Source organism: Streptomyces sp. H39-S7 (genome assembly GCF_027158205.1).
Lineage (GTDB): Bacteria > Actinomycetota > Actinomycetes > Streptomycetales > Streptomycetaceae > Actinacidiphila.
This window is the reverse complement of record NZ_JAPVLU010000025.1, coordinates 71,685-129,355: the sequence shown is the minus strand read 5'-3', so window position 1 is coordinate 129,355 and position 57,671 is coordinate 71,685. Positions and strand designations below refer to the sequence as shown.

General features: G+C 71.2%; 47 protein-coding genes, 1 pseudogene and 1 riboswitch (1 of these 49 only partly in view). Of the genes and pseudogenes, 29 read left to right on the top strand and 19 right to left on the bottom strand.

Annotated features, from left to right (window positions below; genetic code table 11):
- A protein-coding gene (locus O3X23_RS24315) for a S1C family serine protease (protein ID WP_443047952.1) crosses the window boundary here: on the bottom strand, positions 1-1,221 show its 5' portion. The gene continues 378 nt to the left of window position 1, outside the view; only the first 1,221 of its 1,599 coding nucleotides appear in the window; it begins with the start codon at positions 1,219-1,221; the stop codon falls past the left edge of the window.
- Positions 1,222-1,569: 348 nt separating this feature from the next.
- Between O3X23_RS24315 and O3X23_RS24310 the strand changes: the two genes are divergently transcribed.
- The 3 genes from O3X23_RS24310 (at position 1,570) to O3X23_RS24300 (ending at position 4,298) form a co-directional block, all read left to right on the top strand.
- Entirely contained in the window at positions 1,570-2,400 is an 831-nt protein-coding gene (locus tag O3X23_RS24310) for a glycerophosphodiester phosphodiesterase (protein ID WP_269273622.1), read from the top strand.
- 143 nt (positions 2,401-2,543) lie between these two features.
- Entirely contained in the window at positions 2,544-3,170 is a 627-nt protein-coding gene (locus O3X23_RS24305; protein WP_269273621.1) for an ATP-binding protein, read from the top strand.
- A 165-nt stretch (positions 3,171-3,335) separates the two neighbouring features.
- A complete protein-coding gene (locus O3X23_RS24300; RefSeq protein ID WP_269273620.1) occupies positions 3,336-4,298 on the top strand; it encodes a DUF5926 family protein in 963 nt (320 codons plus the stop codon).
- 244 nt (positions 4,299-4,542) lie between these two features.
- On the opposite strand, the gene O3X23_RS24295 is transcribed toward O3X23_RS24300, so the two are convergent.
- On the bottom strand, positions 4,543-5,190 hold the full coding sequence (locus O3X23_RS24295) for a hypothetical protein (protein WP_269273619.1): 648 nt from the start codon (positions 5,188-5,190) through the stop codon (positions 4,543-4,545).
- 181 nt (positions 5,191-5,371) lie between these two features.
- Positions 5,372-6,058, bottom strand: coding sequence for a bifunctional DNA primase/polymerase (locus O3X23_RS24290; RefSeq protein ID WP_269273618.1), 687 nt, complete (start codon positions 6,056-6,058; stop codon positions 5,372-5,374).
- A gap of 570 nt (positions 6,059-6,628) precedes the next feature.
- Here O3X23_RS24290 and O3X23_RS24285 point away from each other — a divergent pair.
- The 3 genes from O3X23_RS24285 (at position 6,629) to O3X23_RS24275 (ending at position 10,287) form a co-directional block, all read left to right on the top strand.
- On the top strand, positions 6,629-8,113 hold the full coding sequence (locus O3X23_RS24285) for a PP2C family protein-serine/threonine phosphatase (RefSeq protein ID WP_269273617.1): 1,485 nt from the start codon (positions 6,629-6,631) through the stop codon (positions 8,111-8,113).
- Between the two features lie 114 nt (positions 8,114-8,227).
- Entirely contained in the window at positions 8,228-9,679 is a 1,452-nt protein-coding gene (locus O3X23_RS24280; protein WP_443047950.1) for an aminopeptidase P family protein, read from the top strand.
- Positions 9,680-9,747: 68 nt separating this feature from the next.
- Positions 9,748-10,287, top strand: coding sequence for an ArsR/SmtB family transcription factor (locus tag O3X23_RS24275; RefSeq protein WP_269273615.1), 540 nt, complete (start codon positions 9,748-9,750; stop codon positions 10,285-10,287).
- On the opposite strand, the gene O3X23_RS24270 is transcribed toward O3X23_RS24275, so the two are convergent.
- Positions 10,284-10,727, bottom strand: a complete 444-nt coding sequence (locus O3X23_RS24270) for an ATP-binding protein (RefSeq protein WP_269273614.1) — start codon at positions 10,725-10,727, stop codon at positions 10,284-10,286. The two genes, O3X23_RS24275 and O3X23_RS24270, sit on opposite strands and share 4 nt — an antisense overlap.
- Before the next feature lie 205 nt (positions 10,728-10,932).
- On the opposite strand from O3X23_RS24270, the gene O3X23_RS24265 reads away from it, so the two are divergent.
- The 10 genes from O3X23_RS24265 to pdxR all read left to right on the top strand — a co-directional run bounded on the left by O3X23_RS24265 (position 10,933) and on the right by pdxR (position 22,001).
- Positions 10,933-11,715 carry a hypothetical protein gene (locus O3X23_RS24265; protein WP_269273613.1) on the top strand — a complete coding sequence of 261 codons (783 nt, stop codon included), beginning with the start codon at positions 10,933-10,935 and terminating at the stop codon, positions 11,713-11,715.
- Positions 11,716-11,823: 108 nt separating this feature from the next.
- Entirely contained in the window at positions 11,824-12,549 is a 726-nt protein-coding gene (locus tag O3X23_RS24260) for a YcnI family copper-binding membrane protein (RefSeq protein WP_269273611.1), read from the top strand.
- A gap of 96 nt (positions 12,550-12,645) precedes the next feature.
- Positions 12,646-13,290, top strand: a complete 645-nt coding sequence (locus tag O3X23_RS24255; protein WP_269273609.1) for an SCO family protein — start codon at positions 12,646-12,648, stop codon at positions 13,288-13,290.
- A complete protein-coding gene (locus O3X23_RS24250; protein WP_269273608.1) occupies positions 13,287-13,769 on the top strand; it encodes a copper chaperone PCu(A)C in 483 nt (160 codons plus the stop codon). Before O3X23_RS24255 ends, O3X23_RS24250 begins: the two co-directional genes overlap by 4 nt.
- 12 nt (positions 13,770-13,781) lie before the next feature.
- The gene (locus O3X23_RS24245) at positions 13,782-15,659 is read left to right on the top strand and encodes a copper resistance protein CopC (protein WP_269273607.1); all 1,878 of its coding nucleotides are present in this window, start codon (positions 13,782-13,784) and stop codon (positions 15,657-15,659) included.
- A complete protein-coding gene (gene efeB, locus O3X23_RS24240; protein WP_269273606.1) occupies positions 15,656-16,948 on the top strand; it encodes an iron uptake transporter deferrochelatase/peroxidase subunit in 1,293 nt (430 codons plus the stop codon). The genes O3X23_RS24245 and efeB overlap by 4 nt, the downstream gene beginning before the upstream one ends.
- Before the next feature lie 27 nt (positions 16,949-16,975).
- Entirely contained in the window at positions 16,976-17,902 is a 927-nt protein-coding gene (gene pheA / locus O3X23_RS24235; RefSeq protein WP_269273605.1) for a prephenate dehydratase, read from the top strand.
- A 551-nt stretch (positions 17,903-18,453) separates the two neighbouring features.
- On the top strand, positions 18,454-19,731 hold the full coding sequence (gene serS / locus O3X23_RS24230) for a serine--tRNA ligase (protein ID WP_269273604.1): 1,278 nt from the start codon (positions 18,454-18,456) through the stop codon (positions 19,729-19,731).
- Positions 19,728-20,546, top strand: a complete 819-nt coding sequence (locus O3X23_RS24225) for an HAD family hydrolase (RefSeq protein ID WP_269273603.1) — start codon at positions 19,728-19,730, stop codon at positions 20,544-20,546. Before serS ends, O3X23_RS24225 begins: the two co-directional genes overlap by 4 nt.
- Positions 20,547-20,672: 126 nt before the next feature.
- Positions 20,673-22,001, top strand: coding sequence for a MocR-like pyridoxine biosynthesis transcription factor PdxR (gene pdxR, locus O3X23_RS24220; protein ID WP_443047951.1), 1,329 nt, complete (start codon positions 20,673-20,675; stop codon positions 21,999-22,001).
- On the opposite strand, the gene O3X23_RS24215 is transcribed toward pdxR, so the two are convergent.
- On the bottom strand, positions 21,946-22,704 hold the full coding sequence (locus O3X23_RS24215; RefSeq protein WP_269273601.1) for a rhomboid-like protein: 759 nt from the start codon (positions 22,702-22,704) through the stop codon (positions 21,946-21,948). The two genes, pdxR and O3X23_RS24215, sit on opposite strands and share 56 nt — an antisense overlap.
- A gap of 45 nt (positions 22,705-22,749) precedes the next feature.
- Complete coding sequence (locus O3X23_RS24210) at positions 22,750-23,361, bottom strand: YceI family protein (RefSeq protein ID WP_269273600.1); 612 nt, start codon at positions 23,359-23,361, stop codon at positions 22,750-22,752.
- A 115-nt stretch (positions 23,362-23,476) separates the two neighbouring features.
- Here O3X23_RS24210 and O3X23_RS24205 point away from each other — a divergent pair, with 115 nt between their 5' ends.
- Positions 23,477-24,190 (top strand): FadR/GntR family transcriptional regulator, encoded by a 714-nt coding sequence (locus tag O3X23_RS24205; protein WP_269273599.1) that lies wholly within the window; start codon positions 23,477-23,479, stop codon positions 24,188-24,190.
- 48 nt (positions 24,191-24,238) lie between these two features.
- Complete coding sequence (locus O3X23_RS24200; RefSeq protein WP_269273598.1) at positions 24,239-25,507, top strand: CynX/NimT family MFS transporter; 1,269 nt, start codon at positions 24,239-24,241, stop codon at positions 25,505-25,507.
- A gap of 30 nt (positions 25,508-25,537) precedes the next feature.
- Here the strand turns inward: O3X23_RS24200 and O3X23_RS24195 are convergent, their stop codons facing one another.
- Genes O3X23_RS24195 through O3X23_RS24180 form a run of 4 tightly spaced genes read right to left on the bottom strand, consistent with a single transcriptional unit; the run spans position 25,538 to position 29,148 of the window.
- Positions 25,538-26,257, bottom strand: coding sequence for an ABC transporter permease (locus O3X23_RS24195; RefSeq protein ID WP_269273597.1), 720 nt, complete (start codon positions 26,255-26,257; stop codon positions 25,538-25,540).
- 29 nt (positions 26,258-26,286) lie between these two features.
- Positions 26,287-27,204, bottom strand: coding sequence for an ABC transporter ATP-binding protein (locus O3X23_RS24190; protein ID WP_269273596.1), 918 nt, complete (start codon positions 27,202-27,204; stop codon positions 26,287-26,289).
- Complete coding sequence (locus tag O3X23_RS24185; RefSeq protein WP_269273595.1) at positions 27,201-28,127, bottom strand: ABC transporter permease subunit; 927 nt, start codon at positions 28,125-28,127, stop codon at positions 27,201-27,203. The genes O3X23_RS24190 and O3X23_RS24185 overlap by 4 nt, the downstream gene beginning before the upstream one ends.
- Complete coding sequence (locus O3X23_RS24180) at positions 28,117-29,148, bottom strand: ABC transporter ATP-binding protein (protein ID WP_269273638.1); 1,032 nt, start codon at positions 29,146-29,148, stop codon at positions 28,117-28,119. Before O3X23_RS24180 ends, O3X23_RS24185 begins: the two co-directional genes overlap by 11 nt.
- Before the next feature lie 278 nt (positions 29,149-29,426).
- Between O3X23_RS24180 and O3X23_RS24175 the strand changes: the two genes are divergently transcribed.
- From O3X23_RS24175 to O3X23_RS24155, 5 genes are all read left to right on the top strand, one after another.
- The gene (locus tag O3X23_RS24175) at positions 29,427-30,254 is read left to right on the top strand and encodes a M24 family metallopeptidase (RefSeq protein WP_269273594.1); all 828 of its coding nucleotides are present in this window, start codon (positions 29,427-29,429) and stop codon (positions 30,252-30,254) included.
- Positions 30,251-32,050 carry an SDR family oxidoreductase gene (locus tag O3X23_RS24170; RefSeq protein ID WP_269273593.1) on the top strand — a complete coding sequence of 600 codons (1,800 nt, stop codon included), beginning with the start codon at positions 30,251-30,253 and terminating at the stop codon, positions 32,048-32,050. Before O3X23_RS24175 ends, O3X23_RS24170 begins: the two co-directional genes overlap by 4 nt.
- Before the next feature lie 25 nt (positions 32,051-32,075).
- Positions 32,076-32,969, top strand: coding sequence for a metal-dependent hydrolase (locus O3X23_RS24165; protein ID WP_269273592.1), 894 nt, complete (start codon positions 32,076-32,078; stop codon positions 32,967-32,969).
- Between the two features lie 16 nt (positions 32,970-32,985).
- A complete protein-coding gene (locus O3X23_RS24160) occupies positions 32,986-33,942 on the top strand; it encodes a MerR family transcriptional regulator (RefSeq protein ID WP_269273591.1) in 957 nt (318 codons plus the stop codon).
- Between the two features lie 113 nt (positions 33,943-34,055).
- On the top strand, positions 34,056-34,913 hold the full coding sequence (locus O3X23_RS24155; RefSeq protein ID WP_443047949.1) for a Cof-type HAD-IIB family hydrolase: 858 nt from the start codon (positions 34,056-34,058) through the stop codon (positions 34,911-34,913).
- A gap of 26 nt (positions 34,914-34,939) precedes the next feature.
- On the opposite strand, the gene O3X23_RS24150 is transcribed toward O3X23_RS24155, so the two are convergent.
- The 5 genes from O3X23_RS24150 to hisC all read right to left on the bottom strand — a co-directional run bounded on the left by O3X23_RS24150 (position 34,940) and on the right by hisC (position 44,142).
- A complete protein-coding gene (locus O3X23_RS24150; protein WP_269273589.1) occupies positions 34,940-36,658 on the bottom strand; it encodes a GAF domain-containing sensor histidine kinase in 1,719 nt (572 codons plus the stop codon).
- Between the two features lie 68 nt (positions 36,659-36,726).
- A complete protein-coding gene (gene cydD, locus O3X23_RS24145) occupies positions 36,727-40,188 on the bottom strand; it encodes a thiol reductant ABC exporter subunit CydD (RefSeq protein ID WP_269273588.1) in 3,462 nt (1,153 codons plus the stop codon).
- Between the two features lie 73 nt (positions 40,189-40,261).
- Positions 40,262-41,263, bottom strand: coding sequence for a cytochrome d ubiquinol oxidase subunit II (gene cydB / locus O3X23_RS24140; protein ID WP_269273587.1), 1,002 nt, complete (start codon positions 41,261-41,263; stop codon positions 40,262-40,264).
- A gap of 16 nt (positions 41,264-41,279) precedes the next feature.
- A complete protein-coding gene (locus O3X23_RS24135) occupies positions 41,280-42,788 on the bottom strand; it encodes a cytochrome ubiquinol oxidase subunit I (RefSeq protein WP_269273586.1) in 1,509 nt (502 codons plus the stop codon).
- 280 nt (positions 42,789-43,068) lie between these two features.
- Positions 43,069-44,142 carry a histidinol-phosphate transaminase gene (hisC, locus tag O3X23_RS24130; protein WP_269273585.1) on the bottom strand — a complete coding sequence of 358 codons (1,074 nt, stop codon included), beginning with the start codon at positions 44,140-44,142 and terminating at the stop codon, positions 43,069-43,071.
- A gap of 293 nt (positions 44,143-44,435) precedes the next feature.
- Here hisC and O3X23_RS24125 point away from each other — a divergent pair, with 293 nt between their 5' ends.
- The 5 genes from O3X23_RS24125 to O3X23_RS24105 all read left to right on the top strand — a co-directional run bounded on the left by O3X23_RS24125 (position 44,436) and on the right by O3X23_RS24105 (position 51,425).
- Positions 44,436-45,536 (top strand): LacI family DNA-binding transcriptional regulator, encoded by a 1,101-nt coding sequence (locus O3X23_RS24125; RefSeq protein WP_269273584.1) that lies wholly within the window; start codon positions 44,436-44,438, stop codon positions 45,534-45,536.
- Positions 45,537-45,825: 289 nt separating this feature from the next.
- Entirely contained in the window at positions 45,826-47,097 is a 1,272-nt protein-coding gene (locus O3X23_RS24120; RefSeq protein ID WP_269273583.1) for a metallophosphoesterase, read from the top strand.
- 146 nt (positions 47,098-47,243) lie between these two features.
- Positions 47,244-48,143 carry a hypothetical protein gene (locus O3X23_RS24115; RefSeq protein WP_331283942.1) on the top strand — a complete coding sequence of 300 codons (900 nt, stop codon included), beginning with the start codon at positions 47,244-47,246 and terminating at the stop codon, positions 48,141-48,143.
- Positions 48,144-48,856: 713 nt separating this feature from the next.
- A complete protein-coding gene (locus tag O3X23_RS24110) occupies positions 48,857-49,813 on the top strand; it encodes a hypothetical protein (protein ID WP_269273581.1) in 957 nt (318 codons plus the stop codon).
- A 157-nt stretch (positions 49,814-49,970) separates the two neighbouring features.
- Positions 49,971-51,425 (top strand): amino acid permease, encoded by a 1,455-nt coding sequence (locus tag O3X23_RS24105; protein ID WP_269273580.1) that lies wholly within the window; start codon positions 49,971-49,973, stop codon positions 51,423-51,425.
- 122 nt (positions 51,426-51,547) lie between these two features.
- Here the strand turns inward: O3X23_RS24105 and O3X23_RS44245 are convergent.
- From O3X23_RS44245 to thiC, 4 genes and pseudogenes are all read right to left on the bottom strand, one after another.
- Positions 51,548-51,622 (bottom strand): annotated as a pseudogene (locus O3X23_RS44245) (thiamine biosynthesis protein ThiC); the annotation flags it as partial.
- Positions 51,623-51,655: 33 nt separating this feature from the next.
- Positions 51,656-52,957 carry a hypothetical protein gene (locus tag O3X23_RS24100; RefSeq protein ID WP_269273579.1) on the bottom strand — a complete coding sequence of 434 codons (1,302 nt, stop codon included), beginning with the start codon at positions 52,955-52,957 and terminating at the stop codon, positions 51,656-51,658.
- A 276-nt stretch (positions 52,958-53,233) separates the two neighbouring features.
- Positions 53,234-54,082, bottom strand: a complete 849-nt coding sequence (locus O3X23_RS24095) for a hypothetical protein (RefSeq protein ID WP_269273637.1) — start codon at positions 54,080-54,082, stop codon at positions 53,234-53,236.
- A 110-nt stretch (positions 54,083-54,192) separates the two neighbouring features.
- Positions 54,193-56,043 (bottom strand): phosphomethylpyrimidine synthase ThiC, encoded by a 1,851-nt coding sequence (gene thiC / locus O3X23_RS24090; RefSeq protein ID WP_269273578.1) that lies wholly within the window; start codon positions 56,041-56,043, stop codon positions 54,193-54,195.
- Positions 56,037-56,149, bottom strand: a riboswitch (TPP riboswitch). (Overlaps the previous gene by 7 nt.)
- Before the next feature lie 61 nt (positions 56,150-56,210).
- Here thiC and O3X23_RS24085 point away from each other — a divergent pair.
- Positions 56,211-57,611 carry a YibE/F family protein gene (locus tag O3X23_RS24085; RefSeq protein WP_269273577.1) on the top strand — a complete coding sequence of 467 codons (1,401 nt, stop codon included), beginning with the start codon at positions 56,211-56,213 and terminating at the stop codon, positions 57,609-57,611.
- The last annotated feature ends 60 nt before the right edge of the window (positions 57,612-57,671 follow it).

Here is a 57,671-nt window from a genome sequence, read left to right as displayed (position 1 = left end):
GACGCTGCCGGCCTGGGTCTTGCCGTCGCCGCTGCCGCCGGCGGACTGGATGGCCGAGTTGATGCCTATCACCGCGCCGTTGGCGTTCAGGAGCGGACCGCCGGAGTTGCCCGGGTTGATCGACGCGTCGGTCTGGATGGCGCTCATGTACGAGGCGCTGGCGCCCTGGCCGTCGCTGGAGGCGACCGGACGGTGCATGGCGCTGACGATGCCGGTGGTGACGGTGCCGGAGAGGCCGAAGGGGGCACCGATGGCGATGGTGGCATCTCCGACCTTCGTGCTGTCGGAGTCTCCCAGCGGTATCGGGTCGAGCTTCGCGTCGCCCGCGTTCTTCAGCTTGATGACGGCCACGTCGTAACCCTGGGCGCGGCCGACGACCTCGGCGTCGTACTTCTTGCCGTTGGAGAACGTCGCGGTCAGCTTGCCGCCGTCGGCCGCCGGGGCGACCACGTGGTTGTTGGTGAGGATGTGGCCCTGCTTGTCGAAGACGAAGCCGGTGCCGGTGCCGCTCTCGCTGCCGCCCGACGCCTCGATCGTCACGACGCTCGGCAGCGCCTTCGCGGCGATGCCCGCCACGGAGTTGGGCGCGCGGTCCAGGACCTTCGGGTCCGAGGACGAACTGACGGTGGTGGAGTTGTTGTTGTCCTCGTGCTCCGCGGCCCAGTAGCCGACGCCACCGCCGACACCACCGGCCACGAGCGCGGCCACCAGCACCGCGACGACCAGCGACCCCATGCCGCGCGGCTTGCGCTCGGCGGGCGGCGGCGCGGGCACATGCGTGCCCCACACCGGGCCCCCGGGACCACCGGGCTGGCCGGGCTGGCCGGGCTGGCCGGGCTGGCCGGGCTGGCCGGGCTGGCCGGGCTGGCCGGGCTGGCCGGGCTGCGGGAACGCGCCGGCGTACTGCGGGTACTGCGCCGTCTGCGGGGTGCCCGGGTACGGCTGCTGGGCGTGGGCCTGCGCGGCGTACGGGTCCGCCGCGGCGGGCTCCCCGTAGGACGACGCGGCCGGCTCGCTGTAGGACGCCGCCGGCTCGCTGTAGGACGCCGCGGGCTCGGTGTAGGAGGCGTGCTCGGCGCTCGGCTCGGATGCCGCGGGCTCGCGGTACGGAGCGGGCGGCGTGGGGTCGCCGTGCGACACGGAAGCCGGCGACGGGGCGGGCAGGGCGTCCGCCACCGGCGCGGCGGGCGCGGGGATCTCGGCCGGGGCCGGCGGAACCACCGGCAGGACGGCGGTCGGCGGCTCGGCCGGGGGCGCGGGCGGCGTGGCGGGAGCGGCGGGTTCGGCCGGGCGGGCCGCCTTCGAGAGCTCGCCGTGCTCCGGCGCGACCGACTCCGCGCCGGGCTCGGGCGCAGCCGGGACCTGGCCGGCCTCGTTCTCGGTGCTCACAGCGGTTCTCCTATTGTTCAGAGCGCGGATGTCGGACTGGACACAGCATTTCCCACGGGGTGTCGGACCGCCGTAAGCGGTAGCTGTGTATGGTCCGCGTATGGAGCCGGAGGTGTGGCAGTGCCCCCGCGCGCGCGGTCGGCTTTCCGCCACGACACGCAGCGATGGCACCATAGCCCGGTGACTTCTGCGCATGCGGCCCGGGATGCGTTCCCGGACGGGAACCCGATCCAGGTCGTCGCCCACCGGGGGGCGTCCGAGGACGTACCCGAACATACGCTGGCGGCCTACCGCAGGGCCATCGAGGACGGTGCCGACGCGCTGGAGTGCGACATCCGGCTGACGGCGGACGGCGAGCTGGTCTGTGTGCACGACTGGCGCGTGAACCGCACGTCGAACGGCCGCGGCGCCGTCTCGTCCATGGAACTGGCCGACCTCGCGACGCTCGACTTCGGTTCGTGGAAGGGGCAGCACACCGACGCCGAGGCCCCGGACACCACCGATGACGAGCGCAGCAGCGTACTGACCCTGGAGCGGCTGCTGGAGCTGGTGGCCGACACCGAGCGACGGGTCGAGCTGGCGATCGAGACCAAGCACCCCACCCGCTGGGCCGGCCAGGTCGAGGAGCGGCTGCTGGAACTGCTGCGCCGTTTCGGCCTCGACGCCCCGCCGCCGGGGGAGCGCTCCTCCGTACGCGTCATGAGCTTCTCGTCCCGTTCGCTGCGCCGTGTGCACACGGCGGCACCGGCGCTGCCGACCGTCTACCTGATGCAGTACGTGTCGCCGCGCCACCGCGACGGGCGGCTGCCCGCCGGGGTGCGCATCGCCGGCCCGAGCATGCGGATCCTGCGGGCGAACCCGGGATACGTCGCACGGCTGCACCGGGCCGGCCACCAGGTGCACGTGTGGACGGTGAACGAACCGGCGGACGTCGAGCTGTGCGCGCGGCTCGGGGTGGACGCGATCATCACCAACCGGCCGAAGCAGGTGCTGGCCCAATTGGGTCGGTAAGCCACCCCGTTACGGGGAGTGCACCGGCGCGTTCGGAACGTGTTCGACCGGTGTGAGTGCCCCAATAGATCGCAGTTGGCTTGTTTCCGGCCCAGTCCGGGAGGGCATTCATCCCGTGGCGTGGGGTCAAGGAGGTCTCGGGGGTGGCGTTGGTGGTGGCACAAGAGGTGCCGACGTCCTCGACCATGTCCCTGTCGCATGGTCCGGTGGGCGTGGCGGACGCACGGCGCAGGCTCAGGAGTGAGCTGTGTGCCCACGAGGTTCCCGAGCCGGTGGTGGACGACGCCGTGTTGATCCTGTCGGAGTTGCTGAGCAACTCCTACCGGCACGCGCGCCCCCTCTGCGACGGCACGGACGAGGCAGCCGACCGGGCCCCCGAGCGGGCGGCCGGGGCACCGGCGAACGGGACGGCGAACGGTGTGGTCAACGGGACCGGCGGTGCGGCGGAACCTGCGGCCGGGGCGGCCGACCCCTGCGGCATCCGCGCCGCGTGGCGGATCGGTGACGACGGCCTGCTCAGCGTGGAGGTGACCGACGGCGGCGGCCCGACCCGCCCGCGGCCGGCCAGCCCGTCCCTCACCGCGCGCGGCGGCCGCGGGCTGGGCATCGTCAGCAACCTGTCGCTGAGCTGGGGCGTGCGCGACGGGCCGGGCGAGGTCACCGTCTGGGCCCTGCTGCCGGTCAGGAGCCGGCACGCGCGGCGTGCCGACCTGACGGCGCGGCGGGACGTCCCGATCGATTTCGCGGACCCCTTCGACGACCTGCCGTGACGGTCGGGAGCGGGGCCCGCCCCGCTGCGGGGCCCCGTTTCGACGGGCGGCCGTTCCCGCCCTTTCCCGGATCCGTCGAAGGTTTCCCCCGCGCGTTTCCGGCGCGGGGCTCCGCGGGCGCTAGGCTCACGGCCGAAACGTAGCCGTACCGGGAGAGATCGAGCCATGGCCAAGAAGCGCCCGACGAAGACGAATGCCCCGCAGATCGTCGACGGGGAGATCCCAGTCGTCGGCGCGCGGGAGCCGTGCCCCTGCAACTCCGGCCGCCGGTACAAGGCGTGCCACGGCCGCGAGGCCTCGCACGCGGTGACCGAGCTGGTCCTGCGGCCCTTCGAGGGGCTGCCGGGCGAATGCGACTGGGTGGCGCTCCGCGAGCTGGTGCCGGCCGCCACCGTCGAGCTGACGCTCAAGGGCGGGCTCCCCGACGGCGTGCCGTCGCTGACCCTGGCGACCGTGCTGCCGATGGCGTGGCCCGGTCTGCGCCGCGACAGCGGCAAGGTCCTGCTGGGCCTGCAGAACGACACGGCCTCCGGCGACCTCAGCCGCGGTCTCGCCGACATCCTGCAGCGCGCGCTGACCGCCGAGCCGGGCTCGCCCGTCGAGGGCGCGCGCACGGACGGCGACGGCCCGCGCATGCAGGACCTGCTCGACCTGGACGCGCCGTTCGAGCCGGTGGTGCACACCGGCTTCGAGTTCTGGCTGGAGAACGCCGGTGACGCCTCCGGCGACATCGCCGCCTCCCTGGAGCGCGCCAACGCCGCGGCGATCCCGACGGTCCGGCTGTCCGGCGTGGACGCCGCGTACTGGTGCGAGACGCCCGACAAGAACCACCTGCGCTGGGTGATGTCGCACCCGGAGGAGCAGCTCCTCGACGCCATGGCGCGGCTGCACGCCGCCGGCGCGTCCTCGCTCGGCGACAACACCCGCCTGGTCGGCTCGTTCCGCGCCCACGGGCTGGTCGTACCGGTGTGGGACCTGCCGGTGGGCATGGCCGCGGACGAGGTCGAGAAGCCGGCCGCCGCGTTCGGCGAGCGGCTCCTGGAGGCGCTCGGCGCGACCGCGCCGCTCACCGGGGACGAGCGCCGCGCCCGGAGCGGCTTCATGAACCGCCAGATCACCCTGAGCTGAACCTGGACGGGGGGCGGGCGCGCCGAGTGAGAACGGTCACAACTCCGCCTGCCCACCGGTAATTACGGCTTCCGGTTCCTTCTCCCGAATTTGCGTACGGAAGAAATCTTGTTACCGTTTAAACAGCCCGGTCGCTGGTGCATCCCCCGTCGCCAGCGACCGGGTTTTGCCATACCCGGATCCACTCCCACCAGGGCATGTCCGGAAGTTGATCTACATTGGCTGATTTTCTGTTCAGCTATTGCTACCGATTGCTACCGGCTCGTAGCAGCATTCGCTCACTTCCCGCCGAAGCGAACTCCGCAACCGCGCTGTAGACCTGCGTCACACCGTCATCCGGAGAAACCGCCTTCACGGTCCGCTCCCGCGGGGTCTCGCAGGAACCGGGAGCCGCGCCGGCCCCGACCGGGCACTCCACCCGCACCGTCCGGCCGTCCGGCCGCATCAGGATCAGTACGCCGTCGAGCGGGTCTCCGGTCCCGTTGCGGTAGTACGAACGCGCCCAGGTGTCGCCGCCCACCACGATCGTGCACGTCTGCGCCTGGAGGCCCTCGGGCGACGTGAGTTGCGGCCCGCAGGCCGCGGCCGGCCGCACCGTCCCGCTCCCGGCACCCGGGCCCCCGTCGGGCTCCTGGGCCGGCCCTGGCGCCGAGGCGCCCCCGGAGGCAGGCCCGAGCGCCGGGAGCAGCCCGCCGACGGTCCCGCCGACGATCCCGGCGCCAGGCCCGTCCGCCACGCCGGGAACGGCCTGCGGCCGGTCGCCCCGCGCGGCACGGCCCGATGGGCCCGCGGGCCCCGAGGGACCCGCGGTGGCGGCGGCCAGCGGCAGCACCACCGCGAGCGCGATCACACTGGAGAGGGCGATCATGCGCAGATTCGGGGCGCGCTCCATCGGGTTCCACCTGTCCAGGGATTGCGGCTGGTGCGGTGTGCCGAACATATCGGGCCCATCACGCCGAAAAGGGGGCCGTTGGCCCGTATACCGGGCAACGACCCCCTGCTGCTACCCGAACGAGTGACACGGTCAACAGCCCGGCGCACCGGGCCGACGCGTCCTCACTCGGGCCTTCCCATCAGTACGTCAGGTGCGTCCCGTCCGGCGCCGTCCGCCCCGCGCGGACGAGGGTGTCCACGATGAGCGCGACGCTCGGCAGCCACGGCGAGGTGGTGCCCTCGTCGACCACCGGCGGCCGGATCCAGCGCAGTTGGCCCGCGCTGCTGCTCGACGGCGGCAGCGCCACGTAGCCGCCCTGCCCGTGGTACCGCAGCGAGCTGGGCACCCATTCGTGGGAATCGAGCAACTCGCCCAACTCCTCCAGGGAGTACGGGGCGACGAGCAGGACGTAGCGCGTCGGGGTGGCCACCACCGGGCCGAGCCGCACGCCCAGCCGGTCGAGGGTGTCCAGGGCCCGCGCACCGGCCACGGCCGGCAGACTGACCGCTGAAACGCGGTCGCCCGTGGCGAGCACCACGGGCGCGTCGGGGCGTGCCGTCCACCACCAGCGCACCATGCGCGGGTCGCGGGTGGCCGCCATGAGTCCGGGATCGTGCGGGTGCACGCCGGGAACGGGGCAGTCCGGGCGCGGACAGGCGCACGGCTGCGCCCCCGCCGCCCGCCAGGAGCCACGGCGGTCGTGCCCGGCACCGGGCACCACCGGCCATTTCCACTGCTCGGTGTAGGTGAGGACCGCGCTGAGCAGCGCGGACTGGCCCCTCCATCGGAACGAGAGCTTGCGTCGCCTTCCGAGGATCTCGCGCATAGCGCAAAGTTCCTTTCCGTTAACGCTCAGAGGATCTGCCCATGACACAACGTAATCTCGAGCACACCGCTTACAAGGCAGCGCATCACGCTGCTAGCCGAGCGTGGAACGTGGCGAGGGGTGGCGCTCGCGTGGCGCTTCGTGTTCTGTCTGCCGCGCTGTGCGCTTCCGCTGGGTGTGTGAACACCCCGCCACTCGGGGGTAGGCCGGCCGTCATCTACTGGTAGGACGCTGAAGCCAGACACCGGGTTCCTACCCACCACCGTGAATATGACGCGCTGTTGGACGCCATCAGTCGACCGGCAATTGTCTTCGGGTGTGGTCATTTTCGGCCAAGCTTTCGGAGTGCGACACCACTCCTTCTACCAGCACAATCCTGGACATGCCCACGATCAGGCGTGTACAAGTGGAAACCTGGTAGCGGCGCAGCACGATATGGGGGTTTGCGATGCTATTGACGCAACTGACCTGCTTCATCAAGCCCCGCACGCGAGTCGGCAAAAATCCTGAATCGCCGACAAATAGCACTGTTCTTCGCCTGGGCCGTGATCTCGCGGGAAGCCGCCGGCCATGAGTACCACCCGGGTTCCAAAAGTGGCCGGAACCAAGTCTCCCATTCCTGTCGCGCCACACACTTCCGCCCCTGCGGCCGAATGCCGTCCCGTGGACCGCCTCGCGGCCGTCCAGGACCGGCTGGCCTGCTGGATCTCCGATCTCACCACACTCCACGAGCTCACCGAACGCCTCGCGGGCACCACCGGCCTCGACGCGTCGCTGCGGGAAGTACTGCGGGCCGGTGCCGCGTTGGTCGGCGCGCGCCGCGGACTGCTCGTCCTGGAACCCGCCGACCGGCTGGGTCCCGACACCACCGTCGGCCTCGGCCTCGGTCACGCCGATCTGGGCACCATCGAGACCGTGCCGAACGGCGCCGCCTCCTACGGAATCCTCCTCGAACCCGACGGGGCCGACCGGCGCGACCGAACCGGCGGAGCCGGCGACTCCACCGGCGGCCCGGACGCCGCCGCCGACAGCGCCGCCGCCGCCCCGGACGGGGACGCGCCCGTGCGGACGCCCGCGGACAGCGACGAGATCATCCACCCCGACCTGCCGCACGAGCCCGGCCTCGACCCGCGGCACCGCGAAGTCGCCGCGCACCTCGGCTTCGACGCCAGCTACGCGCTGCGGCTCACCACCGAGCGGACCGGCCATCTCGGCGCGGCCGTCTGGCTGTACGACGAACCGGCCGAACCGGTCGAACGCCAGCGCCATCTCGTCGGCCTCTACGGCCGGTACGCCGCGGAGCACATCGCCCGGCAGCTGGAACTGAGCCGCGCCCGCTGCACCCTCGCCACCCTCGCCGAGGAGCTGCTGCCCGCCCGGCTGCCGCGGGTCGCCGGTGTACGGATGGCCGTCCGGCACGACACGGGACCGCGTGGCGGCGGCGACTGGTACGACGCGCTGCCGCTCCCCGAGGGCGCGCTCGGCCTGGCGGTCGGCGGCGTCACCGGGTCAGGTCCCAGCGCGGTCGCCGCGATGGGCCGGCTGCGGGCCTCGCTGCGGGCCTACGCCGTCATGGAGGGCGAGGATCCGGTCGCCGTCCTGTCCGACCTGGAGCTGCTGCTGCGGCTCACCGAGCCCGCCCGTTCGGCGACCGCGCTGTTCGCTTACGCGGAGCCCGAGCAGCGCAAGCTCGTGCTCGCCGGCGCGGGACACTGCCCGCCGCTGATCGTCGGCGACCGCCGGATCGAGTACATCGAGACCTCGCTCTCGGCCCCCCTGGGCATGCTGAGCTGCTGGGAGGCGCCCAGCGTCGAGGTCCGGCCGGAGCCCGGCGAGACGCTGCTGCTCTACACCGACGGCCTGCTGCACCGCACCGGCGAACCGATGGACCGCGCGCTCGCCCGGCTGCACAGCGCCGCCCAGAGCGCACCCCGCGCCACCCGCGACGACCCCGACCTCCTCGCCGACCACGTGCTGCACACCGTGCTGCCGGACGGTCTCGACACCCTCGACAGCCCGGAGGACGTCGTTCTGCTCGTCATCCGCTTCGACTGAGCCCCCGCCCCCGCCCGCGCGGGTCCGCTTTGCCGCGGTTCGTGACCTAAGCCCCCTGTAGTCGGCCTTCCGTACGCACATACGATGGATCGGTCTATTGCGAGGAGGCAGGACGTGTCCGAAGAGGTCGAAGCGGCCGAAGAGCAGCCCATCAAGCAGCGCAAGAACGGCCTCTACCCCGAGGTCTCCGACGAGCTCGCCGAGCTGATGAAGTCCGACTGGGCCGACACCGAGCTGCACGACCTGCAGCCGATCGCCCAGGCGCCGCACGCCGCCCGCCGCCGGGCCGCGCTGTCCGCCCGCTTCCCCGGCGAGCGGCTGGTCATCCCGGCAGGCAACCTCAAGACGCGCGCGAACGACACGGAATACCCCTTCCGGGCGTCCAGCGAGTACGTCCACCTCACCGGTGACCAGACGCAGGACGCCGTCCTGGTCCTGGAGCCCGCCCAGGGCGGCCAGGGGCACGACGCGACCGCGTACCTGCTCCCCCGCTCCAGCCGTGAGAACGGCGAGTTCTGGCTCGACGGCCAGGGCGAGCTGTGGACCGGCCGCCGCAACAGCCTCGCCGAGGGCGCCCAGCTGCTCGGCCTGCCGTGCTCGGACGTCCGCGAGGTCGTCGCGAAGCTGGCCGTGGCGACCGGCCCGGTCCGGGTGGTGCGCGGCTACGACGCGGGCGTCGAGGACGCCCTGCACGACAAGGTCACCGCCGAGCGCGACGCCGAGCTGAAGGAGTTCCTCTCCGAGCTCCGGCTGGTCAAGGACGAGTGGGAGATCGGCGAGCTGCAGGCGGCGGTCGACTCCACCGCCCGCGGCTTCGAGGACGTCGTCAGGGTGCTGGACAAGGCCGAGGCGTCCTCCGAGCGCTACATCGAGGGGACGTTCTTCCTCCGCGCCCGCGTCGAGGGCAACGACATCGGCTACGGCTCGATCTGCGCGGCCGGCCCGCACGCCACCACCCTGCACTGGGTGCGCAACGACGGCCCGGTCCGCTCCGGCGAGCTGCTGCTCCTGGACGCCGGCGTGGAGACCCGCAGCCTGTACACGGCCGACGTCACCCGCACCCTGCCGATCAACGGCCGGTTCAGCGACATCCAGCGCAAGATCTACGACGCGGTGTACGAGTCCCAGTCGGCGGGCATCGCGGCGGTCAAGCCCGGCGCCGCCTACCGCGACTTCCACGACGCCTCGCAGCGCGTGCTCGCCGAGAAGCTCGTCGAGTGGGGCCTCGTCGAGGGACCGGTCGAGCGGGTGCTGGAGCTCGCGCTGCAGCGCCGCTGGACCCTGCACGGCACCGGCCACATGCTCGGCCTGGACGTCCACGACTGCGCGCACGCGCGGACCGAGACGTACGTGGACTGCGTTCTGGAGCCCGGCATGGTGCTGACCGTCGAGCCCGGTCTGTACTTCCAGGCCGACGACCTGTCGGTGCCGGCCGAGTACCGCGGCATCGGGGTCCGCATCGAGGACGACATCCTCGTCACCGCCGACGGCCACCGGAACCTGTCGGAGGGGCTGCCGCGCCGCTCCGACGAGGTCGAGGCGTGGATGGCCGGTCTCCAGGGCTGACCCGCGAACGGACACGTAACCCGCCTCGGGCGCCGCGATCCGGCACCCGGGGCGGTTTACTGGCCGCCGTGACGACAACCGACCCCGCGCTGCGCGCCATGGCCCATCCGGTACGGCTGCGCATGCTGTCGCTGATGTGGGCCGCGCCGCTCTCCGCGGCGGAGCTCTCCCGAGAACTGGACATCTCGCACGCGCTGGCCAGCCAGCACCTGCGCCGGCTGGACGCCGCCGGGCTCGTCGAGCTCAGCGAGGTCCGCTCGCACCGCGGCGGCAGGGAACGGCGCTACCGCACCGTGCACGGCACCCCGCTCTCCGACCGGCAGGACGGCACCCCGCTGCTCGCCGAGGCGCTGGCGCGCAACCTGCGCGACCGGGCCGCCCGCCGGGCGCCCGGCCAGGAGGGGGTGACCTCCGACGCGGAGCTGTGGGTCGCGCCCGAGGCGTGGGACGCCTTCCGCACGCGCATGGCGGAACTCCTCGCCGACCTGCACGAGGCCGCCCGCGCCCCGCACGCCCCCGGCTCCGTCCTGCTCGGCGCCACCGTGATGGCGTTCCTCGTGCAGGCCGACACGGCGGAAGACGCGGAGGAAGACCCGGACGCCCGCTAGGACGCCTTCAGCAGCGCGTCGTCCCGCCACTTGAGGATCTTGTCGATCGTCACCACGGCGCCCCGGCCCGGCCGGTTGTGGAAGTGGACGTGATCCACCAGCGCCTCGATGAGGAACAGTCCCCGACCGTGCTCGGCATGCCGGCCCTTCAGGGCCAGCGGCCGGGCGAGTTGGTGGCGCGGCCGGTCGGGCGCGAAGCCCGGTCCGGAGTCGGCGACCTCGATACGGCAGCGGTCGCCGTCGATGCGCGCGGTCACGCTGTAGTCACCCTCGCCCGCATGTTCCACGGCGTTGGCACAGGCCTCGGACACCGCCACCGACAGGTCGTAACAGATCTCCGGATCAACCCCGGCGGTCTGCATCGTCCCCAGCAGCAGCCGTCGGGCGAGCGGAACGCTCGCGGCCTCGCGCCGCAAGTGGAGAGACCACCAGATGCTCATGCTCCAGCCTCCAGGCCACGGCTCGACTTACGGATACCTATAGCCACGAATTGCGCCCCGTAAGCGTCCTCTTGGCGTGATGCCGCTCATTCGGCGGATGTGAGACCCCGGCGTACAGGTGTATTGAGGCGACCCGCCCGCACGCCCTCAAGCCGGACACCCCCCTTATGCGCCGGTTCCCGACGGTGAGAGGATGACGCCCGTCATGGCTTCCCCCTCACCCGTTTCCCCGGTGCGCGCGAGCGCCGGGCTGCGACTGCTGCGGGCCGCGGTGTTCACCGCGGTCTGTGTCGCGCTGTCCGCCGCCGGGCACGCGCTGGCGTCCCGTCACGGGGTGCCGGCCGGCGCGCTCGTGGTGGGCTGTCTCGCGGTGTTCGCCGTGGCAGCGCCGCTGGCCGGGCGGGAACGGTCGCTCCGGGGGATCGCCACGACACTCGCCCTGGGGCAGCTCGCGCTGCACACCGTATTCGGCGCCGGACAGGCCTGCGGGAACCCCGCCACGGCCCAGGACGGCGGCTCCGGCGTCATGGCGCTGGCCAGCCGGCTGCTGTGCGGCGGCCACGCCTCGGCGGTGGCCCTCACCCGGCAGGGCGCGGAACGGATCGTGCGCGACGCGGGTATCGACCCGGCGTCCGCGATGCCCATGGGACCTGTCACTCGACCGGGTGACACCGCCGTCGGCGGTATGCACGCGGCGATGGCGTACTCGCTGCCGATGCTGCTCGCCCACCTGTTCGCCGCGCTGGCCGTCGGATGGCTGCTGCGGCGCGGCGAGGCCGCCCTGTGGCGGCTCGTGGGCCTGTCGGCCGAGGTGCTGCGCGGCGTGCTCGTCGCGCTGGTGCGCGTCCTGGTGGCGGGAGCGGCCGACGACCGGCTCGCCGCGCTCCGGCCGCGCCGGTTCGCCGCCGGGCAGGGGAAGGCGCGCGGCGTACGGCTGCGCCACAGCGTGGCGCGGCGCGGGCCACCGGCCTACGCCCTGGCGGTCTGACGCGAGCGGTCTCCACCGGCCCGGTTCCCACCGGTCCACGGGGGCGGCGGTCTCGCGCGTTCCGCCTGCGCGCTGACCCCTTTCCCCCCACTCACCGTGGAGTGCCCCATGAACAGTTCCCGCACGCGCCGCCTGACCACCGTCGGCGCGCTCACCGGTTCCGCGCTGCTGCTGGCCGCCGTACCGGCCTTCGCGCATGTCTCCGTCACGCCCAACAGCGCCGCCAAGGGCGGCTACAGCACCGTCGCGTTCAAGGTCCCGAACGAGCGGGACAACGCCTCGACGATCAAGGTCGAAGTGAACCTGCCGGCGGACCACCCGATCGCGTCCGTCTCCACCCAGGCCGTCCCCGGCTGGAAGGTGGAGGTCGTCAAGAGCAAGCTCGCCAAGCCGATCACCATGCACGGCAAGCAGGTGACCGAGGCCGTCACGAAGATCACCTGGAGCGGCGGCACGATCGAGCCCGGCCAGTTCCAGCAGTTCCCCGTCTCGTTCGGCCCGCTTCCGGACGACACGGACCAGCTGGTCTTCAAGGCCCTCCAGACGTACTCGACCAACGAGGTCGTGCGCTGGATCGAGGAGGAGAAGCCCGGCGCTGCCGAGCCGGCGAACCCGGCACCCGCGCTGAAGCTGACCGCCGCGACCACGGACGCCCACGGCTCCGCGGCCCCCGCCGCCGACGCCAAGGCGAAGCAGACAGCGACGACGAACGCTGCCGCCGACTCCGACAGCAGTGACACGACCGCGCGGATCCTCGGCGTCGCCGGAATCGTCGTCGGCGTCATCGGCGTCGCGTTCGGTGTCCTGGCAGGACGCCGCCGCACCTCCGTCTGACGCACCGGCCGGGGCGGCCGTACGGCACGTTCTCGACGCCCGGCGTCGACCCGTGCGGCCGCCCCGGCCCCGCCATCGCACTCCCCGGGAACTCTCATGCGCACCACCATCAAGATCGGCGTGGCCCTGGCGGCCGTCGCGGCCCTCGCCGGATGCGGGGCCTCCGACGGCGGCTCCGAGAAGCCCCTCGCCGTCGTCTCCGGAGCGGCGTCCAAGCCGGGCACCCTCCTCGACGCCCCGTTCGCCAAGCCGGAGCTGACCCTCACCGACACCCACGGCAAGCCGTACAACCTGGTCAAGGAGACGGCGGGCCGTCCCGTCCTGCTCTTCTTCGGCTACACCCACTGCCCCGACGTGTGCCCGACGACGATGAGCGACATCGCCATCGCCAAGTCGCGGCTGCCCAAGCCCGACCAGCAGAAGCTGCGGGTCGTGTTCGTCAGCACGGACCCCGCACGCGACACCCCGCAGCACCTCGGCGAGTGGCTGTCCGCCCAGGACAAGGACTTCGTCGGCCTGACCGGTGACTTCGGCACGATCCAGAAGGCCGCCAGATCCGTCGGCGTCGGCATCGACAAGCCGGTGACGGAGAAGGACGGCAGCGTCACCGTCACCCACGGCGCCGAGGTCCTGGCCTTCTGGCCGAAGGACGACAAGGGGCACGTGCTGTACATGTCCGGCACCACCGCGGACGAGTTCACCGCCTACCTGCCGAAGCTCCTCAGGAGCGAGGCGCCGTGAGGTGCCGGACGCCCGCCGCGACGGCCCTCGCCCTGACGGTGTCCGCCGCAGCCCTCGCGCTCGCCGGCTGCTCCGCGGCGCCCGACGCGTCGGCGCACGCCGGAGCGAAGGGGCCGAAGCTCTCGGTGAGCGGGGCGTACATACCGCAGCCGGTGATGGGCGACATGGCCGCCGGCTACTTCACGGTCACCAACACCGGCGACACCGACGCGGAACTCACCTCGGTCAGCAGCGACCTGGCCGCCGATATCACCCTGCACACCAGTACGGAGAACCGTATGCGCAAGGTGAGCTCCCTGACCGTCCCGGCGGGCGGGCGGCTTACGCTCAGCAGCGGCGGCAACCACCTGATGCTGACGGAACTCACGCACAAGCCGGTGGCCGGCGACAGGGTGTCCATGGAACTGCACTTCGCCCAGGGCGACCCGATCGGCGTCACGGTGCCGGTCGAGCCGGCCGGCTACCGGCCGAAGGGCTGAGGAGGAGCGACGATGACCATCAGGCGTGCGCTGGTCGTACTGGGCGCTCTGCTCGCCGTCGTGCTGGGTGCCGCCACCCCGGCCTCGGCGCATGCCGCGCTGGTGAACACCAACCCCGGCGAGGACGCGATCGTCAAGACCGCGCCGCAGCAGGTGGTGCTCACCTTCTCCGAAGGCGTGCTGCTGTCCGCCGACTCGCTGCGCGTCCTCGACCCGGCCGGCGGCCGCGTCGACAGCGGCCCTCCGCAGCACGCGAACGGCAACAGCTCCACCGCCGCGGTCGCGCTGCGCGCCGGGCTCGGCGACGGCACCTACACCGTCGCCTGGAAGGCCGTCTCGGATGACAGCCACCCGGTCGCGGGCGCGTTCACGTTCTCCGTCGGCGCCCCCTCCAAGACCACCGTCGACGTCGCCGAGCAGGCGCAGGCCGTCGGCGGCGGCCCCGCGGGCGTCCTCTACGGCATCGGGCGCTACGTCGCCTACGCCGGATTCGCGCTGCTCGTCGGCGCCTCCGCCTTCCTCGCCGTGTGCTGGCCGCGCGGCGCCCTGCTGCGCCCCATGCGGCGGATCGCGGTCGGCGGCTGGGTCGCGCTCGTCGCGTCCACCATCGCGCTGCTGATGCTGCGCGGGCCGTACGTGAACGGCGGCGGGCTCGGCGACGCGCTCGACCTCGGGGTGATGCGCGACGTGCTCAACACCCGGCCGGGCGCCGCACTGCTCTCCCGGCTGCTGCTGCTCGCGGCCGCCGCCGTCTTCCTGGCGGTCCTGTTCGGCTTGTACGCCAAACGCGGGACGCCCGCCAGCGAGAGCGAGCGGGCCGAGCGCGCCGACCTCGCCTGGGGGCTGGGCATCGGCGGTGGGGTCATCGCGACGGGCATCGCCGCGACCTGGGCGATGGCGGAACACGCCTCCGTCGGCATCCAGTCCGGCCTCGCCATGCCGGTCGACGTCGCGCACCTGCTGTCGATGGCGGTGTGGCTGGGCGGTCTGACCGCCCTGCTGACCGCCCTGGTGGCGGGGCTCGGCATCGAGCGCGAAGCCGTGCAGCGCTTCTCGAAGATCGGTTTCGCGGCGGTGGCGACGCTGGTCGCCACCGGGACCTACCAGTCCTGGCGGCAGCTCGGCTCGTGGGACGCGTTCGTCTCCACCTCCTACGGGCAGCTGCTGCTCGTCAAGATCGGCCTGGTCGTCCTGCTCGTCGAGCTGGCCTGGCTGTCGCGGCGCTGGACCGCGCGGCTCGGCGCGCCCGCCGTCTCCGCCACGGCGGCCGTCAAGCGCCCGGAGCGCGTCGTGGCCGGCTCGTCCGCCGACCCGGCCCGGCAGGCCCAGCTGCGGCTCCAGCGCACCGCCCGGGACAAGGCCCAGGCGAGGAAGACCCGGGAGTCCGACCCCGAACGCGACGGGCTGCGGAAGTCCGTGCTGGCCGAGGTCGCGGTCGCCGTGGTCGTGCTCGCCGTGACGACGCTGCTCACCGGGACCCAGCCGGGCCGCGCGGCACAGGAGAAGACCGGCTCGGTGGCAGCGCCCGTCGACGCCCCCTCCGGGCTGCCGCTCAGCGTGCGCATCCCGTACGACACGCACGGTCCTAAGGGGAAGGGCCAGGCCCTGATCACCATCGATCCGGGACGGGTCGGCCAGAACGAGGTGCACGTCCTGATCTCCGGCGCGGATCCGGTGCCGGTCGACGTGCCCGAGGTGAAGCTCGAGTTCACCCTCAAGGCCAAGAGCATCGGGCCGCTGCCGGTGGCGCTCCAGCACCTCGACGTCGGCCACTGGACCGCGGCCTCGGTGCAGCTGCCGATGGCCGGGACCTGGCAGGTGTCCGTCACCGTGCGGACGTCCGACATCGACCAGGTGACCGAGACGAGGAACGTAGAGATCACGTCATGACCGGGACAGCTGAGCAGCGGACAACGGAGCGGCCCGGTGGCGAGCCCCCCGCCGGGCCGGCCCTCACCCGGCGGCGGCTGCTCGGCGCCGCGGGCGCGGCCGGCGCGGCGGGACTGGTCGCCGGCGGCGCGGGCGGGGCCCTCGGCGCCACGGCACTGCGGGACGAACCGACGGCGCTCAGCTCGGTCGGAGCGACCGGCGTCCCCTTCCGGGACGGCGCGCACCAGGCCGGGATCACCACCCCCCAGCAGGCCCGCGGCCATCTGGTGGCCTTCGACCTCACCGCCGGGCAGACCCGCGGGAACGTCGCGGACCTGCTGCGGCGCTGGTCGAGCACCGCCAGGGAGCTGGTCGAGAACGGCCGGCTGCCCGGCCTCGACGACCAGATCGCCAACGACGCGGGCCCCAACTCGCTGACCGTCACCTTCGGGTTCGGGGCTTCGCTCTTCCCCAAGGCGGGGCTCGCGGACCGGGCGCCGCGGGCCCTCGCACCGCTGCCGCCGTTCTCCGCCGACGCGCTGGATCCGGCCCGCGGCGACGGCGACCTGTGGGTGCAGATCGGTGCGGACGACGCGCTTGTCGCGTTCCACGCCCTGCGCGTGCTGCAGAAGGACGCGGGCGACACCGTCCGGGTGCGCTGGCAGATGAACGGCTTCAACCGCACACCCGGCGCGACCCTGCGGCCGATGACGTCCCGCAACCTCATGGGCCAGGTGGACGGCACCAACAACCCCAAGCCCACCGACCCGGACTTCGACCGACGGATCTTCGTACCGGCGGGCGGCACGGCCCGCTCCCCGGAGTGGATGGCGGGCGGCTCGTACGCGGTGGTGCGCAGGATCCGGATGCTGCTCGACTCCTGGGACCACCTCTCCGTCGAGCGGCAGGAGAAGGTGATCGGCCGCCGCAAGTCGGACGGCTCGCCGCTGTCCGGCGGCACCGAGACCACCCCCGTGGACCTGGACCGGCGGAACGCCCAGGGGGCGCCGGCCATCGCGGGCGACGCGCATGTCCGGGTCGCCGCCCCCGCCTCGAACGGCGGAGCGGCGATGCTCCGCCGGCCGTTCTCGTACCACGACGGCATCGGCTCCGACGGGAGCCCGGACGCCGGGCTGCTCTTCGTCTGCTGGCAGGCCGATCCGGAACGGGGATTCGTGCCCGTACAGCGCAAACTGGACCGCGGCGACGGGCTGTCGCGCTTTCTGCGCCACGAGTCGAGCGGGCTGTTCGCGGTCCCCGGCGCGCCGGGTCCCGGCGAGTACGTGGGGCAGCGGTTGCTGGAGTCGTGAACCCGTCCGGCCCATTAGGGTGACCGTATGTCGGCGAGCCGCTACACGTACCTGGGTCCTGAAGGCACTTTCACCGAGGCAGCGCTCAGAACGCTGCCCGAGGCCGCGACCCGGGAGCTGGTCCCGATGGTGTCGGTGCCGGCCGTGCTGGACGCCGTGCGCAACGGCGAGGCCGGCGGGGCGCTGGTGCCCATCGAGAACTCGGTGGAGGGCGGCGTGACCGCCACCCTGGACGAGCTGGCCACCGGCACCCCGCTGATGATCTACCGCGAGGTGCTGCTGCCGATCGCGTTCGCGCTGCTGGTGCGGCCGGGCACGAAGCTCACGGACGTGAAGACGGTGACCGGCCACCCGGTCGCGCAGCCGCAGGTGCGCAAGTGGCTGCGGGCCCAGCTGCCGGACGCGCTCTGGGAGTCGTCGGCGTCGAACGCGGACGGTGCGCGGCTGGTGCAGGAGGGCCGGTTCGACGGGGCGTTCGCGGGCGAGTTCGCGGCGTCCACGTACGGGCTCGAACCGCTCGTGACCGAGATCCATGACGCGAAGAACGCGGCGACGCGCTTCGTCCTGGTCGGCCGGCCGGGCCGGCCGGCGGCGCCGACCGGCGCGGACAAGACCTCGGCGGTGTTCTGGCTGGGCGACGACCACCCGGGCGCGCTGCTGGAGCTGCTCCAGGAGTACGCGGTGCGCGGCGTCAACCTGGTGCGCATCGAGTCCCGGCCGACCGGCGAGGGCATCGGGCGGTACTGCTTCTCGGTGGACTGCGAGGGGCACATCACCGACCGCCGGGTCAGCGAGGCGCTCATGGGGCTCAAGCGGATCTGCCCGCAGGTCCGCTTCCTGGGCTCGTACCCGCGGGCCGACGAGGTCCGCCCCCAGGTGCGTCCGGGGACGACCGACGACGAGTTCACCGACGCCGCGGACTGGCTGGGCCGGGCGCTGGACGGGCGGGGCTGAGCCGTCCTGGCAGGGCTGCGATGTTGTCCACCGAGTTATCCACAGGCCTGAGGTCCAGCCTGGGGATAACTGGGGATAAGTCGACAGACCAACCCGACCTAGTCGACAAATCGGTACACAGGCTCCAAGGTCGTCCAGAGCGGCCCAGGTCACCCTTCGTCAGCCCAATTCCTCTGATCAACTCTATAGAGGGAACACTTCTCACTCGAAAGTGCGTGTTAAGAGCGTTTGAACCGGGAATCCTTCGCCGAGCACCAGGCGTCCGGAACGATCAACTCCGTCTTCCACAGTTCGCACACACAACCTGTGGACAAAGGAAAAGAATCCCCACCCACCTGTGGATAACCGGGGCTTCGGCGAGGCTCGCACCCCCTCCCAACTCCCCTTCTCCACAAGGACGGTGCCCCGATGGAGGGATGCGGTGAATTCGGTTGACGGCGACCTTTTGTCCGTTATCGCAATTCGCTCCCGCTTTCTTCGAAACGGACATAACGTCTCTAAAAGCCCTTAACTTGTCGCGTCGGACCCCGCCGCCCCGGTAGCCTGTAGCCGTGATTGACCTTCGCCTGCTTCGTGAGGACCCCGACCGTGTGCGCGCCTCCCAGCGCGCCCGTGGAGAGGACGTCGCGCTCGTCGACGCCCTCCTCTCCGCCGACGAGCGGCGCAGGTCGTCCAGTCATCGCTTCGACGAACTGCGCGCCGAGCAGCGCCAGCTCGGCAAGCTCATCCCCAAGGCCCAGGGGGACGAGAAGGCCGAACTGCTGAAGAAGACCGGCGTGCTCTCGGCCGCCGTCAAGGCGGCGGACGCGGAGCAGCACGAGGCCGCGCAGGAGGCCCAGCGCCTGCTGCTCAAGCTCGGCAACCTGGTGCACCCGGACGCGCCGATCGGCGGCGAGGAGGACTTCGTCGTCCTCGAGCAGCTCGGTGCGCCGCGCGACTTCGCGGCCGAGGGCTTCGAGCCCAAGGACCACCTGGAGCTGGGCGAGATCCTGGGCGCCATCGACGTGGACCGCGGCGCCAAGGTCTCCGGCTCGCGCTTCTACTACCTGACGGGCGTCGGCGCGCTGCTGGAACTGGCCCTGGTCAACGCGGCCATCGCGCAGGCCACCGAGGCCGGCTTCGTCCCGATCCTGACGCCCACCCTCGTCAAGCCCGCGGCCATGGCCGGCACCGGCTACCTCGGCCAGGTCGACGACGACGTGTACTACCTGGAGAAGGACGACCTGTACCTGGTCGGCACCTCCGAGGTCCCGCTCGCCGCCTACCACATGGACGAGATCATCGACGCGGCCAAGCTGCCGCTGCGGTACGCGGGCTTCTCGCCCTGCTACCGCCGCGAGGCCGGGTCGTACGGCAAGGACACCCGCGGCATCATCCGGGTGCACCAGTTCGACAAGGTCGAGATGTTCGTCTACACCACGCCGGAGGACGCGGAGGCCGAGCACCAGCGCCTCCTGGAGTGGGAGAAGCAGTGGCTCACCGCCCTGGGACTGCCGTTCCAGGTGATCGAGCTGGCCTCGGGCGACCTCGGCTCCTCGGCGTCGCGCAAGTTCGACTGCGAGGCGTGGATCCCGACCCAGGGCAAGTACCGCGAGCTGACCTCGACGTCGAACACCACCGAGTTCCAGTCCCGCAGGTTGTCGATCCGGATGCGTGACGAGAAGGGCACCCGCCCCCTCGCCACGCTCAACGGCACGCTGTGCGCCGTACCGCGCACCATCGTGGCGATCCTGGAGAACCACCAGCAGGCCGACGGCTCGGTCCGGGTCCCGGAAGTACTCCGCCCCTACCTGGGCGGCCGTGAGTTCCTGGAGCCGGTCGGCAAGTGACCTCCTCCCCGCCCCTCCCGTACCGCCTGATCGCCACCGACCTGGACGGGACACTGCTGCGCGGCGACCACACCGTCTCGGAGCGGTCGCGGACGGCGCTCGCCGCGGTCACCGCGGCGGGCGCCGCCCACATCGTCGTCACCGGCCGTTCCGTGCCCTGGACCCGGCAGATACTGGACGACCTCGGCTACGACGGCCTGGCCGTCTGCGGTCAGGGCGCGCAGGTCTACCACGCGGGCGAACACCGGCTGCTGACCTCCATGACGCTGGACCGGCAACTGGCCGGGCTCGCGCTGGCCAAGATCGAGGCCGAGATCGGCCCGCTCTTCGTGGCCGCGAGCCAGGACGGCCTGGAGGGCGGCGTGCTGGTCGGCGAGGGGTACCAGTACCACCCCGAGCTGCCGGTCATCCACATGCGGGACGACAGCGAGCTGTGGAGCGCCCCGCTCAACAAGCTCTACCTGCAGCACCGGGACCTGGACGACGACGCTCTGGCCCGGGTCGCGCGCGAGGTCGCGGGCGACCTGGTCGGGGTGACGATGGCCGGCGAGGGCATCGTCGAACTGCTGCCGCTCGGCCTCAGCAAGGCCACCGGCCTCTCCATCGCCGCCCGCCGGCTGGGCCTGAAGGCCGCCGACACCATCGCCTTCGGCGACATGCCGAACGACCTGCCGATGTTCGCGTGGGCCGCGCACGGCGTCGCGATGGCCAACGCGCACGACGAACTGAAGGCCGTGGCCGACGAGGTGACCACGTCGAACGAGGAGGACGGCATCGCCGTCGTCCTGGAACGGCTCTTCGCGGCCACCGCCTAGGCTCACGCCATGACGGTTCCGGGGGTCGATCCGGCCGATGCGGACGCGGGCGCGGTTCCCGACGGGTCCTTCGGCAGCGATCTCCACCTGGAGCTGACCGGCCCCGGCGGCCGGCGCGCCTCGCTGATGCGGGCGCTGCGCGAGGCGATCCGCTCCGGCCGGCTCGCCCCCGGCACCCGGCTGCCGCCCTACCGCACGCTCTCCACCGACCTCGGCATCGCCCGCAACACCGTCGCCGAGGCGTACGCCGAACTCGTCGCCGAGGGGTGGCTCACCGCCCGCCAGGGCTCCGGCACCCGCGTCGCCCCGCGCACCGCCGCGGCGACGTCCCGGCCGGCCTCCGCCGCGCCCTCCCCGCGGGCCGCGCGGCCCGCGTACAACCTGCTGCAGGGCCAGCCGGACGCCGGGAGCTTCCCCCGCGCGGCCTGGCTCACCTCCGCCCGCCGCGCGGTGACCGCAGCGCCCACCGAGGCGTTCGGTCCCGGTGACCCGCACGGCCGCCCCGAGCTGCGCGAGGCGCTGGCGGAGTACCTCGCCCGCGCCCGCGGGGTGCGCACCGACCCGGCCGGGATCGTCGTCTGCTCGGGTTTCGCCCACGGGCTGCGGCTGCTGGTCCAGGTGCTGCGCGGCCCGATGGCCGTCGAGGCGTACGGGCTGCCCTTCCACCGCGGCATCCTGGCCGCGGCCCGGGTGCGTACGGTGCCGCTGCCGGTCGACGCGGAGGGCGCTCGTACCGGGGAGCTGGCGGCGAGCGGCGCGAGGTCCGTGCTGCTCACACCGGCCCATCAGTTCCCGACCGGCGGTCCGCTCGGTCCGCGGCGGCGGGCGGCCGTCGTCGACTGGGCCAGGACGACCGGCGGCATCGTCCTGGAGGACGACTACGACGGGGAGTTCCGCTACGACCGGCAGCCGGTCGGCGCGCTGCAGGGGCTCGACCCGGAGCGCGTCGTCTACCTCGGCTCGGTCAGCAAGAGCCTGTCACCGGCGGTGCGGCTGGGCTGGATGGTGCTCCCCGGCCCGCTCGTGGAGGCCGTGGTGGCGGCCAAGGGCGAGCGGGAGGCCACGGCGAGCGCCCTGGACCAGCTGACCCTCGCGGACTTCATCGCCTCCGGCTCGTACGACCGCCATGTCCGCCGGATGCGGCAGCGGTACCGCCGCCGGCGGGACCAGCTCGTCGCCGCGCTCGCCGAGCGGGCCCCGCACATCGGCGTGTCCGGCGTCGCGGCCGGGCTCCACGCGGTGCTGGAACTTCCGGCGGGCACCGAGGGCGCCGCCGTCCGGGCCGCGCTCGACCACGGCCTCGTCCTGGACGGGCTGGCCGGATACCGCCACCCCGACTGCGTGATGCCGCCGCAGGACGGGCTGGTCGTGGGCTACGGCACCCCGTCCGAGCACGCGTTCAGCGGCGCTCTGGAAGCACTGTGCCGGGCGCTTCCGCCGGCCGGCGGTCGCTGACCGGCCGGCGCGCAGGGGGTTCCGGCCGGCGCCGGCCCCCCGGCATCCGCGCGGTGGGCGTCAGCGCGTAGCAGGCCAGGCCGATGAGGACGGCCGTGAAGTGGCCGAGGTCGGTGAAGGTGCGGCTGGTGACGACGGGCACCGTGAAGAACGCCAGGATCCCCACCAGATATCCCCACCGCCAGGGGCGCGGCACCAGATACGTCAGGACGCCGACGACCCCGGCCATCCCGTAGCTGACTCCCACGTCGACGGTGTGGGCGAGGGAACGCGGCAGCCGGTCGTAATGGATGCCGAACAGTACGGCCTTCTGGCTGACCAGCGTGGCGCCGATGTGCGCGGTGGCGACGACGACGAGCCAGCGCCAGGTGCCCAGCCAGCGTTCCGCGGGTGCGTGGACCAGCTCGTAGAAGACGAAGTAGATGGCGAAGCCGGACGGCGTCGCGACCCACAGCGCGCTGGCGAGCAGCACCCGGATCGGATGCTGCCGCAGTTCGATGAGATTGGTGCTGACGTGGTGCAGCAGGTACGCCCGCACGTGCGGTGACACCACGGCGACCACACAGGTCGTGATCGTCAGGATCAGCAGCCAGATGTGGGTCCCGGGGGAGGAACGCACCCAGGAAACGCCGAAGCGCCCCACACCCTTGAGGGTGATGCGGCGGCGCTCGGCGGGCGTAGGGGTGACTTGCTCTGCGGCCATCACCCTCATCATCTGTCAGGGCCGGCTGACGCGGCCAATCGGGTTTCAGGCGTTCTTGATGGCGGAGACGTCGAAGCGCAGCTTCGCCTGCTCGCCGATGAGGACGCCACCGGTCTCCAGGGCGGCGTTGTAGTTCAGGCCCCAGTCGGTACGGTCGATCTTCGCGGTGCCCTCGAAGCCGACGCGCTCGTTGCCGTACAGGTCCTTGGCGGAGCCGTTGTAGGCGAGGTCGAGCGTGACCGGGCGGGTGGTGCCCTTGATGGTGAGGTCGCCCGTCATGCGGTAGGAGTCCTCGCCCAGGCGCTCGGCGGCGGTGGAGCGGAAGGTGATCTCCGGGAAGGCGGCGGCGTCGAAGAAGTCGCCGGTGCGCAGGTGCTCGTCGCGCTGCGCCTGGTTGGTGTCGATGCTGGCGACCTTGATGACCAGCTCGGCGGTGGACAGGTGCGGGTTACCGCCGTCGAGGTGCAGCGAGCCCTCGTACTCGGCGAACTGGCCGCGGACGGTGGTGACCATCGCGTGCCGGACGGAGAAGCCGATCTCGCTGTGGGTCGGGTCGACGGTGTATTCACCGGTGAGGTGCGACAGGTCGGTGGCGGCGGGGGCGGTCGCGACGGCGGTGCCGGCTTCGGCGGTCCGGGTGCGGTTGAAGAGTCCCATGGTGTGCTCCTTACGAGTAGTTCAACGTTCAACTTCATTCACCATAACTCCATTCCATTGAAGTTTCAACAAGGTCCTCCGCTCGACCCCTCCGGACAGGTTGTAGGATGACCGGATGACACTCCACGCGGCGGACCGCCGATCCCTCGTCGACACCGTCGTCGAGCAGCTCCGCGAGCAGCTCGCCGCCGGAACCTGGCAGGTCGGGATGCGCATTCCGACCGAGCACGAACTGGCAGACCTCCTCGGCGTGGGCCGCAACACGGTCCGCGAGGCGGTCCGGGTGCTCGCGCACGCCGGCCAGCTGGAGTCGCGCCAGGGCCAGGGCACCTACGTGATCTCCCGGGCCGACCCCGCCGCCGTGCTCCGCGGCATGCGCAGGGCCGGTATCCGAGACGTGCTGGAGCTGCGCGTCGCGCTGGAGACGGAGGGCGCCCGGCTCGCCGCCGTCCGGCGCACGCCGGAGGACCTGGAACGGATGCGCTCCGCCCTCAGCAGCGTGCACGGGCACGGCGCGGAACTGATCGGCGACGCTCAGGCGGACGACGACGTCCGCTTCCACCAGTACGTGGTGGAGGCCGCGCACAACGCCGCGCTGACCGAGGTCTACCGCTACTTCAGCTCCTCGATCCGCGAGACGCTGCTCGCCGCGGTCGGCGACAGCGACATGCCGCCGATCGACCTCGCGACCCACACCGCGCTCGTCGACGCCATCGAGGCGGGGGACCCGCAGGCGGCCGACGGCGCCGCGCGGGCGCTGCTGCGCGAGCCGCTGCGCGCGGTCGAAGCCCTCCTCGCCGTCGAACCGGACCGCCCGGCCACCGGCTGACCCGTCCGGACGGCCCACACCCCGCATCCCGTTTGGAAGGCACCTGTTTTGCCACGTACGACCGTCACCGTCCCGCTCATCGACGCGGAGCCCGGCCACCCCCGCCCGCCCCGGCTGCTCTCCCACCCCGTACTGCTGCTGGCCGGCATCGTGGTGGCCTCGCTCAACATGCGGGGCGCGCTGGCCAGCATGGCGCCGCTGGTCGGTGACGTCAGCGCGCACTACGGGCTCTCCTCGACGGTGAGCAGCCTGGTCACGTCGGTGCCGGTGCTCTTCCTGGGGCTGGGCTCGATGGTCGCGCCCCGGCTGTCACAGCGGTTCGGCACCGAGCAGGTGCTGTTCACCGCCCTGGTGGCGCTGGCCGCCGGGATCGTGGTGCGGTCGCTCTCCTCCGTGGTGGCGCTCTTCGCCGGAAGTATCCTGCTGGGCACGGCGATAGCCCTGCTCAACGTCCTGATGCCCGGCCTGATCAAGCGCGACTTCCCGCACCGGGCCGCGAGCATGACGTCGCTCTACACGTGTGCGATGGTGATCGGCGCGTCCACGGCGGCCGGGGTGTCCGTCCCCCTGGAGAAGTCGTTCGGCGGCAGTTGGCAGGCCGCGCTGGCGTTCTGGGCCCTGCCGGCGGCCGTCGCCGCGGCGGTCTGGTTCCCGCAGGTGGTGCTGTCACGCCGGATCCGTTCCGCGGAAGGCGCGTCGGCGACGCCCGGCACGTCCACCACGTCCCCCGCCGCACCGCCCCGGAGCGCGGGTGTCTGGCGGACGCCGCTGGCCTGGCAGGTCACCTGCTTCATGGGCCTGCAGTCGCTGCTCGTCTACGTGGTCATCGCGTGGATGCCGACAATCCTCACCGACCACGGGATGAGCAAGGGCACCGCCGGAGTCGTCTTCGCCGTCAGCAACCTGATCCAGGTGGCGGGCGCGTTCCTCTTCCCGCTGCTCGCGGGCCGGATGCGCAACCAGGGTCCGCTGGTGGCCGTCGCCGTCGGCCTGACCGCGGCCGGATACGTGGGACTGCTGGTGAACCCGGTCGGCGGCGCCTGGGCCTGGGCCGCGCTGCTCGGCGTCGGCCAGGGTGGCGCCGTCGGGCTGGCGCTGACGATGATCGTGCTCCGCAGCCGGAACGCGTACACCGCCGCCCGGCTGTCGGGGATGGCGCAGGGCGTCGGCTACCTGCTCGCCGCCGCCGGACCGCTGGCGGCCGGCGCGCTCTACGAGAGCAGCGGCGGCTGGACCGCCCCGATCGTGCTGATGCTGCTGCTGTGCGGCGCGCAGCTCGTCGCGGGACTGGGCGCGGGCAGGGACCGCAAGGTCTGACCCCGGCCCCCGCCCCTGCCCTTCTCGCTGCTACTCCTCGCCCGCCAGGGTCAGCGAGCGCAGCCGCTGCGCCGCGAACCAGGTGGCGGCGACCGTCACCGCGACGAGCAGGACGATCGCGACCGGGAGCCCGACGTCGGACTGCACGATGTCGCCGCCCCCGATCTTCTGCGCCAGCGCCAGCGCCCACTGCTGGACGCTGAGGGTGCGGGCCCCCGGGACGAGGTTGCCGATGAGGGATTCCCAGACCAGGGCGTAGACGAGTCCCGCCACCACCGCGTGCCGGGTGACGACGCCCAGCAGCAGGAAGACCGCGGCGTACGTGACCGACGCGACGGCCGCGGCGATGCCGTAGGCGACCGCGAGCTGCTGGCTGTTGCCGTTCAGGATGAAGCCGGCGATGAAGGTCGGGATGGCCGAGAACGCCATGGCGACGCCGATCGCGACGACCAGTTTCGTCAGGATGATCGACGGCCGCTTCAACGGCTTGGCCAGCAGATAGACGATCGAACCGTCGTCGATCTCGGGCGCGATGGCGCCCGTGCCGGCGATGACGCCGATCAGCGGCACCATCGTCGCGAGCGCGAAACCGCCCAGCAGGTCGCTGGTGACGCCGTCGTCCGTGCCCGCCAGGGCGCGCACGGCGCCCGCGATGACGATCAGCAGCGCGGGCAGCGCGAAGAGGATGAGTGCGCGGCGCCTGCCGAGCAGTGCCCGGAAGGTGAGCCGGGCCACGGTGGGGTTGTACATCGGTGGGCTCCTTAAGGCCTGTGGGCCGCTTACGCCGTGACCAGGTAGGAGAAGACGCTCTCCAGGGACTCGTCGGACGGCGAGACCGCGTACAGCCGGATGCCGTGCTCCCGGGCGACCCGCGGCAGCAGCTCCGTGAAGCCGGCGAAGTCGATCGCCTGGATGAGCAGCGCCTTCTCCGACCCGTCGAGTTCGATCGCGGCGGTCGACGCGTCCGCGATGAGCGCGGCGGCGAGCTGCCGGTCGTCGCTGGACCGTACGAGGTAGCGGTGCGGGCGGTCCGTCATCAGGCGGCGGATCTTGCGGAAGTCGCCCGACGCGGCGTGCCGGCCGGCCACCACGACCTCGATGTGGCTCGCGAGCTGCTCGACCTCCTCCAGGATGTGCGAGGAGAACAGCACCGTGCGGCCGTCGGAGCCCATCTGCCGGAGCAGGTCCATGAGGTGCAGCCGCTGGCGCGGATCCATGCCGTTGAAGGGCTCGTCGAGCAGGAGCACCGACGGGTCGTGGACGAGGGCCGAGGCCATCTTCACGCGCTGCCGCATGCCCTTGGAGTACGTGTCGATCCTGCGGTCCTGCGCGTACGCCATCTCGACGGTCGCCAGCGCGCGGTGGGCGGCGGCGCCGGGGTCGGGCAGTCCGTGCAGTTCGGCGTTGGCGAGGACGAACTCCGCGCCGGTGAGGAAGTCGTACATCCCCTCCCGCTCGGGCACGATCCCGATGTGGTGGTACACCTGCTCGTTGCGCCAGATCCGCGTGCCGTCGAGGGTGACGGAGCCGGTGGACGGGGCGAGGAAGCCGGCCATCATGTTGATGAGGGTGGACTTCCCCGCGCCGTTCGGGCCGAGCAGGCCGGTCACGCCGGGGCCGATCGACATGGTGACGTCGTTGACGGCCACCACGTTGCCGAACCAGCGCGAGACGTTGTCGATGGTGATCGTCGTCACGAGAGTCCGACCTTCCGGTAGCGGCGCATCAGCAGGCCGAAGCAGCCGGCGATCACACCGAGGAGCACGATCAGGTACACGAGGCCCGCGAAGGCGTCGGGCGGGCCGTAGTTGCCCGGGTTGGAGACGGTGGCGCCGAGCCACCAGGACTGTGCGCCGTCCAGCAGGCTGATCGGGGAGAAGAGGCCGAACCAGCCCTCCGCCTCGAAGTTCTCCTGGCTGTAGGCGACGCCCTGGATCGCGCTGACCGCGCCGTACGAGATGGCGATGACCGCGATGATCGCGGCGACGCCGAACCCGCGGCGGGGGGTGATCGCCGCGATGACCATGCCGATGCCCGCCAGCAGCAGGGAGAGCAGGAGAGCGGCCACGATTCCCTTCCCGAAGCCGGCCGTCTGGGACGCGAAGCCGAACTTCCCCAGCAGGGCGCCGACGTAGAGGATGACCAGCGGCACCGCGGTGAGGATGAACAGCGCGGCCGTCATCGCCGCGAACTTGGCGGCGACGTAGTCGATGCGCTCGATGGGGCGCGAGAAGTACAGCGGCGTCGTCTTGAACCGCAGGTCGCGGGAGACGGACTGCGGCGCCTGGGCCGCGACGAAGAGCGCGATGACCATCTGCAGGTAGATCGTGTACTGCATGTACTGCATGGGCAGCTTGGTCATCTTCGTGCCGATCGCGACCGCGACGATGATCAGCGCCGGTGCGCACATCGCGGCGAACAGCAGCATCGGCAGCACCTTGGACTTCGCCGACCGGCCGAGGCCGTAGGCGCCGCGCAGGCTCTGCGAGAAGAGGGAGACGCGGGCGTAGCCGCGGCCCAGGCGCGGCCCGTCGTAGTGGCGGTAGCCGATGTTGTGGATGACGTCGGCGCCGCGCTGGGGGTCCTGCTGTGCGGGTACGGGAATGGTGTCAGGCTGCATCTCGGCTGCCTCCCTTCTGCGGGCGGCTGCCATCGGCGCCTGCGGTCTCGAGGACGTCGGACCCGTCCTTCGCGTCATCGGTGTCGTCGTGGGTGCTGAAGACCTCGGCGATGCGGTGACGTCGCTGCTCCATCCGCACCAGACCGAGGCCGAGTTCGGCGACCGCGTCCCTGATGAGGTCGTACGTGGCCTCACCCTCCATGTCGACCAGCAGGATGTGGCCGATGTTCGCGCCGGCGGAGCCGGGGCCCTCGCCGCGTACGGAGACCCCCAGCGCGCTCAGCGCCGTGCGCAGCGCCTCGGTGCCGTGCGGGTGCCGGTCGGTGTCGGTGACCTCTACCGCGAGCGAGGCCGTGGCCTGCGTGAAGTCGCTGGTGGAGGAGGAGCGCAGCAGCTTGCCGCCGTCGATGACGACGACGTGGTCACTGATGCGTTCCAGTTCGCCGAGCAGGTGCGAGGTGACCAGGACGGAGATGCCGAAGTCGCTGTGGACCCGGCGGATCAGCCCCAGCATCTCGTCGCGGCCCGCCGGGTCCAGGCCGTTGGTCGGCTCGTCGAGCAGGACCAGCTTCGGGTCGTGCACGAGCGCCTGCGCCAGCTTGACGCGCTGCTTCATGCCCGTGGAGTAGCCGCCCATGGCGCGGTACCGCTCCTCGTACAGCCCGACGTGGCGCAGGGTGTCGGCGGTGCGCTCGCGGGCCGCGGCGGGCGGCAGCCCGGACATCCGCGCCATGTGGACGACGAACTCGGTCGCCGACACATCGGGCGGCAGGCAGTCGTGTTCGGGCATGTACCCGACGAGACTGCGGATCGCCGCGCCTTCGGTGGCCACGTCGAGTCCGAGCACGGCGGCACGGCCCTCGGTGGCCGGGGACAGACCCAGCAGAATCTTGATCAGGGTCGACTTGCCGGCCCCGTTGGCACCTACCAGCCCGGTCACGCCGGGGGTGATGTCCACGGAGAGCCGGTCCAGGGCGGTCACCCTTGGGTACCGCTTGCTCAGGCTTTCGGTCACGATCACAGTCACGTTCCCGACGGTAGTGGCGCGGACCACACCGGAGCGTCCCTCTCGGGGGCCCAATCCGCGTAGTCCTGGGGGCTGACCTCCCGTAGGGGATCTCGTCCGAGCGCGGGACTGATGTCAGGGTCATGGCGGTGCGAGCGTTCCGGGTACCGCGGGCGGGGCGGGGTTCTCCACAGGCGGTGCGGGCACCCTTGACCCTGCCATGAAGTGATGTCACATTCATCGATGTCAGGGTTGGCGCATGCCGGGCTGGGTGCCGTACGTGGGGGTGGGCGATGGTGACGAGTCATCCGTCGGACGGCCTGGACGGGTTCCGGGAGGTGCAGCGGCTGGCGTACGCGTGCGCCGAGGCGGTCGCGGCGCAGCTGAGACCGGGCGTGACCGAGCGGGAGGCCGCCCGCATGATGCGGGAGTGGCTGCGCGAGCGGGGCGTGCGGGACTGGTTCCACCTGCCGTTCGCCTGGTTCGGGGACCGGACGGCCTTCACGGGCTTCAGGGTTCCGCTGCAGTTCTTCCCCACGCAGCGCCGGCTGGAGCCGGGGATGCCCTTCATCCTGGACGCCGCCCCGATCCACAACGGGTTCACCGCCGACATCGGGTACTCCGGCTGTCTGGGGCTCAACCCCGTCCACGACCGGCTGCTGGCCGATCTGCGCGACCACCGGGAGCTGATCCTGCGCGAGGTGCGCGAGCGCCGCCCGCTGAAGGCGATCTACGAGGACGTGGACCGGCTGATGGTGAAGCAGGGGTACGCCAACCGCCACCGCGCCTATCCGTTCGGCGTCATCGCGCACAAGGTCGACCGGGTGCGGGAGCGGCGCTGGTCACCTCGGATCGCCGGCTTCGGCACCCAGAGCCTCAAGGGGCTGGCGAAGGACGCGCTGCACGGGCACCGGGACGGCTGGTCCCCGCTGTGGAGCCCGTACCGGATGTCCGACCACCCGCCGCAGCCGGGGCTGTGGGCCGTCGAGCCCCATCTGGGATTCCGCGGGACCGGCGCGAAGTTCGAGGAGATCCTCGTGGTCACCGCGACGGACGCGTACTGGCTGGACGACGAACTGCCGCATGTGAAGCGCTGGAAGGAAGCGGGGCTGACCGTATGAGCCGAGACGGCGCGGGAGACGGGAACGCGAGCCCGGAGAAGAGGACGCCGCGCGAGCGGTGGGTGGCGGGCGACGGGGTGGAGCTGTGCGTCGCCGAGTACGGGGACGCGTCGCTGCCCACCGTGGTGCTGCTGCACGGCTACCCCGACAGCAAGGAGGTGTGGTCCCAGGTCGCCGACCGGCTCGCGGACCGCTTCCACGTCGTGCTCTACGACGTGCGCGGACACGGCCGCTCGACCGCGCCGAAGCCCCTGCGCGGCGGCTTCCGGCTGGAGAAGCTGACCGACGACTTCCTGGCCGTCGCGGACGCGGTCAGCCCGGACCGGCCGGTCCACCTCGTCGGCCACGACTGGGGCTCGGTCCAGGGCTGGGAGTTCGCCACCGTGGGGCGCACCGAGGGCCGGATCGCCGGCTTCACGTCCATCTCGGGGCCCTCGCTCGACCACTTCGGCCACTGGATCAAGCAGCGCGTCGCGCGGCCGACCCCGCGCCGGCTCGCCGAGCTCCTCGGCCAGGGCGCCAAGTCCTGGTACGTGTACGCGCTCCACACCCCCGTGCTGCCCGAGCTGGCCTGGCGCGGAGTGCTCGGCCGGCAGTGGCCCAGGCTGCTCGCCCGCGCCGAGAAGGTCTCCTCGGCGGATTACCCGACGGCCTCACTGCCGGAGGACGCCGCGCACGGCACGTGGCTCTACCGGGACAACGTCAAGGACCGGCTGCGCGCACCGCGTACGGACGCCTACGCCCATGTGCCGGTGCAGCTGATCACCCCGACCGGTGACCCGTTCCTGTCGGAGAAGCTCTACGACGGGCTGGAGCAGTGGGTGCCCGACCTGCGGCGCCGCACCATCGCGACCAAGCACTGGGTGCCGCGCACCCGCCCCGACCAGATCGCCCAGTGGATCGGTGAGTTCGTGACGTCCAGCGAGGAAGGCCGTCCGGCCCGGACGACCCCGGCGAAGCCAGGTCCCGCCGGTGAGCGCTTCGCCGGGCAGCTGGTGCTGGTGACGGGCGCCGGCAGCGGCATCGGCCGGGCCACCGCCTTCGCCTTCGCCGAGGCGGGGGCGCGGATCGTCGCGGTGGACCGGGACGCGGAGTCCGCGGCCCGCACCGCGGAACTGGCGCGGCTCATCGGTGCGCCGGACGCGTGGGCCGAGACCGTGGACGTCTCCGACGAACAGGCCATGGAGAAGCTCGCGGAGAAGACCGCCGCCGAGTACGGCGTGCCCGACGTCGTCGTCAACAACGCGGGTATCGGACTGGCCGGTTCCTTCCTCGACACCACCACCGAGGAGTGGAAGCGGGTGCTGGACGTGAACCTGTGGGGTGTCATCCACGGCTGCCGGCTCTTCGCCCGGCAGATGGTCGACCGCGGCCAGGGCGGCCATATCGTCAACACCGCCTCGGCCGCCGCCTTCCAGCCGTCGCGGGCGCTGCCCGCGTACAGCACCTCCAAGGCCGCCGTGCTGATGCTCAGCGAGTGCCTGCGCGCCGAACTGGCCCCGCACGACATCGGGGTGACCGCCATCTGCCCCGGCATCGTCAATACCAACATCACCTCGACCACCCGCTTCGCCGGGGTCACCGACGCGGAGCAGGACCGGCGCCGCGCCAGGTCCTCGCGGCTGTACGGGCTGCGCAACTACCCGCCGGAGAAGGTCGCCGACGCGATCGTGCGCGCGGTGATGCGCAACTCCGCGGTCGTCCCGGTCACCCCCGAGGCACGCGGCGCCCGGCTGCTGGGCCGGCTGTCCCCCAGGGCGCTCCGCGGCCTGGCCCGACTCGACCCGCCTCTGTAAGCCCCTGTCAGGAGGTCACGACACCATGAGCTACGCGATCAAACCGCGCCGGGTCTCGTTCGACTGGGAGCGGACCCCGCTGCACTGGATTCCGGACGAGCCGACCGCGACCCATGTCATCAACGTGCTGCACCTGCTGCTTCCCGCCGGGGAGAGGTGGTTCGTCAAGGTCTTCAAGGAGGCCCTGCCCCTCGTCACCGACGAGGAACTGCTCAAGGACGTCAAGGGGTTCATGGGCCAGGAGGCCACCCACAGCGTGCAGCACGCCTACGTCCTGGAGCACCTGGCCGCGCAGAACCTCGACACCGACCGCTACACCCGGCATGTGGAGTGGCTGTTCGACGTCCTCCTCGGGGAGCGGCCGCCGTTCGGCTCGCCGATACCGAAGGCCGAGTGGCTGAAGTTCCGCCTCTCGCTCATCGCCGCGATCGAGCACTTCACGGCGGTGCTCGGCAACTGGATCCTGGCCGCCGAGGCGCTCGACGGCGCGGGCGCCGACGAGGTGATGCTGGACCTGCTGCGCTGGCACGGCGCGGAAGAGGTCGAGCACCGGGCGGTCGCGTTCGACATGTACCAGCACGTCGCCGGAGAGGGGCTGCCCCGCTATCTGCGCCGTGCGGAGGGCATGGTCCTGGCCTGGCCGGCCCTCGCCTACCTCTGGGTGGCCGGGGCCCGCTACCTGATGCGGCACGACCCGCGGCTGCCGCACGGCAGGTACCGCTTCCGCGACCACCGCGCGGCGGCCGCCAAGGGACTGCTGCCCTCGTGGGCCGCGCTGAACAGGGCCATGCCCAGATACCTCCGACGGTCGTACCATCCGTCACAGGAGGGGTCGCTGCGCAGGGCTGTCGAGTACCTGGCGAGTTCCCCGGCGGCACGGATCGCGGCGGGCGCGATAGGCCGTGCGGCCGCCTCGTGAGTCCAGGGAGGACCGTGTGACCGTCTCCGCCGAGCACCGCGCCTACCGGATCGAGGACCTGGCCCACTTCAGCGGCGCCACGGTCCGGACGATCCGGGGCTACCAGGACCGCGGGCTGCTCCCGAAACCGGAACGCCGGGGCCGGGCCAATGTGTACGACGAGACGCACCTGGCCCGGCTGCGACAGATCGCCGACCTCCTGGAGCGCGGCTACACGCTGGCCAGCATCAAGGAGCTGCTGGAGGCGTGGGACGCGGGCACCGGGCTCGGCGGGGTCCTCGGCCTGGTCAACGAGGTGGACCGGCCCTGGTCCGACGAGACGCCCTCCCGGATGAGCCGTGCCGAGCTGACCGAGGCCTTCGGCGGTGTCCCCGACGAGGCCGCCATCGCCGACGCCCTGGAGCTGGGGGTCCTCGAAGCCGTCCCCGGCAGCGAGGACGCGTTCCTCGTCCCCAGTCCGCAGGAGCTGGCGGTCGCCGCCGAGCTGTACGCGGCGGGCGTCCCGCTGTCCGCGATCACCGGCCATCTGCGGGAGCTGCGGATCCAGGTCGAGTACATCTCGGAGCGGTTCCTGCAGTTCACCACCGAGCACGTATTCCAGCGCTACCTGGACCATCCGCCCACCGACGCGGAGGCGGCGGAGGCGGCGTCCCTCGTCCGGCGGCTGCGACCGCTCGCCCAGCAGGCCATCGACGCGGAACTTGCACGCGCGATGCGCATGATGGCCACCGAGCAGGTCAAGAGGCACCTCGGCGATCTCGCGGCGAATGTGGCGCCCCCGGCGGAGCCGGCCCTGGTCCCGGTCTCGCTGCCGGCCGACACCGTGGGCGCCGTCCGCGAGCTGGTGGGGCGCCGCAACGTCCCGGCCTTCATCGCCGCCGCCGCCGAACGGGAAGTCCGGTCCCGCACCCTGGACACCCTCGCCGGCCTCCACCCCGAGGACAGCGCGCGAACAGCCGGCCCCCAGGCCTAGGTGTTCCGTCCACGGAGGAACGGCCCGCCCGGCCAGGGACGATCTCTCCGCGGCCGGTGGCACGGACGTACCTGTGTGCGGGTGTCATGGTCGTATACGGGAGGATGGGGGGTGTGACCTCAGCCCCCGAGCATCCCCAGTCCCCGGACGCCCGCCCGTCGGCCCGCACGCCCCGGCTGATCGCCACCGACCTCGACGGCACGCTGCTGCGTGACGACAAGACGGTCTCGGACCGGACGATCGCCGCGCTCGCGGACGCCGAGGCGGCCGGGATCGAGGTCTTCTTCGTCACCGGGCGGCCGGCCCGCTGGATGAACGTCGTCGCCGAGCACACCGCCCGGCACGGGATGGCGATCTGCGCGAACGGCGCCGCCGTCTACGACCTGCACCGCAGCCGGCTACTCGCCGCGTACCCGCTCGACCCGAAGGACGCGCTCGCCATCGTGGAGGCGCTGCGCGCGGCCGTGCCCGGCACGACCTTCGCCGTGGAGCGGACGAACGGCTTCTCGTACGAGCCCGCGTACCCGCCGTACGCCCCGATGCCCGACGCGGTGATCGCGCCCGCCGAGGAACTGCTCGCCGACGACGGTGCTCCGGTGCTCAAGCTGCTGGCCAAGCACCCGGACACGGACCCGGACGCGTTCCTCGCCACCGCCCTGAGCGCCGCGAGCGAGCACGGCGAGATCACCCGCTCCAGCGCGTCCGCGCTGCTGGAGATCAGCGGCCCGGGGGTCAGCAAGGCCACCACGCTCGCCCGGTGCTGCGCGGAGCGCGGGGTGTCGGCCGAGGACGTCGTCGCCTTCGGCGACATGCCGAACGACCTGGCGATGCTCAGCTGGGCGGGCACGTCGTACGCGGTCGCGAACGCGCACCCCGCGGTCCTGGCCGCCACGACGCACCGCACCACCGCCAACCAGGACGACGGCGTCGCGCGGATCATCGAGCGGATCCTGGCGACCCGCGGCAACTGAACCGGCGTCCGCGGGGGCGGCCGCCGCTACAGCGGCGCCTCCCAGACGACCGTCGTCCCCACCCCGTCCGGCCCCGGGCCGTAGTCGCTCGACCCGCCGAGGGCCTCCGCGCGGCGCGCCAGATTGCTCAGTCCGCTGCGACGGCCCTCCACCGGGATGCCCACACCGTCGTCGGTGACCGTCAGCCGGACCCCGGTGACACCGCCGTCGCCCCCGGTGTCACCCTCGCCGGCGCCCCCGGCGGCGCTCGGGAGCGTCACCGTCGCGTCGATCACGACGTCGATCCGGCCGGCGCCCGCGTGCCGGAAAGCGTTCGACAGCACCTCGCGCAGCGCGGCGATCAGGTTCTTCGCGGTCAGCTCGCCGACCAGCGCGTCCACCGGCCCGACGAAGTGCACCGACGGCTGGAAGCCCAGCGGGACGGCCGCCGTGCCGATCTCCCGCAGCACCCGGGTCCGCAGGCCGGCCGGCGCGTCGGCCGGAGCCTGCTGGAGCGCGAAGATCGCGGTGCGCACCTCCTGGATGGTGGCGTCCAGCTCGTCGACGGCCTTGCCGATCCCGTCCCGCACCTGCGGGACCACCGAGCGGCGCTGCGCGCCCTGCAGCATCAGACCGGTCGCGAACAGCCGCTGGATGACCAGGTCGTGCAGGTCACGGGCGATCCGGTCGCGGTCCTCGTAGACCGCCAGGCGCTCCCGGTCGCGCTGTACGTCGGCCAGCACCAGGGCCAGCGCGGCCTGCGCGGCGAACTGGGTGGCCAGGGTGCGTTCCACCTCGGTGAACGGCCTGCCACCCCGTTCGCGCGGCAGCGCGAGGGTGCCGATCACGCGGTCGTTGCTCTTGAGCGGAAGCATCATGCTCGGCCCGAACCGGATCGCCAGCCGCGTGGTCATCCGCACGTCCATGGAGGAGTCGTCGACGAAGATCGGCTCCCCGTTGAGCAGCAGTTCGGCGACCGGGCTCTCCGCCTCGATGACGGTGCCGAGCATCCCGGCCGGATCGTCGGCGGAGACCGCGACGACCTCCAGGCCGCCCTCCGCGGTCGGCAGCAGTACGAGCCCGGCAGCGGCCTCGGCCAGCCTGCGGGCCTGCTCGGCGACGACGTCCAGCGGGTCCTCGGCGGCGTCACCCGTCAGCAGTGCGGTGGTGACGGCCGCGGAACCGTTGATCCAGCGTTCGCGCTGGCGGGTCGCCTCGTACAGCCGCGCGTTCCCGAGCGCGATCCCCGCCTCGGTGGCCAGGATTCTCACCACCTGCAGATCCTCTTCGGTGAACTCGCCGCCACCGCGCTTCCCGGTCAGGTAGAGGTTCCCGAAGACCTCGGTGTGGACGCGGATCGGCACCCCGAGAAAGGCCTGCACCGGGGGGTGGCCCGGCGGGACGCCCGCCGACCGCTGATCCTTCGTGGTGTCGGCGATCCGCAGGGGCACCGGATGGCGGATGAGTTCGCCGAGCAGCCCCGTACGGCCGTCCGGGATGGCGCCGATGCGTGCGGCGTCCTCCTCCGAGATGCCGTGGGTGACGAAGTCGGCGAGGGCGGAGCCATCGGCGTTGAGCACACCGAGCGCCCCGTAACGGGCGGACGCCAGCTCGGCCGCGGTCTGGACGATCCTGCGCAGCGTCGTGTGCAGCTCGAGGCCGGTGCCGACGGAGACGACCGCCTCCAGCAGCTCGGGCAGGCGCGCGGCGATCCGGGAGGCCACGCCCTGGAAGCCGAGGGTCGTCGGCTCGCTGTCGTCTGCCATGCCCTCAGCGTATTTTGTCTGCTTTGTCCCTGCTGGCCAGAGGGTGGCCAGGTCAGGCCGTGGCCAGGTCAGACCGCAGCCAGGTCCGCGGCCCGCTCGCGTTCGAGCGTGCGGCGGAACGGCCCTTCGAGCGCGGCCAGCTCCTCGTACGGACCGCGCTGCACGACGCGGCCCCGGTCGAGGACGACGATCTCGTCGACGGCGTCCCCCGCCAGACCCGCCAACCGGTGCGTGATCAGCACGGTCGCCCGGCCCCGGGTGGCGTCGAGCAGATCCGCGGTCAGCGCGTCGGCGGTCGGCAGGTCCAGGTGCTCGGCCGGCTCGTCGAGCACCAGGACGGGGAAGTCGGCGAGCAGTGCGCGGGCCAGCGCGAGGCGCTGCCGCTGCCCGCCGGAGAGCCGGGCGCCGTGCTCACCCACGAGGGTGTCCAGGTCCACCTCCAGCCGGGCCGCGGCGAGCGCCGCGCGCAGCGCGTCGTCGTCGGCGGCCGGGCGCGCCAGCCGCAGGTTCTCGCGGACCGAACTGTCGAACACGTGCGCGTTCTGCGCGCACAGGCCGACCAGCCCGCGCACGTCGTCGCCGTCCAGCGCCGCCCCTTCCGTACCGGCGAGTGTGTACGAACCGCTCTCGGCGTCCAGGAAGCGCAGCAGCACCTGCGCCAGGGTCGTCTTCCCCGCGCCCGACGGGCCGACCACCGCGATCCGGCGGCCCCGCGTCAGTTCGAGGTCGAGCCCCGCCAGCGCCGGCCGCGCCCGGCCCGGGTAGCGGGCCGTCAGATCGCGGACGACCAGCGGGAAGGGCTCCACCGGCGGCTCCGCCGGCCGATCCGGCTCGCGGACCGGCTCCGGCGCGTCCAGCACCTCGTGCACCCGCAGCGCCGCCGCCCGGCTGCGCTGCCGGTACTGCGCCGCGAGCGGCATCCCCGTGACCGCTTCGAACGCGGCGAGCGGGGTGAGCACCACGACCGCCAGGGCGACCGCGTCGAGCCGGCCGTCCCGTACCGCCTGGATCCCGGCGTACGCGCCGGCCACCACCGTCAGACCGCACACCAGTGCGGTCAGCCCCGCGCCCAGCGCGGTCGTCGCGGCGGACCTGGCGGCGATCCGGGTGAGCCTGCGGTCGGAGTGCGCGGCACGTTCCCGCCGGCCCGGCAGCGCGCCCGCGACCGTCAGCTCGGCGGTGCCGGTCAGCAGGTCCACGACCTGCGTCGACAACTCGCCCCTGGCCGGCGCGAGCCGACGCTCGACCCGCCCCGACAGCACGACGGACAGCGCCGGGACACCCGCGCCCGCGATCAGCAGGCCGACCGCCAGCGCCACGCCCGCCTCGGGCAGCAGCCAGCCGGTGAAGGCCGCCGACGCGACGCCGACACCCAGCGCGGTACCGGCCGGCAGCAGCCAGCGCAGGAAGTAGTCCTGCAGTCCGTCGACGTCCGCGACCAGCCGGGAGAGCAGATCGCCGCGCCGCGTCTCCCGCAGGCCGGCCGGCGCGAGCCGTTCGAGCCGCCGGTAGACGGCGACCCGCAGGTCCGCGAGCGAGCGGAAGACCGCGTCGTGCGACACCAGCCGCTCCGCGTAGCGGAACACCGCCCGCCCGATCCCGAACGCCCGCGTCGCCGTGACCGCGACCATCAGGTAGAGCACCGGCGGCTGCTGCGAGGCCCGGCTGATCAGCCAGCCGGACGTCGCCATCAGACCGACCGCGCACCCGAGCGCCAGCACCCCCAGCAGCAGCGCCAGCGCGAAGCGCCCGCGCAACGGCCCCGCCATCCGGCGCACCCGCCGCAGCGGCCGTCCCCCCTCGACAGCGGTCGTCGCCTCCCGCGCGGGCGGAACATGCACGGAAAGCGGCTTCCGAGGAGCCGCCGGGGAAGGACGCGCGGCCTCGGCAGCGGTCACGGCGGCCGGCGCCGGCCGCAGCCGGATCGTTCGGTCGGCCACCGCGAGCAGGGCCGGCCGGTGGACGACGAGCAGGACGGTGCGGCCCACCGCCAGCCGGCGAACGGCCTCCACCACGGCCGCCTCGGTGTCACCGTCGAGGTTGGCGGTCGGCTCGTCGAGCAGCAGCAGCGGGCGGTCGGCCAGGAAAGCGCGGGCGAGGGCCAGCCGTTGGCGTTGACCGGCGGAGATGCCGGAGCCGCCCTCACCGAGCGGAGTGTCCAGGCCGGCGAAGTCGAGGGCACCGGCGTCACGCAGAGCGGCCAGCACCTGCCCGTCGGTGGCGTCCGGCCGGGCGAGGCGGACGTTCTCGGCGACGGTTCCGGCGAAGAGGTGCGGTCGCTGCGGGACCCAGGCGATCTGCCGGTGCCAGCTCTCGGGGTCGAGCGACGCCAGGTCGGCGCCGTCGATCAGGACCCGACCGCCGGACGGCTGCGCGAAGCCGAGCAGCGCCGCCAGCAGAGTCGTCTTGCCGACACCGCTGGGGCCCACGACGGCGATCGTCTCACCGGGGGAGACGGTGAAGGAGAGCTCGGGGAGCGAGGGCCGGTCCCGGCCCTCGTGGTGCACCGTCAGGCCGTCCACGGTGAGGGACGCGTGCCGCAGATCGGGGGCGGGGAGCGTCCCGGCGGCGGCCGGGGCCGTCTCCAGAACGGCGAAGACCTCGTCCGCGGCGGCCAGTCCCTCGGCCGCCGCGTGGTACTGCGCGCCCACCTGCCGCAGCGGCAGGTACGCCTCCGGCGCGAGCACCAGGACGACGAGCGCCGTGTAGAGGTCCAGGTCCCCGTGGACCAGCCGCATGCCGACGCCGACGGCGACCAGCGCCACCGAGATCGTCGCGAGGAGTTCCAGCGCGAAGGACGACAGGAACGCGATGCGCAGCGTCCGCATGGTCGCGCGCCGGTACTCGTCGGTGATGGCGCGGATGGACTCGGCCTGCGCCTTGGCGCGGCCGAAGACCTTCAGGGTGGGCAGGCCGCCGACGACGTCCAGGAAGTGCCCGGACAAGCGCGCGAGCAGCCGCCACTGGCGGTTCATCCGGTCCTGGGTGGCCCAGCCGATCAGGGCCATGAAGAGCGGGATGAGGGGGAGGGTCAGGGCGATGGTGAGCGCCGAGACCCAGTCCGAGCTGACGATCCGGGCGAGCACCACGACCGGTACGACCACCGCCAGTCCCAGCTGCGGCACGTAGCGGGCGAAGTAGTCGTCGAGCGCGTCGACCCCGCGGGTGGCGAGCGTGGTGAGTTCGCCGGTGCGCTGGGTGGAGAGCCAGGACGGGCCCAGGGCGGTGGCCCGTTCCAGCAGCCGGCCGCGCAGTTCGGACTTGACGGCCGCGCCGGCGCGGTGCGCGCACAGCTCGGTCAGCCAGGCGACAGCGCCCCGGCCGGCCGCGACGGCGGCGAGCAGCAGCAGCGGTGTGCGCAGCCCGCCGGCGTCGAGGCCGTGCTGGAAACCGCCGACGACCAGCTCGGCGATGAGCATCGCCTGGGCGACGACCAGCCCCGCCCCGGCCAGGCCGAGGGCCACGGACGCCACGAGGAGGACACGACTGGCGCGTGCGTACCGGAGCAGACGCGGATCGACTGGTTTCACGTGGAACATTCCCCTTCGGCGCGTGGCGGGCGAGTCGGGTGGCAGGCGAGTCGGGTGGCGAGTGGCGAAGGGCTCAGTGGGTCTCGGCGAGGTGCTGGGTGCCGATCCGCTTGCGGAACACCCAGTACGTCCACCCCTGGTAGATCAGCACCACGGGCGTCGCGACCGCGGCACACCACGTCATGATCCTCAGCGTGTACGGGGTCGCCGAGGCGTTGCTGACGGTGAGGTTCCACGCGTCGTTCAGCGAGGACGGCATGACGTTCGGGAAGAGCGCCAGGAAGAGCATCGCCACCGACGCCGCGATGGTGACGCCGGAGAAGACGAACGACCATCCCTCACGGCCGATCCGGATCATCCAGACCGCCGCGACCAGCGCCACCACGGCGACGACCAGCGCGCCGAGCGTCTTGGCGTCACCGCTGTCCTGCTGGGTCCAGCCCAGGAAGAGCACGGCGAGCACCGCGGCCGCGATGCCCAGCCGGAAGGCGAGCCTGCGGGCCCGTGTCCGGATGTCGCCGACCGTCTTGAGCGCGGCGAACACCGCGCCGTGGAAGGTGAAGAGCGTGAGGGTGACGAGCCCGCCGAGGATCGAGTAGACGTTCAGCAGGTCCCCGAAGGTGCCGACGTACTCCTTGTGCGCGTCGATCTTCACGCCGCGCACCATGTTGGCGAACGCGACGCCCCACAGCACGGACGGCAGCAGCGAGGCCCAGAAGATCACCTGTTCCCAGGTGGTCTGCCAGCGGTCGTCCGAGCGCTTGGAGCGGTACTCGAAGGCGACGACGCGGACGATCAGGCAGAGCAGGATGATCAGCAGCGGCAGGTAGAAGCCGGAGAAGAGCGTGGCGTACCACTCGGGGAAGGCCGCGAACGTCGCGCCGCCCGCGGTCAGCAGCCACACCTCGTTCCCGTCCCAGACCGGTCCGATGGTGTTGATCAGCACGCGGCGCTCGGGGCGGTCGCGGGCCAGCAGTTTGGTGAGGATCCCGATCCCGAAGTCGAAGCCCTCCAGGAAGAAGTAGCCGGTCCACAGGACGGCGATGAGTACGAACCAGACGTCGTGCAGGTGCATGTCGCGCTCCTTCCTCTCAGTACGAGAAGGCCATGGGCCGGTCGGCGTCGGTGGGGTCGCCACCGATCTTCGTGGGCGGGTTCCGATCGGACTCGGTCAGCTCCGGCGGTCCTGCCTTGGCGTACTTCAGCAGCAGCTTGACCTCGACGACCGCGAGCACCGCGTAGAGCAGGGTGAAGGCGATCAGTGAGGTGAAGACCTCGGCGGTCGAGACGTTGGGGGAGACCGCGTCGGAGGTGCGGAGCAGCCCGTAGACGGCCCAGGGCTGGCGGCCGGTCTCGGTGAAGATCCAGCCCCACGAGTTGGCCAGCAGCGGGAAGACCATCGTCCACAGCGCGATCCGCCAGTACCAGGCGGTGAACTTGTCGTTGAGCAGCCAGTTCCGGGTGAGCATCAGCTTCGGCGCCTCGTCCTCGCCGGTGCGGTGCTCCTCGGCGACCCAGAGCTTGCGACGGGTGAGCCACAGCCCTGCCAGGCCGACCGTGAAGGACGTCATCCCGAAGCCGATCATCCAGCGGAAGCCCCAGTAGGCGGTGGGGATGTTCGGCCGGTAGTCGCCGGGGCCGTACTTCTGCTGCTCGGCCCTGTTGATGTCGTTGATGCCGGGCACGTACGAGGAGAAGTTGCCGTCGGCGAGGAAGGACAGGATCCCGGGGACCTCGACGGCGACCTTGTTGTGGCCCTTGTCGACATCGCCGACGGCGAAGATCGAGAAGGGCGCCGGCCCCTCGCCGTCCCACAGAGCCTCGGCCGCGGCCATCTTCATCGGCTGCTGCTTGAACATGACCTTGCCGAGCGAGTCACCGCTGATCGCGGTGAGCAGCCCCGCGACGACGGCGACGGCCAGGCCGAGCCGCAGCGAGGTGCGCATCACGGCGATGTGCTTCTTGCGCGCCAGGTGGTAGGCGGAGATGCCGATCATGAATGCGGCGCCGGTGAGGAAGGCCGCGGTGATGGTGTGGAAGACCACGACCAGGGTGGTCTCCTGGCTGATGACCGCCCAGAAGTCGGTGAGCTCGGCGCGGCCGGTCACCTTGTCGTAGGTGTAGCCGACCGGGTGCTGCATCCAGGAGTTCGCGGCCAGGATGAAGTACGAGGACAGGATCGTGCCGATCGAGACGATCCAGATGCAGGCGAGGTGGATGCGCTGCGGCAGCTTGTCCCAGCCGAAGATCCACAGCCCGATGAACGTGGACTCGAAGAAGAACGCGATCAGCGCTTCGAAGGCGAGCGGGGCCCCGAAGATGTCCCCGACGAAGCGAGAGTAGTCCGACCAGTTCATCCCGAACTGGAATTCCTGCACGATCCCGGTCGCCACGCCCATGGCTATGTTGATCAAGAAGAGCTTGCCCCAGAACTTGGTGGCCCTGAGGTACTTCTCGTTCTTGGACCGTACCCATGCGGTCTGCAGGACGGCGGTCAGCGCGGAGAGGCTGATCGTCAGCGGGACGAAGAGGAAGTGGTAGACGGTGGTGATGCCGAACTGCCATCGCGCGACGTCGACGGTTTCCAGCGAGAGCTGCACCTCACGACTCCTTACCTGTACCTGTCCAAACCCGGGCGTTCTCGCCCGTACGCGTTCGCTTGTGAAAGTGAACGCATTCACAAGCTAAGTATCGCGCACACCTGTTCGCCCCCTCCCACCGGGGGGTGGAAGGGGGCGAAATCGGCAGGTGGCAGAAAACCCGCGGGCTGTTCAGGACGTGTTCAGGACGCCGGTCCGCGTGCGGTCCGGGCACGTCCGCGGACCGTCCGGGCACGTCCGCGTACGGTCCGGGCACGTCCGCGTTGGGTCCGGGCGTCGGCTACAGCGCCTTGCGGAACTCCTCCGCCGTGTCGAGCAGCAGGTCGTTGGCCGCGGTCTCGCCGATGGTGATCCGCACGCCCTCGCCCGCGAACGGACGTACCGACACGCCGACCCGCTCGCACGCGGCCGCGAAGTCCAGGGTGCGCTCCCCCAGCCGCAGCCAGACGAAGTTCGCCTGCGTCTCCGCGAGCGTCCAGCCCTGCGCGGCCAGCGCCCCGACAACCCGGTCCCGCTCGGTGACCAGGCCGGCCACCCGCTCCAGCAGTGCCTCCTCGGAGCGCAGCGAGGCGACCGCCGCGTCCTGCGCGAGCTGGCTCACACCGAACGGCATCGCGGTCTTGCGCAGCGCGGCGGCGACCGGCTCGTGCGCGATGGCGAAGCCCACCCGCAGACCGGCCAGGCCGTACGCCTTGGAGAAGGTGCGCAGCACCGCCACGTTCGGGCGGTCGCGGTAGATCTCGACGCCGTCCGGCACCTCGGCGTCCCGGATGAACTCCCGGTACGCCTCGTCCAGGACCACGAGCACGTCGGACGGCACCCGGTCGAGGAAGCGCTCCAGCGCCGCACGGCGGACGACGGTGCCCGTGGGGTTGTTGGGGTTGCAGACGAAGATCAGTCGCGTCCGGTCGGTGATGGCGGCGGCCATCGCGTCCAGGTCGTGCTCCTCGCCGCGGGTGAGGGGCACTTCCACCGGCGTCGCGCCGCTGATCCGCGTGATGATCGGGTACGCCTCGAAGGAGCGCCAGGCGTAGATGACCTCGTCGCCCGGGCCCGAGGTCGCCTGCAGCAGCTGCTGCGCGACGCCGACCGAGCCGGTGCCGGTCGCGATGTGCGTCTGCGGGACACCGAAGCGGTGCGCCAGCTCGGCGGTCAGCCCGGTGCACGCCGCGTCGGGATAGCGGTTGAAGGAACCCGCGGCGGCGGTGGCCGCCTCCAGCACGCCGGGCAGCGGCGGGAAGGGGTTCTCGTTGGAGGACAACTTGTAGGCCGGAGCACCCTCGTCCGTCACCGGGGGTCGCCCGGGTTTGTAGGTGGGGATGCCGTCCAGTTCCGCACGCAGCTTCGGGGTCATGACCACACCATACGAGGGGGCGTGAGGGCGTGGGAAAGTGCCGTGCGCCACATCGTGCGCGGGTGGCGCGCGCGGTAGTGCGCATCCCTCGTAGGAGTGAGTTGATACGTCCCAGGGATACGAACCAATGGACGGAGGATCGTCCTCAGGACACCGCGGGCTGGCCCGAGAAAGCGCTTATGAGCTGCACTTTCCTCGCCACAAGACGCTTTTGATCTTGCAGAAACGTATTGTCCGAATGCCCTTTCGGGGCCTCATCGGACGGACCAACCCCGCCCTACTATCGGGTCGCCATGACAGCAGCAGGGAACCACCAGGCGAGCCGGCCCATCGGACGCCGGCTCGAGCGGGCAGGCATCAGAGATGTCGCCGCCGCCGCCGGTGTCTCGATCACGACTGTCTCCGACGCACTCAATGGCAAGGGCCGACTGCCCGACGCCACCCGCCGCCATGTCCGGGAGGTCGCCGAACGGCTGGGTTACCGCCCGTCGGCGGCCGCCCGCACACTGCGCACCGGCCGATCGGGCCTGATCGGCCTGACGGTCACCACGTACGGCGAAGAACCCTTCACGTTCACCGAGTTCGCGTACTTCGCCGAAATGGCGAGAGCCGCGACCTCGGCCGCCCTCGCCCGGGGCTACGCCCTGGTCATTCTGCCCGCCTCCTCGCGCCATGACGTGTGGAGCAACGTCGCACTCGACGGCACCGTGGTCATCGACCCCTCCGACCACGACCCCGTCGTCATGGAACTCGTCCGCCAGGGCGTGCCGGTGGTCAGCGACGGCCGGCCCGCCGGCAGCCTCCCCGTCCATGCCTGGGTCGACAACGATCACGAGGAAGCCGTCCTCGGCATCCTCGACCACCTCGCCGACGCCGGAGCCCGCCGGATCGGCCTGCTCACCGGTACCAGCACCGACACCTACACCCGGCTCTCCACCACCGCTTACCTGCAATGGTGCGAGCAGGTGGGCCAGGAGCCGGTCTACGAGTCCTACCCCGCCCACGACCCGTGTGCGGGCGCGGTCGCCGCCGACCGACTGCTCGCCCGCCCGGACCGGCCCGACGCCGTCTACGGCCTCTTCGATCCCAACGGCACCGACCTGCTGGCCGCCGCCCGTCGCTACGGGCTGCGGGTGCCGGACGATCTGCTGCTGGTCTGCTGCAGTGAGAGCAGCGTCTACGCGAGCACTGAACCCCCCATCACCACGCTCTCCCTCAAACCGGGGAAGATCGGGACCGCCGTGGTCCAGCTCCTCATCGATGCCATCGAGGGCGTGGGGGCCACCCAACCCGTGCAGCAGATCATGCAGACCGACCTCATCGTCCGCACCTCTTCTCAACGTCGCACAAGCCGCACCACGGTCAGTCCCCCGCGCGGTCCGGCCGGGAGCTGAGGCCGGACCGGTCGGCAGAAAGCGCACCCGCGCACGCGAGCCGCGGAAGGGCCCGCGCGGGGATCCGGAACCGGAACCCCGCGCGGCCGCCCGCACCGGACCGCGGGCGCGAACCCGTTCAGGAGTCGTTCAGGAGTCGGCACAGGACTCCGAGCGGAACCCGAATCGGCTGCCGGACCGCCCCAGGACGCCGATTTAGGGGGTGTTTGTCGGTACCAGCCGAAAACCCGGTACCCAGGTATGTCACACCACGACAGCGTCATTCCTATGATGGGCGGATGGCGGCGCGATGGTGGAGGGGTCGATGACACAGGGGGCAGGTCACGGGCCCGTGCTCAAGGCGATGGTGAGCTGGCGTCCGGCAGGTCCGGACGCGGGTCCTGAGGCCGGACCGGAAGGCGGACGGGAGACCGGTCACGCAGCCGCGCCCGGCAGCGGGTCGTACGGATTCGCCGGAGCTTCCGGCGCCTTCGGCGCTCCCGGTGCGCCAGGCACACCAGACGCTTTCGGAGTGACCGGAGCGACCGGCGTGGCCGATGGCGCTGTCGCGCCCGGTCAGGACGGCCCGGCGTTCGCGCCCGCTGTCCTCGCCGCGCCGACGGCCCCGGCCCAGCCTCCCGCCGCCGCGCCCCCTGCCGGGTACGAGGCGACCCAGCTCGACACCCGCCTGGTGCCGGAGGAGTACACCCCCACCGCCCACGACCTCCCGGTGATAGCTCCCGTCGACGCGGACCGGCCCGGCCCGCTCTACGTCGTCGGCGACGTCCACGGGTACATCGACGAGCTGCGGGCGGCACTCCACGCCCAGGGCCTCATCGACGCCGAAGGCCACTGGTCGGCGGGCACCGCCCGGCTGTGGTTCCTCGGTGACTTCACCGATCGCGGTCCTGACGGCATCGGCGTCATCGAGCTCGTCATGCAGCTCTCCGCCGAGGCGGCCGCCGCGGGCGGCTACGCCAAGGCCATCATGGGCAACCACGAGCTGCTGCTGCTCGGCGCCCACCGTTTCGGCGACACCCCCGTCAACTCCACCGGCGGCACAGCCTCGTTCCTCGCCGCCTGGCGGCTCAACGGAGGTCAGCCCTCCGACATGGACCGGCTGGAGGACCGCCACCTGACGTGGATGTCCCGGCTCGACGCCGCGCACCTGACCGACGGTCATCTGCTGGTGCACTCCGACACCACCGCGTACCTCGACTACGGCACCACCATCGACGCGATGAACGACGCCGTCACCGGCATTCTCCAGCGCGGTGACGCGGACGAGTGCTGGGACCTGTTCCGCAAGCTCACCAAGCGCTTCGCCTTCCGCGGCGACAACGGCCCGCAGGCCGCCCGTGAACTGCTCGACACCTACGGCGGCCGGCAGGTCGTCCACGGCCACAGCCCCATCCCGTACCTGCTCGGCGAGGTCGGCGGCGAATACACCGCGGACGGAGAGGAACGCACCCCGGTCGTCAATGGCCCCATGGCATATGCCGATAACTTGGCTTTGGCAATGGACGGTGGCGTCACGATGGATGGTCGCCTACTCGTCGCCGAACTCCCGCTGCTTTCCTGACCGCCAGATTTCCGGGAAGCACTCTGTCACCCTCTCACCTCCGCGCTCTACCATCGCAGTATCCGTAAGGCACGCTCTCCTCCGCTTCACCGGCCGACCGGCTTCAGACAGCGGGGAGGCCGGAGACGGAGCATCGGGGGATGCACATGAACAGCGCTCCACACCTGCTCAACGAAGACCGCCCGGACTTCGAACGAGTCCTCGACGACGCACTCCACACCACGGACACCGGGCACGACGAACACAGCGGGCACGGTGGGCATGACGGCATGCTCAACACCGAGCAGCTCCGCACCGCGGCGCTGAGCGCCGCGGAGGCCATCTCCGCCTGCGCGGCACCGGAATACCAGCAGTACCTGAAAGTCCGCGAGCAGATTCGCGAGGCCCTGGAGGAGTCCGCCATCCTCCGTCGGACGGATCCCGTGACCGCCGACGACAACCGGGCCTTCAGCTACGCCGCCATGGGCGTGGCCGACTCCGCCGGCTCCGGCGCCGGACTCTTCGCCGTGGTCGCCGTGTTGACGCCCCTCCTGGCGGGCACCGCCGCGCTGATATTCCTGCTGATCGGCTACGTCCTGCACGCGATGACGCCGGAACCCGCCATCGCGGCACCGCTGCGCACCGCCGGCTGGGTCTTCGCGGGCGTCACCACCTGCGGCATCCTGGTCGGGATGGTCGGTCTGCTGCTCACCGCCCTGCGCGACAGCGCGGGCGCCATCCATGACGACGACTCCGACTCGCTGCCGCCGGAGGTCGCCGCCGCCCGTGAGGCGTGGCGGCGTGCCCTGCGCGACCGCGGCGTCCTGCCCTTCCTCGCCGAAGCCAGAACGAACGCCGCCCTGGCGCCCCATCCGGACTTCGAGCCTCCACGCTCCAACGGCACCCAGCCCTCACGAATGCCCCGACTCGGCTATTCAAGGCCGGACTTCAGCAGTCCCGGCCCGGAGGAATCCCCAGGACCGGGCCACCGATTCTCCAGCCCCGATTTCTCCAGCCCGGACTTTTCGAGCCCCGACTTCACGGGCCCGGACGAGGGTTCGCGATAGCGCACCCTGTTGTGGATATGGGCGGAATGATGAAGTCCGCACCTATAGGCCGAATTTGTGGCCATCCGACCCTCCGTGGCGCACGACGCCGCCTACGTCGGGCACCGGACGCGGCCCGACGTACCCCGGCTCACCCCGGTGTCGACGGTGCCGGGCCGCCGGCCCGGGCGGCCTCCCCGGCTACGCGGACAGCGGAAGCGACGCCAAGTCGCGCGGCAAAGGCGCGACTTCACGCCCGACTAGTTGAAATGTAAACGCAGAGCGGTGCCCGGCGCTCATTGTCCAATCCGTGGACACTTTCGCCTTCGAGCGGGATCGCCATGGGCGCGCTCCCAGTGGAATCGTCCACCGGGCCGCAGGTCAGCGCCGTGCGGCTGCCTCGATCGCAACCATCGGGAGCCGGATGGAGCGACATTCGCACGAGGTCGCGCATATGCCAGATGCATAGTCTTCGCCCTAATGCCCGGCAGCTCGGACGCCCGGAGACCCACCGCGTGGATCAACCCCGACTCCATTGCCAGAGGGGGCAATTGGCATGGAAGCACTTGCTCCGGACGACTGGTTTCTATACGAGTTGATGATGAGTAGGGTGTGACCCGCCACGGATGGATCTACGGAAGGTGCGTGGCTCATTACAGAGGGTCCGGCTGAATTCAGCTTGACCGGAATGTGCGGGTGCGCGTGGTGTCGTCTGTGGGATCTGGAGAGGGATAGTGGCTGCTGGCACGTTCGAGGGGCAGTACGTGTGGCATCCGGCGGCCGATGATCGTCAGCTGGCGCGAGCGTGCATGGATGTGAAGGCCGGGCGGTACCTGAGCGCAAGCGAGATCCTGAAGGAGACCCGAGGGGATTTCGAAGTGCGGGCCCACCGGTCCCTCGTACTCGCCTCCGAGGCAGCAGACTCCGACCTGGCAGAACGCTGGTTGGCCGAGGAACCCAGCGCCGAGTCCGCGCTGCTGTGGGCGCGGGTGGCGATGCTCCGCGCGTTACGGATGGCCGACGCCGGCGATCTCCGCGAGGGCGCACTGCTCCGCATAGCGCAGGGCGCGTGCGAACGGGCCTCGGAACTGCTCCCCACCGACCCCACCCCCTGGGTGACCCAACTCGCGCTGACCCGGCTCCAGCGGCCCCGCGACCCCGCCCCGCGCGGGCTGCTGACCGAGCCGACCGGTCCCTGGTACCTGTTCGCCCACATCCTCCGGCTCGACCCCTGGCACCGCGAGGCGCACCACCGGTTCCTGGCCTTCTTCTTCACCCGCAACGGCGGGTCGGCGAGCGCGAGGTGGGACGTCGCCTCGTTCCTCAGCCACCGGGCACCGACCTCCTCGCCGCTGCGGCTGCTGCCGCTGGTGGCGCTGGTCGAGGACTACGACCCCTCCGCCCTGCTGGCGGACCGCACCTGGGAACAGCCGCAGTGGAAAGCGACCACGATGGGGATCTACACCCATTGGTTCCCCGAGACGGCCAAGTACCGGTTCACCCCGGTTCTCGACCTGGCCTATCTGGCGCACGCCCTGGTGATGGGAAAACTTGAATTCGAGGCCCGGGAGGTCCTCACGGCAACGGGACCGTATGCGTCCCGCATGCCCTGGAGTGCGTTCGGCGCACCCGAGGAACAACTGACCAGGGCCAGAAAGCAGTGCGGACTACCGATTCCGAGCGCCGCCTGAGCCATATTCCGCCCCACATCGCACGACGAAGTCCCCCCGCCATCTCCCCCTCAGAAAGGCTGTCGTTGTGACCGAGCACAGATCTCTTTCACACGCGAAAACTCTTCGTCCACCAGCGCCCGTCGCCACTCTCGACGACGACGCGACGCTGCATGCCATGGGTTATCCGCGGAAGCTGACCCGGCGGTTTCGCGCGTTCGACAATTTCGCGATTTCTTTCACCATCATCAACATCATCGCCGGGATCTTCTCCTCATTCGGTTTCGGTATGGCGGCCGGCGGTCCGCGCATTCTCATATTCGGCTGGATAGGCGTGTCCGTCATGGTGCTGTTCGTCGGCGCCGCGATGGGAGAGATCGCCTCCGCCTACCCGACCAGCGGGGCGCTGTACTTCTCCGCGGGCAAGCTCGCCAAGCGGCACCGCGGCGCCTGGTCCTGGTACACCGGCTGGCTGAACTTCGTCGGCCAGGTGGGCGGGACGGCTGCCACCGGCTACGCCGCCGCCACGTTCATCCAGGCCTTCATCGCGATGCAGTGGAACGATTACGAAGTGACGGCGCAGCGCACCGTGGGCATCACGGCGGTGATCCTGCTGCTGCAGGCGCTCGCCAACACCTACACCGTGCAGCTGATCGCGGTGCTGAATCGTATCTCCGTGTGGTGGCTGTTCATCGGCATGGTCGTGATCGTCGTCTGCCTGACCGTGATACCCGACCACCACCAGTCGGTCTCCTTCATCACGCATTTCGAGAACAACACCGGTTTCTCCAACGGGATTTACGGCGCCATGCTCGGCCTGCTCGTCACGAGCTGGACCTTCACCGGCTTCGACGGCAGTTTCCACATGTCGGAAGAGACCGTGCAGGCAACGGTGAACGCCCCCAAGGGCATCATGCGGTCGATCGCCTACTCGGCGGGCATCGGCCTCATTCTCATGCTCGCCCTGGTGTACGCGATTCGCGACTACGCCGCCGAAGCGAGCTCCGCCGCGCCGCCGGTGCAGATTCTCATCGACGCACTCGGCATGGGCACCGCAAAACTGCTGCTGCTGATCGTGATCGGCGCCATGCTGTTCTGCGGCCTGGCCAACATGACGAGCAATACCCGGCAGATCTTCGCGTTCTCCCGTGACGGTGCCATGCCCGGTTCGCGTTGGTGGCATTCGGTTTCCCCGCGCACCCGTACGCCCGTCAAGGCGGTATGGCTCGCGGCGGCCTGCTCCATCGTGCTGGTGCTCCCCGGCTGGTGGTCGCACACCGCGTTCACCGCCATCGTGAGCGTCAATGTCGTGGGGCTGTTCCTCGCCTACGCCGTGCCCATCTTCCTGCGGCTGCGCCTGGGCGACGAGTTCGTACCCGGCCCCTGGCACCTCGGGCGCTACAGCAAGGTCGTCGGGATCGTGGCCGTGACCTGGATCGCCCTCAGCAGCGTGCTGTTCATGCTGCCCCAGAGCTCCCCGATCAACGCGACCACGTTCAACTACGCCCCGATCGCGCTCGGTGTGGTGCTGCTCATCGCCACCGTCTGGTGGTTCGCCACCGCGCGGAAGCGCTTCCAGGGACCGGTCAGCTACGGCCGCCCCGACGAAGTGGCCGCCATGGACCTGATCTGACCCGGCGGTAACCAATCACCCGAAGCACCCGAACGCCCTGGTGCTCGTGCCGTACAGAGGTCCCGGTGGGATGGATTCCCACCGGGACCTCACGCGTCCACGAGGTCAGCGACCCACCGCGGTCAGTCCGCCAGCGGCAGGTAGACCCGGTTCCCACTGGCCGCGAACTCCTCGGACTTCTGCCGCATCCCGGCCACGTGTTGCCGGGGTTGTTTCGCGGCGGACCAGTGCTACACCGAGGCCCCTACGTACATGCTCTGCGACGTTGCCGTCTGGAAGACGTCGCTTCCGGCGAAGACCGCCCGGTAGAAGCCGCCCGTGCTCCGCTCGATATCTGCGGCGAACGCGTAGCCCCTGCCTTCCCAGAGCGCCTCGTCCGTGGCGACAGTCGTCCATTCGGTGCCGTCGGGCGAATACTGGATGTCGACGAGGACCGTGCTCGGGCTCGACCCGTCGGGGAAGTCGACGAGTCCCTCGGTGTGGACCTGACCGGTGCCTGAGCGCCCTGCGGTGAAGGCCGTGAACTTCGAGGCCTTGTGTACACGCACGATGGTGCTCGTGCCCGTCGATGCCTGGAGGAACGGGTCGCCGTTGGTGTTCAGCGCCAGCTGGAAGTACCCAGCCTGCCACGGCGCGTAGTCCACGGTGAAGGTGCCGTCCTCGGCTGTGGTGAACCCACCCACCTCCTCCGTCTGGTAGTCATCGGCACCGAAGAGGACACCGCCGGACTTCCCTGCGAGCGGGACCCATCCGTCGGCAGTCTTCTGCTCGACAGCGACGTTCAGTTTGACGGACTGGCCGTAGTCGATGTCGGTCTTGTCGACCGTCGCGGTGAAACGCGTGGGAACCTGTTCGACGCCGATCTGCACCGGCTCCGACTTCCCGTACAACACGGTTGGGGTACCGCCATCCATGCGGAAGACGGCCTGGATCTGCGCGGCATTGTCCAGTCGCACCGAGGTGCGGAAGCGGCCGTGCGCATCGGTGGACACGGTGACCTGAGGCCAATAGTCGACTTCGATATCAACCTTGCGTGCCGACAGGGGCTTCACCTCACGCGTGGGCCACCGTCCATACAGCGTCCCCTTCACCTCTACATCACGATGCTCACGGTCGATCGAACTGCGGTCGACGCTCAACGCCCCGAACTGCGGGACAACGAAGTAGGAGAGGTCTCCGGCCGACTGCCGACGCACATGATCGCCGTCAGCGTCCGTCGCATCCACGTCGACGCGATAGCTACCGATCGTTGCCAGTTTCAGCGGCTTCTTGGTGCGCCAGACGCCGTCCTGGGGTGTGCCGGAGACGAGCCGGAGGTCCTTGAACCGTACTTCGGCCACCTCTGACTGGGTGGCGTACAAGGTCAGGTGCGCCGTGATCTTCTGGATGTCAGCTCCGGATCGAGCGCTGATCTCCAAGGTGCCGCAGTCGTCCGGCACGCTTCCCGCGTAGCGGACCTCGAGCTGATCAGAAGCGTGCGAGGCCGTGGCCCCACCGAGGCTGAGCGCGGCTGCCGCTGTCGCAACCGTCACCCATCTGCAAATTTTCCTCAGCAACATCCTTGATCCCCACCCTGTTGAACGAACGTTGTGCCGCCCTCGTGAGGCGACTCGGAACGGATCTTTATACAGGCCGTCACGTCCGGGCGCACTGGCGTTCCGACACGTGCCAGGAGCCGCGAACCGCCGAACGCCGAACGTTGGACGGCCGGTGGGAACGCGGCCCCCGCGGCACTCGGAAGAAGCAGGACCAGCGCAACGCGGAGTGCGCTCACCGCCCGCCACCGCGAGTACCACGGTGGGACTTTGTCAGTCAGCGAGCGGCAGCGATCGAGCGCCCCGGCTCAGGTCGGGCTGAGAGCGCAGGGCAGCCAGCCTTTGGTGGTCATTGGGCCCGGACAGGCTCTCGCCCAAGGCCAGGAGCGACAGAAGCTGCACGGGACGTCCCGCCGATGCTGCCGCCTCCAGCTTGTGATGGCCGTCGAGCAGGAAGTGCGTCAACCCCCAGTGCTCGTATTCGTCGGTCGACTCGGCAGCCGAAACCGCGGGCCGACACAGATCCAGGGTCGACACCGCGACGGCCGTCGGCACAGACCCCTGGCCCATCAGCTCGACGTACTCCGCCACCCGTTCTCGTTCGTTCCAGGACGGAGGAACCATCGGCACGACGAACTCAAAGAGGTGCGCGCTGTCGTCGACCACGGTCTCGAAGGTGCGGTAGTACGGCGTACGCGGGTGCTCCGGAAGGCCCCAGAACTGATCGAATCCCCAGGTGGCCACCTGCTCCTCGCTGAAGTAGTCACCTTCCTTCCCCGGCATGGCCAACCGTGGCTCCACCCGGAGCAGCAGGGGAAGGTAATCGCCCTCCGGCAGCAAGGAGCCGAACGCGTCCAGGATGCCGTCGTCCAACTCGGAGAGCGGGCCGGCCAGGCGCTCCCGCATGCTCCCCAACGACAACGTCGTGTTGGCACCCTCAAGCCGCTGGAACACGAACTGGCACGTCCCACACCACAAGGAGAGCTCGAACGCGGGCTTCCCGTCGAGCACAAGCAGTCTGCGCCGTGGCGCTGACCCCGGTTCGTGGAGCTCTGCCTCAAACCGCAGCCTCGCCTCGGCTCCGGGAACTCCGAGCCTGCGCGGCTCACCGACCATGTTCATCACGCCCACGACCGTACGAGTCCCGCCATCACCCACCAAAACGGTTTTCCAGGGACAGCAGGCGGGGACCGGGCAGCTCCTTGCGATGCAGGAGCTGCCCGGGCGCTCCCTCAGTCCGCCAGTGGCAGGTAGACGCGGTTACCCGCGGCTGCGAACTCCTTGGACTTCTCCAGCATCCCTGCCTCGATCTCCTCCTCTGAAGCAGAAGAGGCCAGGTCAGGGGCGAACTGCTCTGTGATGCTTCTACTGATCTTCATGGAACAGAACTTGGGGCCGCACATGGAGCAGAAGTGCGCGGTCTTGGCGCCGTCGGCCGGCAGCGTCTCGTCGTGGAAGTCCCGGGCGGTGTCCGGGTCCATCGCCAGGTTGAACTGGTCCTCCCAGCGGAACTCGAAGCGGGCGTCGGACAGCGCGTCGTCCCAGTCCTGCGCCCCCGGGTGGCCCTTGGCCAGGTCCGCCGCGTGCGCCGCGATCTTGTACGTGATGACGCCGGTCTTGACGTCGTCGCGGTTGGGCAGGCCCAGGTGCTCCTTGGGCGTGACGTAGCAGAGCATCGCGGTGCCCCACCAGGCGATCATCGCGGCGCCGATGCCCGACGTGATGTGGTCGTAGGCGGGGGCGACGTCGGTGGTGAGCGGGCCGAGCGTGTAGAACGGCGCCTCCTCGCAGATCTCCTGCTGAAGGTCGATGTTCTCCTTGATCTTGTGCATCGGGACGTGCCCGGGGCCCTCGATCATGGTCTGCACGTTGTGCCGCTTGGCGATGGTGTTCAGCTCGCCCAGCGTCCGCAACTCCGCGAACTGCGCCTCGTCGTTGGCGTCGGCGATCGAGCCGGGGCGCAGGCCGTCGCCGAGCGAGTACGTGACGTCGTAGGAGGCGAGGATGTCGCAGAGCTCCTCGAAGTTCTCGTAGAGGAACGACTCCTTGTGGTGCGCGAGGCACCACGCGGCCATGATCGAGCCGCCGCGCGAGACGATGCCGGTCTTGCGGCGGGCGGTCAGCGGGACGTACCGCAGCAGCACGCCGGCGTGGACCGTCATGTAGTCGACGCCCTGCTCGGCCTGCTCGATGACGGTGTCCCTGTAGACGTCCCAGGTCAGCTCCTCGGCCTTGCCGTCGACCTTCTCCAGCGCCTGGTAGAGGGGGACGGTGCCGATCGGTACGGGGGAGTTGCGCAGCACCCATTCGCGGGTGGTGTGGATGTTGCGGCCGGTGGACAGGTCCATGACCGTGTCGGCGCCCCATTTGGTGGCCCACGTCATCTTGTCCACCTCCTCCTCGATCGAGGAGGTGACCGCGGAGTTGCCGATGTTGGCGTTGACCTTCACCAGGAACCGCTTGCCGATGATCATCGGTTCGATCTCGGGGTGGTTCACGTTCATCGGCATGACGGCCCGGCCTGCCGCGATCTCCTCGCGCACCACCTCGGGGGAGACGTTCTCGCGGATCGCGATGTACTCCATCTCCGGGGTGATGTCGCCGCGGCGGGCGTACGCGAGCTGCGTCACCGCCTGCCCGTCCCGCCCCCTGCGGGGCACCCGGGGGCGGCCGGGGAAGACCGCGTCGAGGTTGCGCAGACCGCCGCGGGGGGAGGTGTGCTTGATCCCGTCGTCCTCGGGGCGGTGCGGGCGGCCCGCGTACTCCTCGGTGTCGCCGCGACCGATGATCCAGTTCTCGCGCAGCGGCGCCAGGCCGCGGCGGACGTCGGTGGTGACGCTGGGATCGGTGTAGGGCCCCGACGTGTCGTACAGCGTCACGTCGCGGCCGGTGGTGAGGTGCACCTGGCGCACGGGGACCTGGATGTCCGGCCTGCTGCCGGTCAGGTAGCCCTTGTGCCAGCCGGGCTCGCGCTTCCCCGGAGCGGCGGGCTTCGCCGCTTGTGCGGACGGCTCCACCGAAACGGGCCTTTCCGTCGAAACGGACTGAACGGAGACAGGCATGCGTGCATCCTGCGTGGTCATGAGACCCAACTCCCTACGCCGGCATTACCCGGTAACAGGTTCAGCGGTCGGCGCAGATCTTCAGCGCCCTCTCAGCCCGGTGCTCCGAGCTCCCGCGATTGCAAAGGTGCCCCCACGGTAGCGGTTGCGCAGGAACGCACACCAGGGGGTCTTGCGATGATCGATCCGTGGACACCCCCCAGACACCGCCGCACGCCTCTCCGCGCCCCCTTCCGCACCCCCCTCCGCCCAGCCAGGGCCACTCCCACGGGCACTCCCACGGGCACTCCCACGGCCCGGTGCCGCCGGTCTCGAAGCACCTCCGCAAGGTCGTCACGATGGTCCTGGTCCCGTTCGCCGCGGCGGTGCTCGCCGGGCTGATCGTGCTGTGGCCGGGCGGGGCTCCGCAGCACGCGCACACCGGCGTCGGGTTCGACCAGCAGACGCAGCAGGCGCGGGTCACCCGGATCGACGACATCGCCTGCGCCGAGGCGAACGCACCGCCGGCGGCGGCGCCTTCGGCCCCCGGCGCCGCCGCTCCGCCGGAAAGCTGCGACAAGGCGACCATCGAGGTCACGACGGGCAAGGACAAGGGCCGGACGTTCACCGAGATCGTGCACCCCGACCAGACCCGCCGCTACACGGTGGGCCAGGGCGTGGTGGTGGCGTACGCCCCCGACGCCCCGAAGGACCTGCAGTACGCGGTGACCGACGTCGACCGCGGGTTCCCGCTGGCCCTGCTGGCCGGGATCTTCGCGCTCGCGGTGATCGCCGTCGGCAGGCTGCGCGGTCTGATGGCGCTGGTCGCACTGGTCATCAGCTTCGCGATCCTGACGCTGTTCATCCTCCCGGCGATCCTGCACGGCCACAATCCGCTGCTGGTGGCGGTGATCGGCGGCAGCGCCATCATGCTGATCGCGCTCTACATGTGCCACGGGCTCAACGCCCGTACGTCGGTGGCCGTGGTCGGCACCCTGTGCTCGCTGTTCCTGATCGGGATCCTCGGCTCGGTCTTCATCTCCTGGGCGCACCTGACGGGCAACACCTCGGACGAGACCGGGCTGGTCCACGCCCTCTACCCGGGCATCGAGATCAAGGGGCTGCTGCTGGCCGGCGTCATCATCGGCTCGCTCGGCGTCCTGGACGACGTGACGGTCACCCAGACCGCGGCGGTGTGGGAGCTCAAGGACGCCGACCCCGGAGCGAGTTGGCGCAAGCTCTACGGGGCCGGCATGCGGATCGGCCGCGACCACATCGCGTCCGTGGTCAACACCCTGGTGATGGCGTACGCCGGTGCGGCGCTGCCGCTCCTGCTGCTGTTCTCGGTGGCGCGCAGCGGGGTGCTGCGGGTCGCCGGGAGCGAGCTGGTGGCGGAGGAGATCGTACGGACGCTGGTCGGCAGCATCGGCCTGGTCGCGTCGGTTCCCCTGACGACCCTCCTGGCGGCGCTCGTTGTCAGTGCCGACCGGCACAGTGACCGGCACGACGACCGGCACGACACGAGGGCAGGCACGAGGGCGGGCAAGCCGAAGGCGGGGGAGGTTCCCCCCGCGAGGACCGGCGGCGGACGCCGGCGCCGAGCGAAGTAGCGGCGCCGGGTGAGGCAGCGGCGGGGGGGGGGGGGGCGCCCCCCCGCCCCCCCCCCCCCC

Excerpts from the sequence above, each read along its gene's own strand:
- O3X23_RS24300 (WP_269273620.1), top strand. The coding sequence starts at position 3,336 with ATGGCCAAGAAGCGCCCGACGAAGACGAATGCCCCGCAGATCGTCGAC.
- O3X23_RS24295 (WP_269273619.1), bottom strand. The coding sequence starts at position 5,190 with ATGGAGCGCGCCCCGAATCTGCGCATGATCGCCCTCTCCAGTGTGATC.
- O3X23_RS24290 (WP_269273618.1), bottom strand. The coding sequence starts at position 6,058 with ATGCGCGAGATCCTCGGAAGGCGACGCAAGCTCTCGTTCCGATGGAGG.
- O3X23_RS24285 (WP_269273617.1), top strand. The coding sequence starts at position 6,629 with ATGAGTACCACCCGGGTTCCAAAAGTGGCCGGAACCAAGTCTCCCATT.
- O3X23_RS24270 (WP_269273614.1), bottom strand. The coding sequence starts at position 10,727 with ATGAGCATCTGGTGGTCTCTCCACTTGCGGCGCGAGGCCGCGAGCGTT.
- O3X23_RS24265 (WP_269273613.1), top strand. The coding sequence starts at position 10,933 with ATGGCTTCCCCCTCACCCGTTTCCCCGGTGCGCGCGAGCGCCGGGCTG.
- O3X23_RS24260 (WP_269273611.1), top strand. The coding sequence starts at position 11,824 with ATGAACAGTTCCCGCACGCGCCGCCTGACCACCGTCGGCGCGCTCACC.
- O3X23_RS24255 (WP_269273609.1), top strand. The coding sequence starts at position 12,646 with ATGCGCACCACCATCAAGATCGGCGTGGCCCTGGCGGCCGTCGCGGCC.
- O3X23_RS24245 (WP_269273607.1), top strand. The coding sequence starts at position 13,782 with ATGACCATCAGGCGTGCGCTGGTCGTACTGGGCGCTCTGCTCGCCGTC.
- efeB (WP_269273606.1), top strand. The coding sequence starts at position 15,656 with ATGACCGGGACAGCTGAGCAGCGGACAACGGAGCGGCCCGGTGGCGAG.
- pheA (WP_269273605.1), top strand. The coding sequence starts at position 16,976 with ATGTCGGCGAGCCGCTACACGTACCTGGGTCCTGAAGGCACTTTCACC.
- pdxR (WP_443047951.1), top strand. The coding sequence starts at position 20,673 with ATGCGGGCGCTGCGCGAGGCGATCCGCTCCGGCCGGCTCGCCCCCGGC.
- O3X23_RS24215 (WP_269273601.1), bottom strand. The coding sequence starts at position 22,704 with ATGGCCGCAGAGCAAGTCACCCCTACGCCCGCCGAGCGCCGCCGCATC.
- O3X23_RS24210 (WP_269273600.1), bottom strand. The coding sequence starts at position 23,361 with ATGGGACTCTTCAACCGCACCCGGACCGCCGAAGCCGGCACCGCCGTC.
- O3X23_RS24205 (WP_269273599.1), top strand. The coding sequence starts at position 23,477 with ATGACACTCCACGCGGCGGACCGCCGATCCCTCGTCGACACCGTCGTC.
- O3X23_RS24195 (WP_269273597.1), bottom strand. The coding sequence starts at position 26,257 with ATGTACAACCCCACCGTGGCCCGGCTCACCTTCCGGGCACTGCTCGGC.
- O3X23_RS24185 (WP_269273595.1), bottom strand. The coding sequence starts at position 28,127 with ATGCAGCCTGACACCATTCCCGTACCCGCACAGCAGGACCCCCAGCGC.
- O3X23_RS24175 (WP_269273594.1), top strand. The coding sequence starts at position 29,427 with ATGGTGACGAGTCATCCGTCGGACGGCCTGGACGGGTTCCGGGAGGTG.
- O3X23_RS24170 (WP_269273593.1), top strand. The coding sequence starts at position 30,251 with ATGAGCCGAGACGGCGCGGGAGACGGGAACGCGAGCCCGGAGAAGAGG.
- O3X23_RS24165 (WP_269273592.1), top strand. The coding sequence starts at position 32,076 with ATGAGCTACGCGATCAAACCGCGCCGGGTCTCGTTCGACTGGGAGCGG.
- O3X23_RS24150 (WP_269273589.1), bottom strand. The coding sequence starts at position 36,658 with ATGGCAGACGACAGCGAGCCGACGACCCTCGGCTTCCAGGGCGTGGCC.
- cydB (WP_269273587.1), bottom strand. The coding sequence starts at position 41,263 with ATGCACCTGCACGACGTCTGGTTCGTACTCATCGCCGTCCTGTGGACC.
- hisC (WP_269273585.1), bottom strand. The coding sequence starts at position 44,142 with ATGACCCCGAAGCTGCGTGCGGAACTGGACGGCATCCCCACCTACAAA.
- O3X23_RS24125 (WP_269273584.1), top strand. The coding sequence starts at position 44,436 with ATGACAGCAGCAGGGAACCACCAGGCGAGCCGGCCCATCGGACGCCGG.
- O3X23_RS24120 (WP_269273583.1), top strand. The coding sequence starts at position 45,826 with ATGGTGGAGGGGTCGATGACACAGGGGGCAGGTCACGGGCCCGTGCTC.
- O3X23_RS24115 (WP_331283942.1), top strand. The coding sequence starts at position 47,244 with ATGAACAGCGCTCCACACCTGCTCAACGAAGACCGCCCGGACTTCGAA.
- O3X23_RS24105 (WP_269273580.1), top strand. The coding sequence starts at position 49,971 with ATGGGTTATCCGCGGAAGCTGACCCGGCGGTTTCGCGCGTTCGACAAT.
- O3X23_RS24095 (WP_269273637.1), bottom strand. The coding sequence starts at position 54,082 with ATGAACATGGTCGGTGAGCCGCGCAGGCTCGGAGTTCCCGGAGCCGAG.
- thiC (WP_269273578.1), bottom strand. The coding sequence starts at position 56,043 with ATGACCACGCAGGATGCACGCATGCCTGTCTCCGTTCAGTCCGTTTCG.